General features: G+C 60.2%; 51 protein-coding genes (2 of these 51 only partly in view). 31 read left to right on the top strand and 20 right to left on the bottom strand.

Annotated elements, in window-relative coordinates:
• Positions 1 to 973, bottom strand: partial view of a heme/hemin ABC transporter substrate-binding protein gene (locus ATK06_RS03845; RefSeq protein WP_098389386.1) — the 5' portion only. The gene continues 98 nt to the left of window position 1, outside the view; only the first 973 of its 1,071 coding nucleotides appear in the window; its start codon is at positions 971 to 973; its stop codon lies off the left edge, out of view.
• A 17-nt stretch (positions 974 to 990) separates the two neighbouring features.
• Positions 991 to 2,847 (bottom strand): HtaA domain-containing protein, encoded by a 1,857-nt coding sequence (locus ATK06_RS03840; RefSeq protein ID WP_098388871.1) that lies wholly within the window; start codon positions 2,845 to 2,847, stop codon positions 991 to 993.
• A 158-nt stretch (positions 2,848 to 3,005) separates the two neighbouring features.
• On the opposite strand from ATK06_RS03840, the gene ATK06_RS03835 reads away from it, so the two are divergent.
• Both ATK06_RS03835 and ATK06_RS03830 read left to right on the top strand, forming a co-directional pair.
• The gene (locus tag ATK06_RS03835; protein WP_053072918.1) at positions 3,006 to 3,518 is read left to right on the top strand and encodes a hypothetical protein; all 513 of its coding nucleotides are present in this window, start codon (positions 3,006 to 3,008) and stop codon (positions 3,516 to 3,518) included.
• Positions 3,519 to 3,524: 6 nt separating this feature from the next.
• The gene (locus ATK06_RS03830; RefSeq protein WP_048381819.1) at positions 3,525 to 4,361 is read left to right on the top strand and encodes an Fpg/Nei family DNA glycosylase; all 837 of its coding nucleotides are present in this window, start codon (positions 3,525 to 3,527) and stop codon (positions 4,359 to 4,361) included.
• Here ATK06_RS03830 and ATK06_RS03825 read toward each other — a convergent pair.
• The 4 genes from ATK06_RS03825 to ATK06_RS03810 all read right to left on the bottom strand — a co-directional run bounded on the left by ATK06_RS03825 (position 4,358) and on the right by ATK06_RS03810 (position 7,949).
• Complete coding sequence (locus ATK06_RS03825) at positions 4,358 to 4,891, bottom strand: VanZ family protein (RefSeq protein WP_048381820.1); 534 nt, start codon at positions 4,889 to 4,891, stop codon at positions 4,358 to 4,360. The two genes, ATK06_RS03830 and ATK06_RS03825, sit on opposite strands and share 4 nt — an antisense overlap.
• A gap of 8 nt (positions 4,892 to 4,899) precedes the next feature.
• The gene (locus ATK06_RS03820; RefSeq protein WP_098388870.1) at positions 4,900 to 6,111 is read right to left on the bottom strand and encodes a DUF4185 domain-containing protein; all 1,212 of its coding nucleotides are present in this window, start codon (positions 6,109 to 6,111) and stop codon (positions 4,900 to 4,902) included.
• 15 nt (positions 6,112 to 6,126) lie between these two features.
• Positions 6,127 to 6,432, bottom strand: a complete 306-nt coding sequence (locus ATK06_RS11530) for a PaaI family thioesterase (protein WP_083986216.1) — start codon at positions 6,430 to 6,432, stop codon at positions 6,127 to 6,129.
• A gap of 77 nt (positions 6,433 to 6,509) precedes the next feature.
• The gene (locus ATK06_RS03810) at positions 6,510 to 7,949 is read right to left on the bottom strand and encodes a gluconokinase (RefSeq protein ID WP_048381825.1); all 1,440 of its coding nucleotides are present in this window, start codon (positions 7,947 to 7,949) and stop codon (positions 6,510 to 6,512) included.
• Between the two features lie 179 nt (positions 7,950 to 8,128).
• Here ATK06_RS03810 and ATK06_RS03805 point away from each other — a divergent pair, with 179 nt between their 5' ends.
• The 3 genes from ATK06_RS03805 (at position 8,129) to ATK06_RS03795 (ending at position 12,693) form a co-directional block, all read left to right on the top strand.
• Entirely contained in the window at positions 8,129 to 9,484 is a 1,356-nt protein-coding gene (locus ATK06_RS03805) for a bifunctional ADP-dependent NAD(P)H-hydrate dehydratase/NAD(P)H-hydrate epimerase (protein WP_048381828.1), read from the top strand.
• Between the two features lie 13 nt (positions 9,485 to 9,497).
• A complete protein-coding gene (locus ATK06_RS03800; RefSeq protein ID WP_098388868.1) occupies positions 9,498 to 10,661 on the top strand; it encodes an MFS transporter in 1,164 nt (387 codons plus the stop codon).
• A 76-nt stretch (positions 10,662 to 10,737) separates the two neighbouring features.
• A complete protein-coding gene (locus ATK06_RS03795; protein ID WP_098388867.1) occupies positions 10,738 to 12,693 on the top strand; it encodes a hypothetical protein in 1,956 nt (651 codons plus the stop codon).
• 4 nt (positions 12,694 to 12,697) lie between these two features.
• Here the strand turns inward: ATK06_RS03795 and ATK06_RS03790 are convergent, their stop codons facing one another.
• Positions 12,698 to 13,738 (bottom strand): HNH endonuclease signature motif containing protein, encoded by a 1,041-nt coding sequence (locus ATK06_RS03790; RefSeq protein ID WP_053072920.1) that lies wholly within the window; start codon positions 13,736 to 13,738, stop codon positions 12,698 to 12,700.
• 139 nt (positions 13,739 to 13,877) lie between these two features.
• On the bottom strand, positions 13,878 to 14,906 hold the full coding sequence (locus tag ATK06_RS03785) for an LLM class flavin-dependent oxidoreductase (RefSeq protein ID WP_048381830.1): 1,029 nt from the start codon (positions 14,904 to 14,906) through the stop codon (positions 13,878 to 13,880).
• Between the two features lie 27 nt (positions 14,907 to 14,933).
• Here ATK06_RS03785 and ATK06_RS03780 point away from each other — a divergent pair, with 27 nt between their 5' ends.
• The 3 genes from ATK06_RS03780 to ATK06_RS03770 all read left to right on the top strand — a co-directional run bounded on the left by ATK06_RS03780 (position 14,934) and on the right by ATK06_RS03770 (position 16,276).
• Positions 14,934 to 15,527 (top strand): NADPH-dependent F420 reductase, encoded by a 594-nt coding sequence (locus ATK06_RS03780; protein WP_161796020.1) that lies wholly within the window; start codon positions 14,934 to 14,936, stop codon positions 15,525 to 15,527.
• Positions 15,528 to 15,531: 4 nt separating this feature from the next.
• Entirely contained in the window at positions 15,532 to 15,963 is a 432-nt protein-coding gene (locus ATK06_RS03775; protein ID WP_053072921.1) for a hypothetical protein, read from the top strand.
• A 100-nt stretch (positions 15,964 to 16,063) separates the two neighbouring features.
• The gene (locus ATK06_RS03770) at positions 16,064 to 16,276 is read left to right on the top strand and encodes a hypothetical protein (RefSeq protein ID WP_048381833.1); all 213 of its coding nucleotides are present in this window, start codon (positions 16,064 to 16,066) and stop codon (positions 16,274 to 16,276) included.
• On the opposite strand, the gene ATK06_RS03765 is transcribed toward ATK06_RS03770, so the two are convergent.
• Entirely contained in the window at positions 16,273 to 16,989 is a 717-nt protein-coding gene (locus ATK06_RS03765) for a DUF364 domain-containing protein (protein ID WP_048381835.1), read from the bottom strand. The two genes, ATK06_RS03770 and ATK06_RS03765, sit on opposite strands and share 4 nt — an antisense overlap.
• A 32-nt stretch (positions 16,990 to 17,021) precedes the next feature.
• Complete coding sequence (locus ATK06_RS03760) at positions 17,022 to 18,560, bottom strand: FMN-binding glutamate synthase family protein (RefSeq protein ID WP_197712613.1); 1,539 nt, start codon at positions 18,558 to 18,560, stop codon at positions 17,022 to 17,024.
• A gap of 439 nt (positions 18,561 to 18,999) precedes the next feature.
• On the opposite strand from ATK06_RS03760, the gene ATK06_RS03755 reads away from it, so the two are divergent.
• The gene (locus ATK06_RS03755) at positions 19,000 to 19,911 is read left to right on the top strand and encodes an Abi family protein (protein WP_098388865.1); all 912 of its coding nucleotides are present in this window, start codon (positions 19,000 to 19,002) and stop codon (positions 19,909 to 19,911) included.
• A 79-nt stretch (positions 19,912 to 19,990) separates the two neighbouring features.
• Here ATK06_RS03755 and leuS read toward each other — a convergent pair whose 3' ends face one another.
• Positions 19,991 to 22,810: a leucine--tRNA ligase gene (gene leuS / locus ATK06_RS03750; RefSeq protein ID WP_098388864.1), complete on the bottom strand. Its 2,820-nt coding sequence runs from the start codon at positions 22,808 to 22,810 to the stop codon at positions 19,991 to 19,993.
• A 408-nt stretch (positions 22,811 to 23,218) separates the two neighbouring features.
• On the opposite strand from leuS, the gene ATK06_RS03745 reads away from it, so the two are divergent.
• From ATK06_RS03745 to ATK06_RS03725, 5 genes are all read left to right on the top strand, one after another.
• Entirely contained in the window at positions 23,219 to 24,370 is a 1,152-nt protein-coding gene (locus ATK06_RS03745) for an ATP-binding protein (protein ID WP_048381842.1), read from the top strand.
• Positions 24,371 to 24,722: 352 nt separating this feature from the next.
• Positions 24,723 to 26,333: a thiamine pyrophosphate-binding protein gene (locus ATK06_RS03740; protein ID WP_098388863.1), complete on the top strand. Its 1,611-nt coding sequence runs from the start codon at positions 24,723 to 24,725 to the stop codon at positions 26,331 to 26,333.
• Between the two features lie 5 nt (positions 26,334 to 26,338).
• Positions 26,339 to 26,695: a YbaN family protein gene (locus ATK06_RS03735; RefSeq protein ID WP_053072925.1), complete on the top strand. Its 357-nt coding sequence runs from the start codon at positions 26,339 to 26,341 to the stop codon at positions 26,693 to 26,695.
• Between the two features lie 5 nt (positions 26,696 to 26,700).
• A complete protein-coding gene (locus tag ATK06_RS03730; RefSeq protein WP_048381844.1) occupies positions 26,701 to 28,002 on the top strand; it encodes a lactate racemase domain-containing protein in 1,302 nt (433 codons plus the stop codon).
• Positions 28,003 to 28,297: 295 nt separating this feature from the next.
• Positions 28,298 to 28,480, top strand: a complete 183-nt coding sequence (locus tag ATK06_RS03725; protein WP_048381845.1) for a hypothetical protein — start codon at positions 28,298 to 28,300, stop codon at positions 28,478 to 28,480.
• On the opposite strand, the gene ATK06_RS03720 is transcribed toward ATK06_RS03725, so the two are convergent.
• Positions 28,477 to 29,670 carry an ATP-binding protein gene (locus ATK06_RS03720; RefSeq protein ID WP_098389385.1) on the bottom strand — a complete coding sequence of 398 codons (1,194 nt, stop codon included), beginning with the start codon at positions 29,668 to 29,670 and terminating at the stop codon, positions 28,477 to 28,479. The genes ATK06_RS03725 and ATK06_RS03720 overlap by 4 nt on opposite strands.
• Positions 29,671 to 29,880: 210 nt before the next feature.
• Between ATK06_RS03720 and larE the strand changes: the two genes are divergently transcribed.
• The gene (gene larE, locus ATK06_RS03715) at positions 29,881 to 30,729 is read left to right on the top strand and encodes an ATP-dependent sacrificial sulfur transferase LarE (RefSeq protein WP_048381846.1); all 849 of its coding nucleotides are present in this window, start codon (positions 29,881 to 29,883) and stop codon (positions 30,727 to 30,729) included.
• A complete protein-coding gene (gene larB / locus ATK06_RS03710) occupies positions 30,722 to 31,372 on the top strand; it encodes a nickel pincer cofactor biosynthesis protein LarB (protein WP_098388862.1) in 651 nt (216 codons plus the stop codon). The genes larE and larB overlap by 8 nt, the downstream gene beginning before the upstream one ends.
• Here larB and larC read toward each other — a convergent pair.
• Genes larC through ATK06_RS03695 form a run of 3 tightly spaced genes read right to left on the bottom strand, consistent with a single transcriptional unit; the run spans position 31,359 to position 33,729 of the window.
• Positions 31,359 to 32,504 carry a nickel pincer cofactor biosynthesis protein LarC gene (gene larC, locus ATK06_RS03705; RefSeq protein WP_048381851.1) on the bottom strand — a complete coding sequence of 382 codons (1,146 nt, stop codon included), beginning with the start codon at positions 32,502 to 32,504 and terminating at the stop codon, positions 31,359 to 31,361. The genes larB and larC overlap by 14 nt on opposite strands.
• Positions 32,494 to 32,805 (bottom strand): monooxygenase, encoded by a 312-nt coding sequence (locus ATK06_RS03700; RefSeq protein WP_048381853.1) that lies wholly within the window; start codon positions 32,803 to 32,805, stop codon positions 32,494 to 32,496. The genes larC and ATK06_RS03700 overlap by 11 nt, the downstream gene beginning before the upstream one ends.
• Before the next feature lie 9 nt (positions 32,806 to 32,814).
• Positions 32,815 to 33,729: an endonuclease domain-containing protein gene (locus ATK06_RS03695; protein WP_098388861.1), complete on the bottom strand. Its 915-nt coding sequence runs from the start codon at positions 33,727 to 33,729 to the stop codon at positions 32,815 to 32,817.
• 529 nt (positions 33,730 to 34,258) lie between these two features.
• Between ATK06_RS03695 and ATK06_RS03690 the strand changes: the two genes are divergently transcribed.
• The 3 genes from ATK06_RS03690 to ATK06_RS03680 all read left to right on the top strand — a co-directional run bounded on the left by ATK06_RS03690 (position 34,259) and on the right by ATK06_RS03680 (position 38,158).
• Entirely contained in the window at positions 34,259 to 35,542 is a 1,284-nt protein-coding gene (locus ATK06_RS03690; RefSeq protein ID WP_048381857.1) for an alpha-hydroxy acid oxidase, read from the top strand.
• A gap of 109 nt (positions 35,543 to 35,651) precedes the next feature.
• On the top strand, positions 35,652 to 37,319 hold the full coding sequence (locus ATK06_RS03685) for a hypothetical protein (RefSeq protein WP_143341388.1): 1,668 nt from the start codon (positions 35,652 to 35,654) through the stop codon (positions 37,317 to 37,319).
• Positions 37,320 to 37,336: 17 nt separating this feature from the next.
• Positions 37,337 to 38,158, top strand: coding sequence for a hypothetical protein (locus ATK06_RS03680; RefSeq protein WP_143341387.1), 822 nt, complete (start codon positions 37,337 to 37,339; stop codon positions 38,156 to 38,158).
• Positions 38,159 to 38,194: 36 nt separating this feature from the next.
• Here the strand turns inward: ATK06_RS03680 and ATK06_RS03675 are convergent, their stop codons facing one another.
• The 3 genes from ATK06_RS03675 to ATK06_RS03670 form a co-directional block, all read right to left on the bottom strand.
• A complete protein-coding gene (locus tag ATK06_RS03675) occupies positions 38,195 to 39,631 on the bottom strand; it encodes a dicarboxylate/amino acid:cation symporter (protein ID WP_083986217.1) in 1,437 nt (478 codons plus the stop codon).
• A 392-nt stretch (positions 39,632 to 40,023) separates the two neighbouring features.
• Positions 40,024 to 40,170, bottom strand: a complete 147-nt coding sequence (locus ATK06_RS11190) for a hypothetical protein (RefSeq protein WP_161796021.1) — start codon at positions 40,168 to 40,170, stop codon at positions 40,024 to 40,026.
• A 100-nt stretch (positions 40,171 to 40,270) separates the two neighbouring features.
• Complete coding sequence (locus tag ATK06_RS03670) at positions 40,271 to 45,898, bottom strand: YPDG domain-containing protein (protein ID WP_098388859.1); 5,628 nt, start codon at positions 45,896 to 45,898, stop codon at positions 40,271 to 40,273.
• A 414-nt stretch (positions 45,899 to 46,312) separates the two neighbouring features.
• Here ATK06_RS03670 and ATK06_RS03665 point away from each other — a divergent pair, with 414 nt between their 5' ends.
• The 12 genes from ATK06_RS03665 to ATK06_RS03610 all read left to right on the top strand — a co-directional run bounded on the left by ATK06_RS03665 (position 46,313) and on the right by ATK06_RS03610 (position 56,749).
• Positions 46,313 to 46,729: an SdpI family protein gene (locus ATK06_RS03665; protein WP_098388858.1), complete on the top strand. Its 417-nt coding sequence runs from the start codon at positions 46,313 to 46,315 to the stop codon at positions 46,727 to 46,729.
• Between the two features lie 254 nt (positions 46,730 to 46,983).
• On the top strand, positions 46,984 to 48,567 hold the full coding sequence (locus tag ATK06_RS03660) for an anthranilate synthase component 1 (RefSeq protein ID WP_098388857.1): 1,584 nt from the start codon (positions 46,984 to 46,986) through the stop codon (positions 48,565 to 48,567).
• Between the two features lie 2 nt (positions 48,568 to 48,569).
• Complete coding sequence (locus ATK06_RS03655) at positions 48,570 to 49,205, top strand: glutamine amidotransferase-related protein (RefSeq protein ID WP_048381867.1); 636 nt, start codon at positions 48,570 to 48,572, stop codon at positions 49,203 to 49,205.
• 44 nt (positions 49,206 to 49,249) lie between these two features.
• Positions 49,250 to 50,278 carry an anthranilate phosphoribosyltransferase gene (gene trpD, locus ATK06_RS03650; RefSeq protein WP_048381869.1) on the top strand — a complete coding sequence of 343 codons (1,029 nt, stop codon included), beginning with the start codon at positions 49,250 to 49,252 and terminating at the stop codon, positions 50,276 to 50,278.
• Entirely contained in the window at positions 50,268 to 51,800 is a 1,533-nt protein-coding gene (gene trpCF / locus ATK06_RS03645) for a bifunctional indole-3-glycerol-phosphate synthase TrpC/phosphoribosylanthranilate isomerase TrpF (RefSeq protein WP_098388856.1), read from the top strand. The genes trpD and trpCF overlap by 11 nt, the downstream gene beginning before the upstream one ends.
• Before the next feature lie 12 nt (positions 51,801 to 51,812).
• A complete protein-coding gene (trpB, locus tag ATK06_RS03640) occupies positions 51,813 to 53,102 on the top strand; it encodes a tryptophan synthase subunit beta (RefSeq protein ID WP_098388855.1) in 1,290 nt (429 codons plus the stop codon).
• Positions 53,102 to 53,974 carry a tryptophan synthase subunit alpha gene (trpA, locus tag ATK06_RS03635; protein ID WP_098388854.1) on the top strand — a complete coding sequence of 291 codons (873 nt, stop codon included), beginning with the start codon at positions 53,102 to 53,104 and terminating at the stop codon, positions 53,972 to 53,974. The genes trpB and trpA overlap by 1 nt, the downstream gene beginning before the upstream one ends.
• Positions 53,975 to 54,097: 123 nt before the next feature.
• Positions 54,098 to 54,484 carry a Rieske (2Fe-2S) protein gene (locus ATK06_RS03630; RefSeq protein WP_048381874.1) on the top strand — a complete coding sequence of 129 codons (387 nt, stop codon included), beginning with the start codon at positions 54,098 to 54,100 and terminating at the stop codon, positions 54,482 to 54,484.
• A gap of 50 nt (positions 54,485 to 54,534) precedes the next feature.
• Positions 54,535 to 55,527: a bile acid:sodium symporter family protein gene (locus ATK06_RS03625; RefSeq protein WP_048381876.1), complete on the top strand. Its 993-nt coding sequence runs from the start codon at positions 54,535 to 54,537 to the stop codon at positions 55,525 to 55,527.
• Positions 55,528 to 55,537: 10 nt separating this feature from the next.
• Entirely contained in the window at positions 55,538 to 55,849 is a 312-nt protein-coding gene (locus ATK06_RS03620; RefSeq protein ID WP_048381878.1) for a hypothetical protein, read from the top strand.
• A 36-nt stretch (positions 55,850 to 55,885) separates the two neighbouring features.
• Positions 55,886 to 56,077, top strand: a complete 192-nt coding sequence (locus ATK06_RS03615; RefSeq protein WP_048381880.1) for a hypothetical protein — start codon at positions 55,886 to 55,888, stop codon at positions 56,075 to 56,077.
• 186 nt (positions 56,078 to 56,263) lie between these two features.
• Positions 56,264 to 56,749, top strand: a complete 486-nt coding sequence (locus ATK06_RS03610) for a Panacea domain-containing protein (RefSeq protein WP_048381882.1) — start codon at positions 56,264 to 56,266, stop codon at positions 56,747 to 56,749.
• Positions 56,750 to 56,891: 142 nt separating this feature from the next.
• On the opposite strand, the gene ATK06_RS03605 is transcribed toward ATK06_RS03610, so the two are convergent.
• Entirely contained in the window at positions 56,892 to 57,263 is a 372-nt protein-coding gene (locus ATK06_RS03605) for a branched-chain amino acid transporter permease (RefSeq protein ID WP_231913565.1), read from the bottom strand.
• A protein-coding gene (locus ATK06_RS03600) for an AzlC family ABC transporter permease (protein ID WP_048381884.1) crosses the window boundary here: on the bottom strand, positions 57,260 to 57,671 show its 3' portion. Its footprint extends 347 nt past the window's final position; 412 of the gene's 759 nt are visible here — the last part of the coding sequence; its start codon lies beyond the right edge, outside the window; the stop codon is at positions 57,260 to 57,262. The genes ATK06_RS03605 and ATK06_RS03600 overlap by 4 nt, the downstream gene beginning before the upstream one ends.

Genomic DNA, 57,671 nt, shown 5'->3' with positions numbered 1-57,671 from the left:
CGCGCCTGTTTTGGCCCGCCTTCGTCTGGGCGATACCGGGGCGTTGGAGCAGGCCCTCGATACCGCCGGTGGATTCTAGGCCGTCGGTCATCATGAAGAAGGCGTCCGGGTTGAGGCGGGCGAGCGCCTCCGCGTTCGCGGGTTCAGCCTGCGAGAGGTTGTTCTCCGCGGCGACGTCGATGCCACCGACGGCCTCAATGAGATCCTTGGCGCCCGAGCCTTCGCCCAGGATGAAGAAGACGCCACCATTACCGCGGGCGTACAAGAAGGCCACGCGCATCGGCTCGGCGGGCACGAGTTCCTTGACGGCCGCAATATCCTTGTCGAGTTCTTCGACGGATGCGTTGGCTAGGGTCTCGGCTTCGTCGTTAAGCCCCACAACGGAGCCCAACGTCTTGATGTCCTGCGCCACTGCGTCGATCGTGCGCTCTGGCTGGAGGACCACGGTGGTCACGCCGGCGGCGCGGATCTGGTCGATGGCGTCGCGCGGGCCGATCGAATGGTCCACGATTACCAGTGTCGGCTGCAGCGAGAGCACGGCCTCCACGTTGATGTTGTGCCCACCCTGGGTCACCACGGGGCGGTCCGCCAACACGTGTTCGGTGGAGGACACCGTGCGGCCCACGATATTATCCGCCAGACCCAGGCCGGTCAGCGTCTTGGTGTACGTGCCGTACAGGTCCAGCGCCAGGATGCGGTCCACGTTGTCGACGGTGACGTCGAAGCCGTCAGAATCCACGAGTTCAACGGGCAACTGGGGCTTGGGGTTGTCCGTCACCGGGGTGACGTCCGCGAAGTCCTGAACGTGCGAAACACCCGTGATCGTGCGCGGATCACGCAGCTCAGAGGCGCTGGGCAGCTCCTCGCGCAGGGAGGCGTCGACGGATTCGTACGCGCCCTGGACCCCGCAGCCGGTCAGTGTCAGGGCCGCGGCGGTGATAAGCGCGCAGGCAGCGCGTTTGGTTGTGGTCAAGAAAGTCACATGTCCTCCTACGCGGGGTTGTTCGTTGCCAGTCGGCCCATGGAACCGCCCGCGACTGCAATGGCGGCAAGGATGAGCAGCACGTACGTCAGTGCGTTCTCGTCACTGAACCCACTGGCCCCGGATTCGCCGGCGGACTTGATCTTGAACTTGTTGGTACCGTCATAGCCGGTGGTGTCGCTGGGGCTGGAGCCCGGCGCGCTCCCGTCGGCGTCGGTGCCCTGCGCCATAACATCCTTGGCTGCCTGCGCGTTCGAGCCAGACCCGCTGGCCGAATTACCGGACGCACCCGAAGCTCCGATAGCCCCGCAATCGCCGGCGCCACCGAGTTGGGCGCTAAAGGAAATCGGTGCGAGCGCGATGCCGGCCTCGTAGAAGTCGGCGAATGCCTTCGCGCCGTCGGCGGTCAGGACGGTAGAGGCCTCACCACTGACGGTGTCGCCTACATTCAGGTTAGAGAACTGCAGGTTGGCCAGCGCCACGCGCCCGAAGTCAGTCCTCTTGCCTTCCATGTTGGACGACTGCACCTGCGCGATGAGCTGCCCGGAATTGCCGTTGAAGTGGATCTCTGGGTTGGAAATCTTCAGGTCAAGGACGCCGTTGTGGCCAGTGAAGTGGACGGAGCCGTCATAAAGCACTGAACCCTGCTTGGTTTCGGTGTCCACATTGCCCTTAGAGCCGCTGAACTGGAACTTTCCGCCCGAGTGGCTGGCGCCGCTGAGCGTCCACCGGCCCTTCGCGATGGATCCCGTGATGTAGGACTGGAACGATTCTTTGATCGCCCACGCCGCGTTCGCGCTGGTCACAGACCTGACTGCCTCGCACTTGGCTGCTTGCCCGCTTTGCGACGGCCCTCCGGCCGCCGATCCGCTCGCCACCGGACCAGAGGCGCCCCCGCCGGTGGACGCAGAGTTGGAGCGTGCCGGCGTGGACGCTGCCCCGCCCCCGCTGGTCGCTGCCGTTGACGCGGTTGACGCGGTGGATGCGCTCTTTGTTCCGCTGCCCGAGTTCGTGGACTTACCGCGATTCTGGAAGGAGTCCAACTGATCCAAGAACGCCTCTGCGTTACCCATAAACGTGGTCATGGCGTTCATGGTGTCGTTGGTTTCCGAAAGAATCGCCATGGCCTCTTTGTTAAAGCCAGAGAAATTACCCTTGATTGTTCCCAGGGTGCGGTTCGCCTTGCCGCCACCGGTGCCGCCGCCCGTGCCGCCGCCTGGGGCGCAGGTGCCGTCGGTAGTCACAACACCACGCGCCGGATCTAAGGTTTCACCTACGCTGTACTGCAGGAACAGGTCATGCCCGCCCGAGGCCAGCGAGGTAGAACCGGTGAGATCCACGGTCTTCGCCTGCGCGTCAACCGGTCTTTCCAGGTTAATGGTGGCGATGACGATGTCATCCCCAGAGATGCGGTCGCCCTTCTTCGTCTTATCCACCATGTCAGAGGTGTAGGACACGTAGTCCACCATGATTTCCGCCTGCGAACCGGAGGCACGGACCTTCCAGTCCGACAGCGTCATATCCAACAGCGGGCCGCCACCGTAATCATGACCGGTGAACGCGATCGTGCCGGGGAACGGAATGGTCACGGTGTCGCCGGAGACCTCGGCCTTGCCGGGGGTGAAGACGAAGGCGCCGTCGGCACCCGTTTCACTTCCGGTAAAGCCAATACCATTGCCCTTCCAGCCGCCCTTCGCGATGGGCCCCCGGATGTAGGAACGATAGCTTTGCTTGATGCCCCACTCGAAAGAGCACTGTCCGCTGGCCGCGGTGGCGTGAGGCGCCGCGAAACTCACTGGTAGCAGCGCGATACTTGCGGCCGCGAGCGTTGCAGCGACGGCGCGCGGGATGCGAAGTACGGTCATGTATAGAAACTCCACAGGATAAAGGTTCGGTAAGCCAACGGTTACTAAGCCTAGGCATACCTTGCAGTTTTACCGTGGAGACTATCACAGGCGCACCCCGTTAGGGTAGGCTACCTTTCATATCCTTCCCTGAAACCGCATACCCCGAGGTCACCGGCATGCCACACCCCCACTCCCGGTCGTTTAACTTCCTCTACCCCGACGTGGACCCCCGCACAGGCCTGGCCACCACCGCCCCCGAACGCACGGCCCTGGCACTGGCGTTCGCGGTGCTCGCATTCGGTGCCGTCACCGGGGACCTCATCGTCGGCGGAGTCGGCGTCGTCTTAGCCACCGGGGCCAGCATCGCTCAATCGCGCAAAACGCCACGCCGCATCCGCTCCGAAGCCCGCGCCCGCTTCCCCGAACAAGACTGGGCAGAAAACGAATCCCCCGCCTTCATCCCCATCGCAGTCGGCGTCTTCGTCGCCGCCATCGCCACGCTCTGCGTCGCCGGTTTCTGGTGGGTCCCCGACCGCTTCACGACGGCAGGCGGCGCCATCATCGCCGCACTCGTCGCAGTCCTCGTCTGGTTCATGCCCGGCCTCAACCCCGTCTGGACGCGCACGCGCACACGCCACGACGCCCCCACCATCGACACCGCCGAACTGCACCTTTCCGGGCTAAACTAGGCGGTTATGCCTGAAGGTCACGTCATCCATGCCCTCGCCCGCGATCTAAGCGCCGCCTTCGCCGGACGCACCGTAGCGGTCAGCAGCCCGCAAGGCCGCTTCGCCACCGAAGCAGCGCTTCTCGACGGCACCACCCTCACCCACGCCTCCGCCTGGGGAAAACACCTCTTCATCGAGTTCGACGCCCCCACCGACGACAACATCGTCCACATCCACCTCGGCCTCATCGGCATCATGCGCTTAAGCGAACACGCCGACCCGGTCGGGCAAGTGCGCCTACGCATCAGCGACGGGCACACCGACGCAGACCTGCACGGGCCCCAGTGGTGCCGTCTGATTAGCCCGGAAGCGATGGGGGCGGTCGTCGGCAAGCAGGGTGCCGACCCGCTGCGCCCAGACTCCGACCCCAGCGGCGTGTTCAAGAAAGTGGCCCGGTCGCGCAAAACGATCGGCGCGCTACTCATGGACCAGAAACTGTTCGCCGGCGTGGGCAACATCTACCGCGCCGAAACGCTTTTCCGGCTCGGCATCTCCCCCTTCCAGCTCGGCCACGAAATCAAAGACTCCGAACTGCGCGACATCTGGGACGACCTCGTCCACCTCATGGCCATCGGCGTGGAACGCGGGCGCATCGACACCGTCCGCGACGAACACCTCCCCGAAGCCATGGGCCGCGAACCCCGCAAAGACGACCACGGCGGCGAAGTCTACGTCTACCGCCGCGAAGGTCAGCCCTGCTACCAATGCGGCACCCCCATCCGCCACCAAGTCATGGAAGGCCGCAACCTATTCTGGTGCCCCACCTGCCAGCCGAAACGCCGCCGGAAAGGGCGGCTGGGCTAAGCACCGACCGGCACAACCTTCGCCGGATCCCCCAACGCCGGGCCCAGAATCACCAAGACGATAAAGACGGCGACGGCGGCCGTCGTTAAGCCCACAATGAACGCGTGCCACCGCATACGCCACGACGGGGTGCGCACGACGCTGGCCACCCACGCGCCGAGGAACGCACCCAAGGTGTTGAAAATGAGGTCGCTGATGTCCGTGCGCCCAACAGCGAATACGAACTGGATGACCTCCACTGACAAGCTGAGCGCGAAACCAGCCCACACTGCGCGGCCCACCCGGACGCCCACCACTACGAGCAGCGCACCCAGTGGGGCGAAGAGCATGATGTTGCCGACCATGTCGAAAAGTGGGGCGAACCAGCCGCGCCCGTTAAAGAAACGCACGAACGGGATGAGCCGCAGCTCGCGGACGCGCTGATTTTCCGGCAGCCACAGGTAGCCGATTTGGTAGAACGTCTTCAAACACGTCAGCGCAATAATCACGCCCACGTAGCCGAGGAGGGAAAAGCGTGCCCACGTTTTCATACTTCCTCCTAACGGGTAGGCGTATGCGCCGTGACGTCGAGGGTGTTGGCGTCGCGGGTGGCGGGCCGCGCCCCGATGCCGAAGAAGGTTTCCAGGCCGCGGACGTTGAATTGGGTGGAGTTGTAGCGGGCGTTGGTGCCGGTGTTCCATTGGGAGACCACGAGGTCCAGGTTGTCCAGGGTGGAGCCGGGGACGATGTATCCGCCGTAGAGTTGGGTGAAGTTTGACGGGGTTTGGGCGGCGCCCCAGCCGCCGTGCCCAGCGATGACGACGTTCGCCGGGGTGATGGTATCCCAGTCGCGGGCGATGGTATCGCTGATGCGTACTTCGATGGCCATGGTCGCCTGGTTGAACATGGCGAGTACCCAGTGGCCTTGGATGTAGCGCAGGCTCATTTCGCCGGCTTTCATCCGGTCGTCCAGGATGGGTCGGCCGGTGGTGCCCCATTGGCCGGTGGTGGGGTCGTAGAGGTCCCATTTGCTGCGGTCGGCGATGTCGGCTTCGCGGAAGCGGGACAGGTAGACGGGGTCGTTGCGCTGGAATTGGGAACTCATCACGTAGATGTAGCCGTCAGGCCCGTGCTCCCAGGTGATGAGGTTGCCCATGCCACCCATGTAGCTTGTCGACGTCTTCGCCACCGACTGCCACGTCTGGCCGTTGTCGGTTGACCGCCAAATTTCGGTGCCCAACACGTTGCCGACGCCCCGGTTCCACATTCCTTGCATATATAAGGTGCCGCGGATGTTGATGACGTCGCTAGGCAAGAGAGTGAGCATGTCCGTGTGCTCATACTCGAGCAGCTGCTCTACCTGGGCCCCATCGTTGAGGGGGGCGAGTAATTCAATTTCGCCCGCCGCATTCATCCGGGCGCGGGCCCCGATGGGGCTTAACCACTCGCCCTGGCCGACCGTGTGCCCGCGGAACGAGTCGCCGAAGATAATGGCGAACTCCTCCCCCGAACCCAGCGGGGCCATCATGCCCAGGTCACCGGACAGGATGTTCAGGAAGTCCGACAGGCCGCGCCCGAATAGGTCCGTGACGCGGGTGACCTTGAGTCCCTCCGAAATTTTCGACGCCCACTGCGTCGCAGACACTGACGCATCCGGGGATGTCGGCGATGACGAACCGAAAGAACTCTGCGCCGACGCCGGCGACACAACAGCCGCGGCACACACGGCCACAGCAACCACAGCGGTGAATAGTTTTCTCACCCGCCACATGCTAGCGCATACGCCCTAACGGGGGGCGGTTACAAGCAGGTTCGTCACCGTGCCCGACGCCACCAGGTGGCCCTCCTCATCCGTAACGTCCACCCGGTACGAGGCCACGCGGCCCCCCTCATGCAACGGGGTGGCGCATGCGGTGACCCGTCCGGTGGTGACGGCGCGGTGGTGCGTGGCGTGCACGTCCACGCCGACGGGCACGCACCCGCGCTGCCGGGCGTGCGCAAGCGCCGCGACGCTTCCGACGGTTTCGATGAGCGCGAGCGTGGCCCCGCCGTGGAGGGCGCCGAAGGGTTGTTCGTTGCCGGCCACGGGCATGGACGCGGTGGCGTATTCGGTGCCCCGTTCGAGGGTGATGCCCAGGCGCTGCGCCAGGGGGCCGAGGTTATCCATGGTTATCCGTAGTGGTGGATGAATTTGTCGTAGACTGCGCGGGCGGCGGTGGTGTTGCCCGGCGCGTAGGGTTTTCCGAAGGGCAGGTCGGGCACCGGAGGGGCGTCGATAAGCTGCTCCATGGCGATGACTGCGGTGCCGCGGAGGGTGGCGCGCTTCATGTTGAGCGGGATGACGGGGGTGTCGAGCTGGTCGGCGAGCAGCTGCAACCACCCGGGGACTGTCGCGGTGACGCTTCCCGACGCCACCACCGCTTTGGGGCGCGCCCCGGTGGACAGCATGTGTTCCCAGACGCGCGCGTACGATACGGCAACGCCTTCGAGGGTGCCGCGCCACAGGTCGGCGGGGGTGGTCGACGCGCTGACGCCGTGGAATTCGGCGCGTGTGCCGCCGCGCCACCCGGTGGAGCGTTCGCCGGTGAAGAATGGCAGGACGGTGGGGATTGTGTCTTCGTAGTCGGCGGCAAGCAGGGCGGTGCGTTGTTTCTCGCTGACGGGTGCGAGGTTGGTTTCGAGCCAGGAGATGGCGCGGCCAACGTCGTTGAGTGCCCCGCCGAGGAGCGCTTCGTGGCGTCCGACGCGGTAGCACCACAGGCCGGTCGGAATTTTCTCCGGGACGTGGTCAAGCAGGAGGCGGGCCGCGCCCGAGGTGGCGGCGGACAGGCCGACGATGCCGTCGACTGCGCCGGAGCCCACGTTGGAGGACCAGCCGTCGGGGATGGCGTGGAACCACCGGAGGCCGTCGTGAAGCGCGGGCTCATCCGGGAACTTCAGTGGGGCGAACCAGTCCATGTTCGCGCCGACCGCTTCCAGAATGGGGGTGTCATATTCGGCGGTGTGCGCGTTGAGGATGCCCGCCCACGCGGCCGTCGCGACGGCTTGACCTTCGATGCCAGCGAGCTTGAAGTACACGTACTCGCCCAGGCTCATCATCTTTTCGGTGCGCGCCAGCACGTCCGGGTGCTCAGCCGCCAGCCACAGAATCCGCGCCGGCAGGTACGACGTGTGGAAACGCACACCCGTGCGCGCGTGGTACTCGGCCTCGTCGCCGGCAAGTTCCGCCAGCTTATCGACGTAAGCCGCACACCGGGCATCCGCATACGTCACACACGGCGTGATAGCTTCCCCACCCGCCACGCACACCAGCGACGACGCAAACGTATCGAACGCCACCGCACTGAGCTCAATACCAGCCTCCGCAGCGAAAGACTTAATGTCTTCGATGATGCTGCGAATCTCCTCGACCACCTGGTCAGCGTCAATGGTCGACGTGCCATCCGTGGCGGTGGTAAATGCGTGCGCCCGACGCTGCTTCGACCCCGACAACGGCCGCCCCGACGCATCGTAAATACCCCCACGTGAGGCAGTCGACCCCACATCCAGAGCAATAAGGTACGGTCCTACAGCCTCTTTGGCGCTAATGTGCAATGAATGACGGCGCATACCTATTAATAGTAAAAGAACACCCCAGCGGTATAAACCACTGGGGTGTCCTCGCACTCACTTTATCCCGTTGTGACCACCCCGAAAGGCGATCGTAGGTAAGCCTAACCTAGTTGCACAGAAGCGTCAAGGGTCTAACCAAAAAAACTTTTACACCCCACCGAACTACCATAAAAAACATGCACAACCTGGTCACACACAAAGCCGTCCGCACAGCCGAACACCACGCACTGGCCAACCAAACCGAACCAGACCAACTCATGCGCCGCGCCGCACACCACATCGCCGAAACCGCCCGCACCCTCACCACGGGTAGGCGTATACACATATACGTAGGCCCCGGCGGCAACGGCGGCGACGGACTCTACGCCGGGGCGGAACTCGCCGCCGACTACGACGTCACCGCCGAACTCACCGCCGGAAAAGCGCACGAACGCGCCCTGGCGGCGTTCCGCCACGCCGGCGGCCGGGTAAGCGAATACGCCGCCATGCCCGACCTGGTGATCGACGCAATCGCCGGCCTTGGCTCCGACCCGACGCGCCCCCACCCGGCGATGCCCGCGGACGTGCCGGTACTGGCCGTCGATATCCCGACCGGCACCGGCGGCCCGAATGCGGTACACGCCGAGTGCACCGTCACGTTCGCCGGCGTCATGGAAGCACACGCGTACAACCACAACTGTGGCACCCTCGTCGTGGCGGATGTGGGCCTACGCCCAGAGACCACGGGTGCCCTGTACACGCGCGTACTCAACCCGGGCCCCAACGTGCACCTCGACGACAACTTCGAACCCGGTGCCGCCGACAACAAGTACACCGGCGGAGTTGTTGGCATCATCGCCGGCTCCGAGACGTACCCCGGCGCGAGCCTGCTTTCCCAGCTCGGTGCCCTGCACACCACACCGGCGATGGTGCGGGCCGTCGGCGCCCCGGCCGCCCCGGAAGTCGTCGCCGCGCCTACGCTTGACCGCTTGGGCCAGTGCCAGGCATACGTGTACGGGCCCGGCCGCGGTCAACGCCCAGGCGAACTCGCTGACCTGCTCGACACGGACCTGCCCTTGCTTCTCGACGCCGACGCCATCACCACCCTCGCCCACAACCCGGACCTCCGCGCCCGCCTTTCTAGCCGGGACGCTGCAACTGTCCTTACACCCCACGGCGGTGAATTCGCCCGCCTCTCCCCGCTCGACGACGACCGACGCGCCTGCACCGAAGCCTTAGCCACCGAACTCGGCGCCACGGTCGTGCTCAAAGGGCGCACGACGACCGTCGCCAGCCCAGGCCAGCCAACCACCCTGATTGACGCCGGCCATTCCTGGTCAGCCACCCCCGGCTCCGGCGACGTACTCTCCGGGTGCATCGGCGCTCTCCTGGCCCGCTACGGCGACCCCCACCAAGCCGCAACCGCTGGTGTACAGTTACACGCTCTAGCGTCGTGGCTCTCCGCGGCAACCGCGTACGGACCTGGCCCAACCACCGCCAGCAACATCGCCGCCCACCTGCCAGACGCCATCGCCCTGGCCACCCACCACTAGCGAAAGTCCCCTTTTGAGCACCACCACCCGCACGAACACCTTCCCCTGGATTCCGCTGACCGCGATGAGCTTCGCGGCCTTCGTCTACGTCACCTTCGAGATGTTCACCGTCGGCCTCATCACCCCCATGTCTACCGACCTGGGTGTCAGCGAATCCCAAATCGGCTTGCTGATGTCCGTGTACGCCGGCGTAGTCGCCGTGGTTACCATTCCCGCCATGTGGTTCCTGGGGCGCTTCGACAAACGTCCCGTATTCCTCGCTACCATCGGGTTCCTCGCCGCCGGAACGCTCGTCCAGGCAGTCGCATTCAACTACGGCGTACTCGTGGTCGCGCGCATCATCGCGGCACTCACGCACGGCATCTTCTGGGCGCTCGTCGCACCCATCGCAGCGCGCATCACCCCGCCCGGCCACACGGGGAAAGCGATTGGCATCGTATCCACTGGTTCCACGCTGGCACTCGTGCTCGGCTCGCCGCTAACCACGGCCGCTGGTGGGCTCATCGGGTGGCGGTGGACGTCCGGGGCACTGACCATCATGGCGGTGGGCGGGCTCATCCTACTGCTGGCGACGTTGCCGCATATCAGGCCGGCGGAAGCCCACACCAACGTCGATGCGAATACGCCTTCACGGTGGGGGGTACCTTCGCTCGTCCTGTTTCTCACGCTCGTGGTCACGGGCGTTTTCACCGCGTACACGTACTTGGGTTTGATCGTCGAGAAGCTTATGGGCGCCGGCTGGGTGGCGGTTGGCCTGTTCGCGTTTGGCGCGTGCGGTTTGGTGGGCGTGACGGCGGCGACGCGCCATGTGGATCGGCGCATGATTCGGGGCACGCTTGTCGTCGCGGCTGCGCTAGTACTCGCGGCCATCGCAGGGGAGGCCGCATTCGCCTGGGCGGGATGGCTGATTTTGCCGGCAATTGCCCTGTGGGGTGCGGCGTATGGCGCGCTTCCGACGGTTGCGACCACGTATTTCATGTACGCGGGGCGTGATAATCCGGATCGGGCGTCGTCCGTATATGTGGTGACGTATCAGGTGGGGATTGCGTCGGGTTCGGCGATTGGCGCTGTCCTGGTGGGCGCGGGCGCGGTGTCGGCGACCCTGTGGGTGATGGCGCTGCTGTCCGTGTTGGGCCTGTCGACCGTTTTGCTGTGGACGCGACCGTTGACGCGGTAGTTGCGTTAGAAGTTTCGTCTAGACGGCCTTGGTGCTTTGCTTTACGCTAAAGGCAAATAAGACGGGAGTACTGCCAATGAAGAAGCCTGCAGAGCCAAACAAAAAGAACTTCGACGAAGATTTCTACGTAGATGTTTTCTGTAAATCTGAATACAAGTTATGGTTGGATTCTATTCAAGACAATGACGCAACAGAACGTCAAAAACAAATACATCGCCGCAGCTATGCCGAGATAGGTATCCAAACAAAGCACACATGGAGCTCTGAAGAGGATGAGCGCCCTGATTGGCTGCTCGCTACATTCAGTCTAATTTTCCCGATTCACCCTGCACTACTGGCAGATGCTCCCCACAAGGGAGAATTCATTGACCTTGAAGGCTGGGAACGCGGTCGATACCACGGAATCAAGGGCTTCACCCTCAAATCAACTGACTCCCCAGAAATGAAACGCACCTCATACTATCAGGAGTCAGGTCGACGATTCCCGGCAAGCTTTGCGCAAAGTGTCGGAGCAGATGAGAGTAAACCCTCTGACACCAGAGCAGAGAAGCGGACAAGCTCAAAAGATCACGGACCGAGGTTCCGTTTTTATCACCGTCGTATAGCTGAGCAGCCTGGGAAAACAAGCTTCGACTTAACCCAGCAATGGTCAAATAATTACCGAGAATTATTTGAACCATTAGCCGCATACCCTTTGGAAGGGCGCTTGACTCTTACTGGTCTTGAGTTCTTGCAGTATCTTGACACAAAGTCTGATGCTGACCCTAATGAAGAACCTCGTAAAAGTTACTACCTGGTTTTACATTTCGTAGCCCAAGATTGCTCAAATGATGTTTTAACTCAAATATCGGAAGCACTTAATAGGCCCCGCAATGGGCTTCGACTTCTCAATGAAACATCAATACATGAGTGCGTAAAAAATTATCGTCACAAACCTTGGAGAAATAACGATAGCAAGAAGGACTCACACTACAAGCTCCTTCGCTATTTTGTAGATTTTGCAATAAAGACAGTCAATAATTCGATTGCTATATCCCCCAAATCAGACTTCCCTTTTTCTGCCCACTTAACAGACGGCGGATATATTTCTGGCAAAGTAAGCCAAAAGTGGCATAAGGTAGAAGAGAAATTAGCTTCGCCATCACGAATAGTCTGCGCGATTCCAGGAAAGGAGTCTATAACACAGTTTCCTCGCCTGTTCCGAAACGCCAATATCCAATGTTTGGCTGATGACAGCTGGGCAAAACAGACTGCATGGGCTTGGCAACTCGCTACTGGTTCGGATATCTACGCCGAAGCAGTCCCGAATATTAGCCCTGAAGCCTTGAAGAAAAATCAGGTTGGGGACTTCCTGATGTGGCAAGTACTCGCAGATGACTCAAATCTGGCCTTCGTGCGACGACCCGAGCCCTCGCAGTTAACCGGTACAGATTTCAAGTTTTTGATGCTCGCTTCTACCACGGTTGCTGATATTGTAATTCTCAACATGCGTTGTGAATATGCATTAAATGGAATGCAAGTAGCTCTGCGGAATGATGATAATGAGCAATCTGATATATCACTAAGTGCACGCCTTAACCATATAGAGCATGTACAGCGATTAGCGTTGGCTTTCCGCCGCCACTTGTGGTTTAACGCTATTGGAAATCGAGTCGAAGACTCACAGATATTGAACGCAATCCAAAATACGAGTGGAAACCGACAACGTTTCGAAGACTTCAGTAGTGAGCTAGAAAGTCGAAAAGATATCTATGACACGATATATCGGCGAGCTCTCGAAGCAGAAAAAGACGAAAAAGCTGAAGCTGAGAAAAAACTCCAAGAGCAGCGTGACTTTGAGCAAGCACAAGCTGAAAAACAGGATCAGAAGCGAAATTTGCTTATTGCCATCGCCGGTGTCGCATTCGCCACGCCAGCGTGGGCCGAAGCGTTCGGGCTTGAGTTCAACTGGATAGTTGGTTTCTGTACCCTTGCGTTCGCAATCTTACTGTCGGTCGTAGTGTGGCAGTTTCTTAATAAACACCCGAAGTAACCCGTTACGTCGCGGCTACCTCCGTCAGCCGGTCTTGCGCTAGCTGTGCCTCCGCATTCGCGTCGACGTGGCCGGTGGTTGGTGGGACCCATTGGAGTTTGCCGTCGATGCGGGTCATGTAGCCGAATTTGCCGTGGAGGCGTTCGTCGTCGTTGACGGCGTTGTGGAAGGCGCAGAGGCAGCAGAGGTTTTCTTGGTTGGTGTTGCCGCCGTTTTTCCAGGCTTTGAGGTGGTGGATTTGGGTTTCGTCGGCGGGTCGTCGGCAGTCGGGCCAGACGCATGTGTTGGTTTCGGCGCGTGCCATGAGTGCTTGTTTGTAGTTGGCGGTGCGGGCGGTGCGGAAGGCGTCGATGGGGCCGATGAGTGGGTGGAAGAGGACGGCGTACCCGTAGTCGGCGACCATGCGGTTGACGAATTCTTCACCGGTGTAGCGTGCGCCGTTGGTGGCGATGATTTCTACCGAGTCGTCGCCACGAATGACGTCGGTGAGTTCGTCGAGCGTGATGGTCACGGTTGTGGCTATGGGTTGTTTGGCGAGGGTGCCGTCGAAAAGCGCGGTGAGGTCGTTGAGGTCTTTGAGGTTGGCTTTTAGGTCGGCGATGGTGGCGGAGTCGGTGGTGATTTTGACGCTCGCGGCGTCCCCGCGGTGACGCGTATACGTGATGCCGGGTTCCGGCGGGGCGGGCGGCTGTAAATCTTTGATGCGCTTGTTGGCGTATTTGCGCAGCGGCTCGGCGGCAAGTGTGCTGGCCAGGAGCTCTTCGCGGAGCCGCCACCGGGTAGTTTCGTGCTTCACCCGGGCCGTCGTTTGGGCAATGATGAGCAGCACATCTAATTGCTTATCGACGGCCACCTTCCGCACCCTCTTCTGGTACCTCGAATGGGTCGTGGCCCCAAAAAGCATGCGCCGAGCCGCAACGAGCTGGTTCGCCAAATGCGGCGGGATGTGGGCGTTCTTCAACTCCTCGCACGTGGCATCACCGACCGCCTCGATGATGGCAAAACCGCTCGCGAACAGGGACGTTAACTTATCAATAAGACTCATGGCTGCGAGCCTAAAAGCACGCAACCCGCCCCGGGGAAACTAATTTTTCCGCCTGTTAACAACGCCTATGCGCGCCACGTTATCCACAGCCCGGCGCGCCCACGGGAAATCGCGGGAACCGACAGCGCGCACGACTCGTCTAAGCGAGCATGTCCTTAACCAACGGCACCACTTTCGTGCCGAACAGTTCGATGGAGCGATTAATCTTCTCGTGCGACAGCGGGCCGTTGGAAATCTTCATGTCGTAACGCGTCGCGCCGAGCGCCTTCATCCCATCCGCAATCCGACGTGCAACCGTATGCGGTGACCCGACCGCCAGGGACCCGCGCACGAGTTCGTTGTTGTACACGGCGCGGTTCGCCGCCGACCACCCGCGGTCCTTCGCCAGGCGGCGCTGCACCGCCAGGTACGGTTCGGCGAATTCCTCGCGCGCCTCCTCGTCCGTCTCGGCGACGTAACCCCACGTGTGGTAGCCCACCGGCTGGGGTGCGTGGCCGAATTCTTCCTGGGCGCGCCGGTACAGGTCGGCGAATGGGGCGAAGCGGGACGGGTCGCCGCCGATGATTGCGAGCATGAGCGGGAGGTCGTAATGGGCAGTACGTACGACCGATTGCGGTGACCCGCCTACGGCGATCCACGTTTTGAGGCGTCCGTGTTCATACGGCGGGTAGACGGTGACGTTGTCCAGGTCTTGCGCGTGCGTGCCTTTCCAGGACACGGGTTGTGCGCCCCGCAGCCGCATGTAGAGCTCGAGTTTTTCGTTGAAGAGTTCTTCGTAGTTGGCCAGGTCGTAGCCGAAGAGCGGGAAGGATTCGGTGAAGGAGCCGCGGCCGAGGATGATTTCTGCGCGTCCGTTGGATAGGGCGTCGAGGGTGGCAAAGCGTTCGTGGATGCGCACTGGGTCGTCGGAGGAGAGGACGGTGACGGCGGTTCCTAGCCGAATCTTTTCCGTCACAGTGGCGATTCCGGCGAGCACCGTATCCGGTGCAGAGATGGCGTAGTCGTCGCGGTGGTGCTCGCCGATGCCAAAGACGTCGAGGCCCACCCGTTCAGCCGTACGCGCCTCCTCGACGACGTTGCGGATCACCTGCGCCGGGTGAATGAACGTGCCGGTGGCATCTTTGGTGACGTCGCCGAATGTTTCGACGCCAAACTCGAGGTGTGTCATGGTGTCTCCTTTGCTATGGTTGTTGATATGTCACACACTAGCGGAGTTGAGCACACCCACGCAATCACCACCGTCGGGGTCGTCGGTACCGGCCGCCTGGGCACCGCGGTCGCGCGCCTGGCCCTCGAGGCTGGCTACCCCACCTATGTCACCGGCCGGGACACGCCGATTAACGCGATGATCGTCGAAACTACCTTGCCCGGCGCCCACTGGGTTACCCCCGCTGAGCTGTGGAAACACGCCGACGCCGTCATCCTCGCCATCCCGCAGGAGGCGCTACACACGCTCGACCCCACGCCCGGCACCCTGCTTATCGACGCCACCAACGCCTGGGACGACGCCCCCGAAGTCAACGTGCCCGAGCTTTTCCCCAACAACCCGGTGGTCAAGACGCTAAACCACACGACTTACAGCGAGTTACACACGGAAGCCCACCTAGGGCGCGCGATGGGTGTTGCGGGTGCCGAGGAGTATGCGGTGGCCGTCGACAAGCTGATCAGCGACATGGGCTTCGACCCGGTACGTGCACCCGCACGCGCCTTGACGCCTGGGCAGCCGTTCTTCGGGCGACGCTTCACGGCGGAGGAATTCGCCCTGGCCTTGGAGTCGTACGTACACTGAGCGCATGTCCGACCCGCTCCTGCCCTACCTCGCCGAGACCGATGCCGGCGCGCGGCTGCAAAAGTACCGGCCCACCCGCGCCAAGCGCATCGCCGCGGGTGGGACGATTGTACTGGGCGCGCTCATGCTCTTACCGCTTATCGACGCCCCCACCCCCACAAACACGGCCACCGCACTGGCGTACTTCGTGACCTTCGCCCTGCCCGGCACGTATTGGCACCTGCGCAACCGCGCCGATACCCGGACCGTGCGGGCGTGGGCGCAGGCACGTGAGGAATACAGCACCAATTGGGAACTGCTGGCCATCTCCGAGCGTCGTGCTTTCGCGCGCCCGGACGATGAGCTTCCGCTTCTGCCGAAACGCCACTGGTGGGCGGTCGCGGCAGTCTGCTTCCTGGCGCTCGTCGTGGGTGGTGTAACTGCGACGACGCTGTAGCCCAGGAAATATTCTCACTGCAGAAATTTTCAAACAAACTATTGTGTTAGGCGCTGCGCTGGGATAGTGTTCCGATAACACCGCATCGAAAGGAACCACTATGCACAAACGTAACTTCGTGCTCGTCGCCGCAGCCATCATCGTCGCGGGCGGAGCTATCTACTTGAACCCCGGTCAAGCAACTACCCATGAGGCCGAAACGATCGAACCGATCCAACCCCCAATCCCAACGGAAGTGCACCCGTCGTTCTCCCCCGAGGCGATTCCGGAATCCTGGTACGGTCCGGCGCCACTCTCGATGCCGGATTACTAACCCTCCACGTTCACCCGGACGCCGTGGTCCCACTTCCGGCCGCCACCAATACCCCGTAGGCTCGCATGCAAGCCCATGGGATTCGTGGGTATGAAGCCGGAAAGGCAGTTCACGCCGGCGTCGAAAAGCGCAGAGGCCAGCGGCGTGGAGGGGCCCACGAGCGCGACCCACGCATGCGGGCACAGCTCAAGCAGGCGCGGCAACGTTTTGTTCACCAGGGCTGACGCGGTGATGAAGACCGCGTCCATGGTCGGCAGGAGGAATTCGGCAGCCGAGTCGGGGTAATCGCCGGGGCGGGGCACACGCTCGAAGACGTGGACGTCCGCCACCGGGTGCAGGGTTTTCTCCAGACCCGGGAAATGACCGACCACGCCCACGCGCTTACCCGCGCAGCGGCGCGCGAAAGCAGAGAACGCGTCGGCGTCCGTGCCGGCGGGTACGGGTGGACGGTTGTACCAGGCGTTCATCGTGGCCAATCCGACGCCGGCTTCCGCGAAGTTCCAGGAGGTGATGAGTGCGGAGGCGTCGTGAAGCGACATACCGACCGGGGAGTCGGATGCGACGGGACGTCCGTCGCCGGGGTACACCGCGCCCATGCCGATATGCCCGTCGGAGGTGCGCACCCACGCCCAGTGCGGGGCGATGCCGAAGTCGGTCACCGTGATGTCGCGGGGCAGGGGTGCGCGCAGGGTGTCGTAAATGTGCCAGCTCATGGCACCAGTCTAAGACGGGTAGGCGTATACGCCTAGACGCGAGCGAACGTGTCGGCCGACGCGGCGGCCCAGTCGGCGGCCCAGTTGTCGGGGATGTCGCCGGCGGTGAGTTGGCCGTCGTCAAGCCACTGGTAACGCTCGGCGTAGGTTTGTGGTTTGCCGTAGTCGTCGTTGCAGCGGATCATGTCGGGGCGCAGCTCGCTGGGGTTGGTGGCGCCCATGGTGGCCATGAGTTTCATCGCCGAGGCGACGGTCGCCGCCTGGTAGCGCTTGACGCGCATCGCCTTGTCCGGCACGTCGAGTGCGCGTTCACGCCACTTATCCTGCGTAGCTACACCCGCCGGGCACGTACCCAGGTGGCACTCCATCGCCTGGACGCAGCCGATGGCCATCATCATGGCGCGCGCCGACAGGAGGAAATCCGCGCCCTGGACCAGGCGGCGCACGATGTCGTTGCCCGCAGCAATCTTGCCAGCCGCCCCAATCTTGATGTGTTCGCGCAGGCCACAGCCCACAAGCGCGTTGTGCACGAAGGTCAGGCCCTCGGTCAGGGGCATGCCGACGTGGTCCTCAAACTCCTTCGGCGCCGAACCCGTACCGCCCTCGGCCCCGTCGACCACGATGTAATCCGGCAGAATGTTCGTCTCCAACATGGCCTTGCACACGGCCAAAAACTCCTGGCGCGAACCCACGCACAGCTTGAAACCCACCGGCTTCCCGCCAGAGAGGCGACGCATCTTGTCCAGGAACTCGAGCATCCCCTTCGGCGTATCGAACTCCGAATGCGCGCCGGGCGACGTAAACGCCTTGCCCACCGGGATGCCACGAATCTCCGCGACCTCCTCCGTCACCTTCGACGCCGGCAGCTCCCCACCGAGGCCAGGCTTGGCACCCTGCGAAATCTTCAGCAGCGTCATCTTCACCTGGTCGGACTGCGCTTTGCGGGCGAACGTCTCGTCGTCGAAGCCACCGTCGGGAGTACGTGCTCCGAAGTAGCCGGTGCCCAACTCCCACACCAGGTCACCATTGTGCTTCGTGTGGTGCGGCGACAGACCGCCCTCGCCGGTGTCATGGTAGAAGCCGCCCATCTCCGCGCCCTTATTCAGCGCCTCGACAGCACGACCCGACAGGGAACCGAAACTCATCGCCGACACGTTGAGCAACGAGCAGCTATACGGCTTATCGCACTGCGGGCCACCAATCATCACGCGCGCTGGCTCCTCCGGCACAGCTAGCGGACGCATCGAATGAATAAGACTGCGATGCCCCTGCGCGTACACGTCCTCCTGGGTACCGAACGCCGTCGTCGACGTCTGCCCCTTCGCACGCGAATAAATCAGGCTACGAGTATTACGGTCGAACGGCCGGCCATCCCAGTTACGTTCAATGAAATACTGCTGCAGCTCCGGGCGAATCGCCTCCAACGCGTAACGCGCATGCCCCAATACGGGGTAAATCCGCAAAATCGAATGCTTCTTCTGAGTCAGGTCACGGGCAGCGAGCGCCCCCACACTGAGAGCACCTGCGAGCGCCGCTAGCTTGCCTTTACCCATGCGGTTTTTACCGGCCATCATTCTCCTTGGATACGGGATAGGAAAAGTGCAATAAACAGCCCCCACCGTACGCTGTCCTGGAAAAATAGACATTTTTCGCCGAAAAAACGCCGCTATTCAAACCTTCGAACCACCCCGCGGGTGCGGGTAGACGGGGTGCGGCTGAGGCCCGCGCGCCCGAGCCCGCATTAAGGCAAAAGAATGAGCGCAGCACTGACAAAAAATTTGCCTGGTCCCGTTTGCGCTGCGCTCACGCATCTTTAAACTATCAGAGAAAACTCCAGTGTACAACCGTACATGTGGGCGCATGAGGTAGCCTTCCGATTACCCTCCATCCCACTGGAGTTTGTGACTCTCAAGTGCTAGGATTGCAGTTAACAAGACCCGCCAAGGTTAGTTTCACGTCGCTGAAGCCCTCAAATAGGCGGGTTCCTTAATTTTCTTCTACGATTACACCATGCGCGGAAGAGCAAAGGTCCACTTTTCTAAACCTGCAATCTCGCTCGATCAACAGGTCCAAAAAATACGGGGTCGAGGCCTGCGAGCCCAAAAGGACGAGCTGACAGCAGCTATCAAACGCATCGGGTACTACCGACTTTCCGGATACATGTGGTGGTTTTATGAAGACTCCGATAGCCACCTTATTCTCCCAGGAACAACGTTAGACCAGGTAATTAGCCTTTACGAATTCGATTCAACCCTACGCACCTTAATCATGCGCCTCTCCGAACCCATCGAAGTATGGCTACGATCGGCATTAGCCAACGCCCTTGCCCACCACTACGGCCCGATGGGCTACCAAGATAAGACTAAATTTCATAACCAAGAGGCACACCTACGAGATCTGGGTGAACTTGATAAGCGACTTCGAGACCGGCATCAAGAATTTTTCATTAAAGCCTTCTACAAGAAATACGCTGACACACGGCCTCCCATATGGATGGTCACGGAGCTCATGTCAATCGGGCTCCTCTCAAAGTTCTACAACAACATTAAACAGGAGAAGATTAGGAAAGACATCGCCAAACGGCTAGACATTCACCAGTCTGTTTTAGCAAGCTTCCTGCAGGTATTTACCGTCTTTCGAAATGCGGCGGCACATCATTCGCGTGTTTGGAATCGTCAGACGTCATTGACGATGTCAGCTATCAGAAATCCCCCGCACCTACTGAGCGAAGCAATTGAAGATGCCGATCGCTCTTCACTCTATTACTTGCTTGCCGTAGCAGCATTCATCGTGCATCATATCGATCCACACAATAATGTCGTATCAGATTTACGCGATCACTTTCTCAGCGCCGAAGATGATTGGCTCGATGACATGGACGTTCCTATCGATTTCCAATCATCTAAGCTGTGGAACCCTTAATGCACCACACAGCACAACGCCCGCGCCCCTGCACACAGCAGGAAACGCGGGCGCCAGCGAAACCCAACGCGCTCGCGCGCTACTTCACCACCAGGTTCACCATGCGACCGGGGACGACGATCTCCTTGACCACGTTCTTGCCCTCGAGGTGGGAGGCGACGGCGTCGCGGGCAGCAGCAACCACGGTGTCCTTGTCGGCGTCGGTGGCAACCATGACGCGGCCGCGGACCTTGCCGTTGACCTGGACGGGCAGCTCGATTTCGTCGTCGACGAGCCACTTTTCGTCGTAGTCTGGGTAATCCACGTAAGTGACACCGCCCTCGTGGCCCAGGCGCGCCCACAATTCTTCCGCGATGTGCGGCGCGACGGGGGAGAGCATGACAACCAGCGGCTCGACGGCGGCACGCGGCACGGATCCGGTGTGCGCCTTAGTCAGGTAGTTGACGTACTCGATGAGCTTCGCGACCACCGTGTTGATGTGCAGGTTGACATAGTCTTCGCGCACACCTGCGATGGTGCGGTGAAGGGCTTTCAGGTCGTCGTCGTTAAGCGCAGAATCGGAGACGGTGACCTCGCCGCTTTCCTCATCCACCACCAGGCGCCACGTGCGCTGCAGGAAGCGGTAGGCGCCGACGACGTCCTTCGTCGCCCACGGGCGGGACGTATCCAGCGGGCCCATCGACATTTCGTAGACGCGCAGCGTATCCGCACCATACTCGGCGACGATCGCATCCGGGGTAACGGAATTTTTCAGGGACTTGCCCATCTTCCCGTACTCCTGATTTACGGCTTCGCCGTTGTAGTAGAACTTGCCGTCCTTCTCCTCAACCTCGGCGGCCGGGACGTACACGCCGCGGGAATCCGTGTACGCGTACGCCTGGATGTAACCCTGGTTGAACAGTCGACGGTACGGCTCACGCGACGTCACGTGGCCCAAGTCGAAGAGCACCTTGTGCCAGAAGCGCGAGTACAGCAGGTGCAGCACCGCGTGCTCCACGCCGCCGACGTACAGGTCCACGCCGCCCGGGTCGTTCTCGCCGTGCTTATCGGGCTGCGGGCCGGTCCAGTAGCGCTCGTTCTCCAGGTCTACGAACGCGTCCGAGTTCGTCGGATCAATGTAACGCAGCTGGTACCAGGAGGAACCCGCCCACTGTGGCATGACGTTCGTGTCGCGGTAGTAGGTCTTTGTGCCGTCACCGAGGTCCAGTTCTACCTCGACCCAGCCGCGTTCCTTCGCCAGCGGGGGCTGCGGCTCGGAGTCAGCGTCCTCGGGGTCGAAGCTCGGCGGGGTGTAGTCCTCCACGTCGGGCAGTTCGACCGGCAGCATCGACTCCGGCAGGGCGTGGGCTTCGCCGTCTGCATCGTAGACGATGGGGAAGGGCTCGCCCCAGTAGCGCTGGCGGGCAAAGAGCCAGTCGCGCAGCTTGTACTGCACCTTCTCGTGGCCCACGCCCTCGTTAGCCAGCCAGGAGATGGCAGCGTCGATGGCCGCGTCCTTGCCCAGGCCGTTGAGGTCCAGGCCGCGATCATTCGCGGAGTTCGCTAGGACGCCGTCGCCGGTGTAGGCCTCCTCGGAGATGTCGCCACCCGTGACGACCTCCACGATCGGCAGGTCAAACTTCTGGGCGAACTCGTAGTCGCGAGTATCGTGCGCCGGCACCGCCATGATCGCACCCGTGCCGTAGCCGGTCAGCACGTAGTCGGCGATGTAAATCGGCAGCTGCGCGCCGTTGACGGGGTTCGTGGCGTACGCGCCAATGAACACACCCGTCTTTTCCTTATTCTCTTGGCGCTCCAGGTCAGACTTGGACGCAATCTCAGCACGGTACTTATCGACGGCCCCACGCTGCTCATCGGAGACGAGGACGTCGACAAGCTCATGCTCAGGCGCCAGAACCATGTAGGTCGCGCCGAAGAGAGTATCCGGGCGGGTAGTGAAGACGGTGATGGTGTGGCCGGAGGCGTCGAAATTAACCTCCGCACCACGGGAGCGGCCGATCCAGTTACGCTGCATCGACTTGACCTTCTCCGGCCAATCCAGCAGGTCAAGATCATCGAGCAGGCGATCCGAATACGCCGTAATACGCATCATCCACTGCGACAAACGCTTCCGGAACACCGGGAAATTGCCGCGCTCGGAACGGCCGTCGGCGGTGACTTCCTCGTTCGCCAAAACCGTGCCCAAGCCCGGGCACCAGTTCACCATCGAATTCGCGCGGTACACCAGACGGAACTCGTCCAAGACCTGCTGCTTTTCTAGGGAAGTGAGCGAATCCCAGGAGCGGCCGTCGTCAAGCTGCTTTTTACCAGTGGCGAAGAGCTCCTCCAACTCGGCGATCGGGCGGGCCTTCTGCTGATCCTTATCGAACCACGCATTATAAATCTGCAGGAAAATCCACTGCGTCCACTTATAAAACTCAGGATCCGTGGTAGCCACCGCGCGACGCTCATCGTGACCCAAACCCAACGCACCCAGCTGACGCTTCATATTCTCAATGTTCGCCATCGTCGTGGTCCGCGGATGCGTACCCGTCTGAATCGCATACTGCTCAGCGGGCAGACCGAAGGCGTCATAACCCAGCGTATGCAGGACATTCTTACCCAAAGTCCGATTAAAACGCGCATACACATCCGTAGCGATATACCCCAACGGATGCCCCACATGCAGACCCGCCCCCGACGGATACGGGAACATATCCTGCACAAAAAGCTTCTCGCCATCGAGGCGCTCCTTATTATCCGCGGCGAGATCACCCACCGGGTTCGGAGCATGGAAAGTACCATTATCCAGCCAATACTGCTGCCACTTCCCCTCGATCTCGTTCGCTAGCGCCGCCGAATAACGCTGCGATGGGGTAGCGGGCGTTCCTGCCTGGGATTTGTCCTGCGCATCAGTCATACCTGCACAGTGTAGTAGGTGCTCAGGCGTGGGGACCTGTGGGTAGGCGCTTAACTTTTGCTTATCGACGGGGCGCGCTCCGTCGGTGGCGGCGCTGGGCGCGGGCCAGTGATACGAAATCTACAATCTGCATGACCGCGCGCCGGAAACCCGCAGGTCAGATTTTTGCACCCCGTGCACAATGTCTTTTTCATATCACGGGCGGTGCCTGGCGGGAGGTCGCATGTCGCAAAGCCTCCATTCTGAGGGTTAGGGCAAGTTAAACCCGCAGGTCAAATTTTTGCACCACGTGCAGATTGGAGGGTTTGCGACAAACGGCAGAAAAACCGCGCGCACGGCCCGCCAACCCAGATTTTTATACTTCTTTATATTTCGAACAAAGTATAAAGAAGTATAAAATCAGGGAGTATGCAACGTAGCCCGTTTACACCAGGAGATGTCGCCCGTCGCGTTTTTGGTCGCACACGCTTGCTCCGCGAGGTACGTGTTGACCTCATGACCGCTGCTATGGATGAGCAGCTGATAGGTCGTCTTTCTGTATTCGTTGGCCCGCGGGGCGTCGGTAAGACCAGCTTGTTACGCACAATCCAGACGGAAGCTACGGAGAAATATGGGTTCGCCACCGCGTGGGTGACTTCCGGAGACGCACCGCTCAGTGACAGCATTGCCGAAGCATTGCACGCTACTTCCGCTTCTTGGGCGTCGGACGTGGTGGGGCGCGTGCGTTCGTCGTTGGAGCGCATCACCATCCAAGCGCCGGGCGTGTCTGCGGAGTTCAATACCCGGTCGGAGCCTATTCAATCGCCTGGTCGCCTCGTTCAAAATGCACTGACTACGGCTTGCACAGGCGCTTTAGAGTCGGGGCATGCAGGTCTAGTTCTGCTTATCGACGAAATCCAGGAGGCCGATTCCGACGGTCTACGCGCACTCGCTTATGCCTGGCAACATATGCAAAACGAGAACGCTGATCTACCGTTAGTGTGTCTGACCGCGGGTTTGAGCAATTCGCAGGACGTCATAACTGAAGCGGTTAGCTTTGCGGAACGTTTTAAATACACATACCTGGGGAACCTGGACCAGAACGCTAGTCAAGAGGTGTTGGCCAAAAGCACTAAGTCGCGTGAAGTCGGCTGGTACGCGGATGCGCTTGACGCTGCGCTAGAGGAAAGCAAGGGGTATCCGTACTTTCTGCAGTTGGTGGGGGATTGCATTTGGAAAGCAGCTGGTTACCCAGATCCGGAGCACTTCATTACGCTGCGGGAAGCTTCGGAAGGCTTGGCCGATTTTCAAGAGGAAAGCCGAAACTTTCACCGTGCCCGTTGGATGAAGGCAACGCCAGCCGAAGAAGAGTTCCTCATCGCTATGGCGAAACTAGGCGGCGACATGGTCCCACGAGCGGAGATTGCTCGCGCTATGGGTAAGGAATCATCAGCGATCAGCATGCCACGTCAGTCGTTGATAGATAAAGGAATCATAGACAGCCCTTCGCACGGATACTTGAGCTTCTCCGCACCAAGCTTCGCCGAATATATCGTCCGAGACGTGCTGGGAGAAGCGTAGAACCGGCGCTGAGCCGGCGCAGTGATACGAAATCTACAATCTGCAGGACTGCGCGCCGGAAACCCGCAGGTCAAATTTTTGCACCCCGTGCACAATGTCTTTTTCGTATCACGGGCGGTGCTTGGCGGGAGGCCGCATGTCGCAAAGCCTCCATTCTGACGGTTAGGCCAAGTTAAACCCGCATGTCAGATTTTTGCACCGTGTACAGATTGGAGGGTTTGCGACAAACGGCAGAAAAACCGCGCGCACGGCCAAGCCAACCCACCCAATCCACACCCGAACTGCACGTCAAATAGCCTTTCCACACGTCGCTATCTAAGATTGGGTTAAAAATATTTAGGAAGGGGTTCTGATGGCTGAGTTTCTCACTGTGCCGCAGGCTGTGGCCCGCGCGTTGGCTAAACATGTGCACCATACGTTTGGTGTGATGGGTAATGGTAATGCGCGTTTTATTGAGGAGCTCGGCGCGCAGAATGTGCCGTATACAGCGGTGCGGCATGAGATGGCTGCGGCTGCGGCGGCGGATTCGTATTTTCGGGGGACTCGTAAGTTGGCGCTGGCCACGACGTCGTACGGCCCGGCGTTTACCAATCTTCTGACTGGCCTTGCGGAGGCTACGTTGGCGCATACGCCGCTGGTGTGCGTGGTGGGGGATGCGCCGGTGTGGGGGCAGCGGCCGCATGATGTGGATCAGGTGGCTTTGGCGCAGGCGTTGAATATTCCGTATTACACGGTGTCGGCGAATTCGGCGGTTGAGGAGACCGTGCAGGCGGTGGAGACGGCGTTTAATAAGAACACGCCGGTGATTATTGCAATTCCTTATAATTTGACGGATCAGATGGCGGTGTTGCGGTCGCAGACTCCGGAGCCGAATATTTGGCCGCAGCCGGCGCTGGCTCGTGATGAGATGTTGGCGCAGACGCTCAATGATGCGCGCCATCCACTTATCGTCGCAGGTCGCGGGGCGTTAAGTGCCCGCAAGGAGGTCTTGGAGCTCGCTAGTCTGTTGCGTTGCGACGTCGCTACGACCGCCCCGGCGCAGGGTTTCTTCCCGTACGAGGGGCCGTGGCGGCATGTGGGTATCGTGGGCGGTTTCGCTCCGGCGGATGGGGCGATTAATGCTGCGATGGCGGACGTCGTCCTGGTGTTGGGCGCGGGGTTGAACAAGTACACGACGGCTTTCGGTGACGCGTTCCACCCGGAGGCCGTGGTGATTCAGATTGATCTGGTCCCCGATAAGACGCATGAGCGTGTGGACATGTTTTACCAGGCTGACGTGCGGGAGGCTGTGCGTCAGATTTTGCCGGATGTGGAGCAGAGGGATCGGGAGATTCCGCCGCCGTTGGGTTATCCGGATCCGCCGCGGATGTGTATGGATGCGCGGTGGGATCCGCGTGGGCTGATTGCGGAGTTGGACACGATTCTTCCGGCGGAGAAGATGATGGTCACTGATGGTGGCAACTTCATTGGGTGGCCGAACATGTACTTCAGTTTCCATGAGCCGGATTCGGTGATCCTGACGGGTACGTCGAGTGAGGCGATCGGTATGGGGTGGGCGTCTGCGATTGGGGTGTCTCTCGCAGCGCAGGAGAAGGATCGTTTCATGGTGGCTGTGCTTGGCGACGGCGGCGCCCTCATGGGTCTCGCGGATGCGGAAAGTTTCCTCCGTGTGACCAAGCGTGGCGTCGTGATCATTATGAATGATGAGGCCTACGGTTCGGAATACCAGCAGTATAAGGGGCCGAATTACCCGGAGGAATCGATCTTTATTGCGGGCGTCGATTTCGCAGCTATCTTCCGCGCTTTCGGAGGAAACGCTATCACTGTGCGCAACGAGTCCGACCTTGACGAGTTCAAGAAGTGGGTCGATTCGGGCAAGGATGGCGTCTACCTGCTGGATTGCCATATTTCGCGCTCGATCGCGGGTCCGTTTATCGGGAAGGCGTTCTCCACCAAAGAGTAGTTATTGTGAAACCTGTTTTTGCTGGCTTGGGTTGCGTCGCGTTGGCGCTGGGCGTAATCGGAATTTTTCTTCCACTTCTGCCGACCACGCCCTTCCTTCTGCTCGCGGCGTTTTTGTTCGCCCGCAGTTCGGAACGGTTGCACACGTACCTGATCACGCACCCGTACTTGGGCGCGTACATCCGCAACTATCACGAACATACGATGACGCGCGCCCACAAGGTGCGCACACTCGCTCTGATGTGGGCTGGCATCCTCATCTCTGCGGCGCTGATCAATAAGACGGTTACGTGGATTATCCTGCCGCTCATCGCATGCGGCGTCACGGTTCACATTTGGCGCTTGCGCGGCACCGTAGACTAGAAAGCATGAGTGCAAAAAACCTGACTGAACCAGTGCCCGAGGGTCTTGCTACGCAGGCGGCGTTGATTGGGGGGCCGGAGGCGTCGATAAGCGATGAGCAAGCACGCGAGTTTGTGGGGGAGCAGCTTGCGGGCGCGGACATCGACGGCAAGAAAGTGGTAGTAGTTATTCCGGATGGGACGCGGTCGGGCCCGCATGCGCTGATGATTCAGGCGGCGTACGACGCCATCGCGGACCGCGCGGAGTCCATCACGATCCTGATTGCGCTGGGTACGCACGCGGCGATGAGTGTGCCGGCGATCGAGAAGCTGCTGGGTGCGCCGCTGTCGCGGTTCCCGAAGGCGGAGGTCGTGAACCATGATTGGCAGAACCCGGACGCGATCGCCACGCTCGGCACCGTGCCCGCCGAGGAAATTGCCCGCCTGACCCACGGGCTCCTCGAAGACCGGCCCATGGACGTGCAGATCAACAAGCTGGTCGCAGAAGCCGACGTCAACCTGGTGATCGGGCCAGTGTTCCCGCACGAAGTCGTCGGCATGTCCGGCGGCAACAAGTACTTCTTCCCGGGCTGCTCCGTCCACGACGTCATCGACGTCTCCCACTGGGTAGGCGCGCTGATCACGGCATCCGACATCATCGGCACGCTCGGCATCACCCCAGTCCGCCAACTCATCAACACCGCCTCCGACATGATCCCCGGCGAAAAACTGGCGCTCAAATACGTGGCCACAACTGGCGACGACGAAACGTCCCACCTCCACGCCGTCTCCTACGGAACCACCGAATCCGCCTGGGCGGCGTGCGCCGAAATCGCCCACGAAACGCACATCAAATGGCTCGACGCCCCGTACAAGCGCATCGTTTCCAAGGTCCCAGAAATGTACGAAGACCTCTGGACCGGCGCAAAAGGCGTCTACAAAATGGAACCCGTCTGCGCCGACGGCGGCGAAATCATCGTCTACGCCCCGCACATCACCGAAATCTCCGAAATGCACCCCGGCATCGGCGACATCGGCTACCACTGCATCGACTACTTCATCAAACAGTGGGACAAGTTCAAAGACCACCCCTGGGGCGAGATCGCACACTCCACCCACGTCCGTGGCCTCGGCACCTACGACCCCGAAACCGGCGAAGAACACCTACGCTGCCGCATCACCCTGGCATCACAGGTGCCGCCAGAGGTGTGCGAGGCCTACAACCTGGGCTACGCCGACCCGAACACGCTGGACTGGGAGGCCTTCGAAGCCGATCCGGACACGCTCATCGTGGAACACGCCGGCGAAATCCTGCACCGGTTGCGGTAGTGGTGCGCTGGGGTGGGGCGCTGCGTTTGGGTGAATAATTACGAGCCAGCCTTAACTTCCCAGGTCACCGGCTCTTCGGCGCGTACCCGCGACCTGGCATATTAAGCCCAGCCGATAATTATTCACCCAGGCGGCGCGCCAGCGGCTGGGATGCTATCCATCGAATAAATACCTCAATTTTACTAGACGAAATAACATGGCCGCGCTACACTCGCACCACTCTTACTTTTCCTCCCGAATCCATTACTTGGAACAAGGGCCACTCTGACACGGCCGAAGAAAGCTTGGTGTAATTATGCGCACATGGTTAAAGAGTATCTGGGGCTTCCTAGTGGTCTGGATTGTAACAACGTATATCCCCATCAAAGCCACCGGCGAACTCGGTTTGTGGTGGGTCGGCTCGGTCATCACTGCAGTTCTGTATTTCCCTACCTGGGCCGAGTTCATCGCGGCGAAGCTGAAGGCGCGGAAAAGCTAAGGCCGCAGCGCGGTAAGTGGGGCCACGTGGACTCCGTCGGGGCGTCGGTAGGCCATGCCGCCACCTGTGATGACTAGGCATTGCGCGTCGGGGAAGAATTCTGCGAAGCGTAGCAGCGATTTCGCGGCTTCCTCGACCACCGACGCACTATGTCCAAGTTTAATTTCGACGAGCATCATGGTGCCGTTCACTTCTGCAATGGCGTCGACTTCGGAGCCATCGGCTAACCGGGCGTGGCTAACTTCTCCATCGGCATATACGCGTAGGTCGTGGACTACTTGCGATTCGAAAAGTTGCCCCATGTAGGGCAGGTCGCCCAGCAGGTCTGCAGATTTTTTGCCCAACGCTGCTAACGCTAATGCGGGGTCTGCAAGGTGGCGCTTTGGAGCTTTACGTAGTGGGCTGCGCGAACGCAGTGACGCGGCCCAAGCGGGCTGATCATGCGAAATGAAGATGCGGCCGAGGGAATCAAGATAGTCGGTGATAGTCTCTCGCCCGATTCCGGTATCCGTTGCCATCGCCACGGTAGTCATTTCAGTTCCAATGCCTCGCGCAAGTGAACGTAGCAACGCATGCACGCGCATGGGGTCGCGTGCTACACCGTCGGGGGTTGAAATATCTACTTCAGCGATTGTGCGTATGTAGTCGCGGTTGTTGCGTGCCGCAGCTTCTAGCGGAAGGTTGCGCCCCGCCGGCCAGCCGCCTCGAGTCATGCGCTCGGCAATGTCTTGGATGCTTTTCGACGCCCCTCCGGCCAGCTGCGTGTTACCTTTGGAGATTTCCGTCAATGACACTTCGCCGGTTGAGTCTCCGGATTCCCAAAACGTCATCGTGGACATCCGGAGGCGTGCAAACCGCCCCGCGCCGGAGTGTGAGGCCACGAGTTCTGACGGCGCTGTAGACCCGGTGAATATGAATTGTCCGACATCCTGGCGATCATCGATGAGATGTCGTGCCGCGTTCCATAGCAGCGGTTGCACCTGCCATTCATCGACAAGCCGAGGTGTTGCACCCATGAGCAATAGGTTTGGGTCGGTCCCCATCGCGATGTCCACGTTGGGGTCGGTATCCACGCGTAGTTCGCTGGCGGCTTGCTGACGCGCTGTCTCGGTTTTGCCGCACGCCTTTGGCCCTTCAATCAGAACGGCACCTGCGCGCTGTAGCCCTTCAGAGAGCAATTTATCGGCCACCCTGGGCACGTATTTGACCACTGCGTTTCCCCTAGTAAAAGCACCTATCCGATATTTTGACACGATTCTATCCGACACTTTGAGACTGCTTCAACCGACATTTTGTAGGCGTTTCACCCGACACTTTGTAGAACTGGGGCCCGCCAGCGCGTGGCGTGGCCGTCGAGAAGCCTCTTCCGGCCCGCGAAACAACGGGTTAGGGTAGTAGCCATGCCTGAAAAGCCCGAAACACCTGAGTCTCTGATTGGCCGCGTCGCTGAACACCTCCCGCGTGGGCGCCTGGGCGTGGCGTTTTCTGGGGGCGTGGATTCGGCGACGCTCACGGCGATTGCGGTGCACGTTCTTGGGGCGGGGAATGTGGTGGCGATTATGGCGGTGTCGCCGTCGTTGGCGCGGCGGGAGCGCAGGCGCGCACATGCGACGGCCCGGCAGATTGGGGTGGAGCTCGTGGAGGTCGAAACGCGGGAGGGACAGAACGAGGATTATCAGGCAAACGGGACGGATCGGTGTTATTTCTGCAAGTCGGAGATGTTCGACGTGATCGATGCGACGGTCATCCAGGAGCACAATCTCGACGCCGTCGCGTACGGGGAGAATGCCGACGACGCCGCTCGCCCGGACCGTCCCGGCGCGCGTGCCGCCACGGAGCATCAGGTGCTGCGCCCGCTCGCGGAGGCGGGCCTGACGAAGCAGGATGTGCGCGCGGTGGCGGCGTACTTCGGGTTGGATGTGGCGGACAAGCCGGCGGCGCCGTGTTTGGCGTCGCGGGTTCCGCATGGCCTGCCGGTCAACCCGGAGAAGTTGCGCCAGATCGAGCAGCTCGAGGACACCCTGTTTGACCTGGGGTTTTCGGATTGTCGCGTGCGTCACCACGAGGCGATCGCCCGGATTGAGGTGCCGCCCGCGGAGCTGCAGATGGCGCTGGAGCACCGGGGCGCCATCGTCGCGGCTGCGAAGAAGGTGGGTTTCCAGTTCGCCACGCTAGATTTGGGCGGGTTACAGTCGGGCGCGATGACGTTGAAGGCGCTCGCGGAGGAAGGGAAGTTGCGTTATGTCTGAGCCGGTTGGTGATTTTGCGCGCCTGGACACGGATCGCACACGTCGACGCGGATACGCTGAGGCGGTGTTCTGCGAGTCGAAGACGCCCGATCAGGTTTGCGCGATCGCGCAGGTCGCCCCGCCCGGCACCCTGTTCACGCGCGCGAATCCGGAGCATGCGGCCGCGGTCCAGGAGGTGCTGCCCGGCGCGTTCTACGATCCGCTCGCGCGCCTGCTGGCGCACCCGGGGACGCCACCGGAGCCGTCGGGCGAGTCGGTGTTGGTGGTGTGCGCGGGCACGTCGGATCTTCCCGTCGCGCGGGAGGCGCTGCATACGGCACGTTTTTTGGGTCGCTCCACGGATTTGCTTGTCGACGTCGGCGTGGCCGGCATTCACCGCCTCCTCGAACATGAGTCACGGCTGCGTGCTGCCGGTTGCCTTATTGTGGTGGCGGGTATGGATGGGGCGTTGCCGTCGGTAGTCGGTGGTTTGGTGAGCGCCCCGGTGGTGGCGGTGCCCACTTCCGTCGGGTATGGCGCGGGTGCGGGCGGTATTGCGCCGCTGCTCACGATGCTGAATTCGTGTGCGCCGGGGGTGGGGGTCGTGAATATTGATAACGGTTATGGGGCGGGGCACCTGGCGGCGCAGATTACCGCCCGATAGCGTCTACGACCTCCCGTTCCGGCACGCCGAGGGCATTGGCGGCGGCGCGGATGTCCTCGTACTCCGGTTGCCGGGTCACCTCCCGGCCATTCCAGGTGGCTATTTTGATGCGCACGGTCTGCCCGCGGACCTGCACTTCTTCCCAGTGGCGTTCCGCCACGGAGCGGGTGACCGCATGCGCACGCACGCCGAAGGTGGTGGTGTGGGTGAAGAAGACGTCGCGCACCGCGTCCGCGTGCCCGGCCTCGACGAGTGCGTGAACCGTGTGGGCGGGGCGTCCCTTCTTCATCTGGATGGGTGTGAGCCAGGCGTCGCGCGCGCCGGCGCCTAAGAGTGCGCCCAGGACGCCGGGCCACAGGCGCGGGTCCATGTCGTCGACGTTGGCTTCGAGCTGCACTAACGCGTCTTCGCCGGCGTCCGTGAGCTGTACGGCGCGCACCACGTTGGGCCAGCCGTGCGGGTCGCGTGTGCCCGCGCCCACGCCCACTGCACCGATGACGCCCACCGGCGATTCGCACGGTGCACCTACCGCGAAGTGGCGCAGCAGCGCGACGCCCGTCGGCGTGGCCAGCTCACCAGGCGAGGGCCCGGGGTTGGAGGCGGCCGCCCAGCCGTCCATGAGGCGCATGACCGCGGGAACGGGAACCGGAATGGAACCGTGGGCGGCCTGCACGCGCCCGGCACCCAACGCGATCGGGCTGACGTGCACGTCCGGGGCGCCGAGGAGGCGCAGCGCTTCGCATACGCCCACGACGTCGGCGATCGAGTCAAGTGCGCCGACCTCGTGGAAGTGCACTGTATCGCGCCCGGTTCCGTGGACGTGCGCTTCGGCGTCGGCAAGCAACTCGAAGACCGCGCGGGCTTGGGTGCGGGTCCACGGGTCGAGGTCGGCGGCGTCGAGCAGCGCGCAGATGTCAGAGAGATGCCGGTGCGGCGAATCCTCTTCTTGCAGGACGGGCTCGGCGTGTGTGCTGGCCTGCCCGGCGCGCTGCACGCGTGTGACCTGCAGTTTCAGCGCCCCGGGGAGGACGGCGTCCCAGGCTTTCTGCACGGCGCTGGCGCCCGCGCCGAGGTCCAGCAGCGCGCCGAGGAGCATGTCGCCGGCGACCCCGGCGGTGGCATCAATCCACATGGAGGACTGCGCGATCAATCTTCGAAAGCTCCTCGTTGACCTGGTATTTCACGGCTTGGATGCCACTAATCCCGAAGCCCTCGAGCCGCTTCGTATGCTTCTCGACGTAACCAACCGCCGCCCCCTCGCTCGCAAACAAGTAGACGCCCCCGGCCACCTCGCGTGCCGGGTCTTCAGTCCAGACTTTCCAGACCAGGTCCGGTTCACCGGCGATGTCTTCTGCAAGTTCCCGGTACGCGTCCACGGCTTCGGCGCCGAACGGTCCGGTGGAAGGGAATTCAAATACAAGTAGTGTTGCCATGCGCCCACCCTAGCGTTTTACCTCGAGGAGCACCCGTTTGACGGCTGCGCTCACGCCGTTGGCCTCGTCGAGGAGCTCGTCCCAGGTAACGCGCACCACCCGGTATCCTCGCCGTTCGAGATCATTGTGCCGTTGCTTTTCCGCGATGATCTGCTGTCCCGCGTCCTGCCCGTCCACGCCGTATTTGTGCTTGCCGTCGAATTCCACCACCACGTGCCCATTGACCAGCAGGTCCACCCGATACGTACCGATGCGCGCCTGGGGCTCAACGGTCTTGATGGCCGGGTCCTTCGACTGGCGCAATTGGACACGCAGCACGCTCTCGCCAGGGCTTTCGGAACTCCCGTCAGCGAGCGCGATGGTTTCGCGGAAGGCGACGCTACCTTTGCGTCCCTTCTTCGTTTCGGTATATAGCAGCAGGGTTCGCCTATTAACCCAACGGTTGCGGTAAGCGTGATCAAGTGTCACGACCGCCGCCATCATCCCCTGGTAACGCGCTATATCGAAGATGGTTCTGGGCATCGTCGTCGTACGAATTCCCCGGGAAACCTGCATCTCACCCGCCGGTAGATAGCCCGCCCGGTACGTCACCTCCGGTGGCCACGAAGTTCGGGGTGGGAATCCCGAATCGCCCGGAAGCGTAAGCTCGACCTTCTTCGGAGTTTCTAAAACGTGCAGGTCAAGCCATAACGCTGCACTAATACCACTAACGACGGCACGCGGGGTCGCCTTTCCAATCGCATGAACTTGCTCCTTCGCGACAACCCACGGTGGCCGATTTTGCATCCACGTCCGTGGCACGATAACGCCAGAAATAAGCCTGTGGTACCCGCGCATATCAATTTTTTCCAGGTACTTAGCGGTGGCGGTGTGCGTGTTTATGAGATCCGCTGTGCCGTCAAGAGTCTTAAATACTGTGCTCATACCTTCAGTTTGAGCAGAAATCGGCCTGCTGTCACCTGCCACTTTAAAAACCTGTGGATAGTGGTACGCACTGCGTACCTATCCACAGCTATGCGACTGTTGGGCAACTTCCTGGAACCAGCGGCCGACTTTGATCGTCTAGCGCTAGGGCAGCGTCGGGCGCTTGCCAGGTGCTGTGTGCCGGGCGCCAAGCGCCGCTGTACCCGGCCGCGAAGCTGTCCTTACCAGCCAGACTTAATATCCCAGGTCACGCAATCTCCGCCACACACCACCGACCAGGCAAGTTAACCCCAGCCGATAATTATTCACCCCCTGCCCTCCGCCAGAAGCCCCCAAGCCGGGCGCCAAGCGCCGCTGTACCCGCCCGCGACGCTGTCCTTACCAGCCAGACTTAATATCCCAGGTCGCATCCCTTCCCCAGAGCACCCGCCACCAGGCAAGTTAATCCCAGCCGATAATTATTCACACCTTCCCCGCGCAAACGCGCACCCCCAACCCCACGCAACGCCCCCGGAGTACCGTAAACCCCATGAAAACGCCAAAGCTGAATCGCCTTGCCCCTGTGAAACGCCAGTTCCCTAACCCGAAGGTCTTGAAGGATTACCTGAAGCTTGATTTGCCAACCACGGATCGCCGCGCGAACCGCCTGAAGAAGGCCGCGGACGTGTGGGACGTCCGCGCAATCGCCAGAAAGCGTACGCCGAAGGGCCCGTTTGAGTACGTGGATGGCGCGGCGGAGCGTGAGCTATCGCTTGCGCGTTCTCGTGAAGCGTTCGATCAGCTGGCGTTCCGCCCGGGCGTCTTACGCAACGTGGCGGATATTAGCCTGGAGACTCGCGTCGGCAATACGGACATGAGTATGCCTCTGGCTATCGCACCCACGGGTTTTACCCGGATGATGCATGCGGAAGGGGAGATCGGTGGCGCCCGCGCAGCCGCGAAAGCGGGCATCCCGTTTACGCTGTCGACGATGGGCACCACCACGATCGAAGACCTCGCCGCAGCCACCAACGCCGCAGCCACCAACAACGCCAACAACAACGCCGCCAACTGGTTCCAGCTGTACCTGACGCAGGATGAGGGCCACGGCATGAGCGAAAACCTGATGCGTCGCGCCCACGAGGCCGGTATGGATACGCTGATGGTCACGGTCGACTGCCCGATTACGGGCGCCCGCCACCGCGATACGCGCAATGGCCTGACGTTCCCGCCGCAACTTACGTGGAAGACGTTCGCCGACGCCGCGATTCGCCCGGAGTGGTGGGTTAATTTCCTCACCACTGAGCCGTTGGGCTTCGCGAATCTGGGCCACGGGCTTTCCACATTTGACCAGATTGGAAAGCTTTTCGACGCCACCTTGAACTTCGATGACCTGAAGTGGCTGCGCCGCAATTGGCCGGGAACTTTGCTGGTGAAGGGTATTCAGACCGCCGATGATGCGGTGCGCTGCATGGAGCAGGGCGTGGATGGCGTGGTGCTCTCGAACCATGGTGGCCGCCAGTTGGACCGCGCGCCGGTCCCGTTGTACACGCTGCCGGAGACTCGTGAGCGTCTGGGGGAGGATGCGATCATCCTGCTGGATACGGGCATCATGAGTGGCGCGGACGTTCTCGCGGCGGTTGCTTTGGGTGCCGACGCCGTCCTCATCGGCCGCGCATACCTGTACGGCCTGATGGCTGCCGGCGCGGAGGGCGTGGAGCACGTGTTGGAGATTTTCCGCAATGAGATGCACCGGGCGCTCATGTTGATGGGGGTGTCGTCGATAAGCGATCTGACCCCGGAGCATGTTGATTTGGACTGGCACACTGTCTAGGCGCGTCTGTTAACAAAGTAAGGGCTCTTTACGATATTTTGAATTGTGTCCGATGGTTTTCACAGCAAACGCGTGTGAGCCCTCTCCCCGCTATCAGAAAGCGTTTTTCATGAAAGCTTCTCGCTTCCGTATTGCCCTGACGTCTTCTTTCGTGGCCGCGGCCGTCGCTGCGACCACCGTCTCTGTTCCGCAGGCGTCTGCTGAACCCCAGTTGGCTACGCAGGGTGCTGAAAATGTTAATCGTTGCACCTTCGAGTTCGCGCCTGAGGATAAGGCGGCGTTCCAGGAGATCGATAAGGCAATCGTGCAGGCGTACCTTGACGCCGTGAAGGAGATCCGCGCGAAGCACCCCGAGCTCGCCGACGCGTTTGCCAAGGCTGACGCTGATGTCCGCGCAAACAAGGCCAGCATCCGTGACCTCGATGGGATGAAGCGCAAGATCTCCAACTACAAGGATCTGGAGAATAAGCTCTGGAACAGCCCGCAGAAGTACCGTTACGGTTCCATCGAATTGATCGTCATGCTCCCTGAGCTTGCCGACGACCTGTCGGCCCTCAAGAGCGTCCTCTGGTTCCAGCCGACGAACATCACCTTCCCGACGAACAACATTAAGCCTGCAGATCTGGTTCCAGCGGCTAATCTTCGTAAGGCTGACGAAGGCCAGACCTACGATGTGGAGAAGCAGTACCGCCCAATCGAGCAGGCGAACAAGACGTTCTTCAACATTCGCGAAATCGCAATCTACAACGATTCCGCACGCATGCGCGGCTGGGCCCAGGACCATTGGGGTCCTGTCGTTACCGCTGTGGCGAACGCCCGCACCCACTACAACAACGAGGACCTGCGCCGCCTGGGCCAGGCGTGCGAGGCTCACCTGCAGAACGTCAAGGATGAGAACACGCCGCTGAAGCGTCTGGGCCTGGATAAGATCATCAGCGACGCGGTGGATAAGTTCATCGCGGGTGCGATCGGTGAGAATGACTTGAACGCGATCATCATGAATGCGTTGAAGGAGGCTCTGGGCGGCAAGACTGCTGATCAGGCGATTGCGGATACCGTCATCAAGTCGATGGGCGGCAAGACCCTGGACCAGGTGCTCAATGAGACCGTGGATCAGTTCCTGAAGGGCACGATGGGCGAGGATAAGCTCAAGGATGTTCTCGTGGGTGTCACGAAGGAGGCCCTGGGCAACCGGCCTCTCGACGAAGTCTTGGCGAACACGGTCGTGAAGTCCATGGGCGGCAAGACCCTGGACGTGGTTATCAACGAAACGATCGACCAGTTCATGAAGGGCCTGATCGGGGAGCAGAAGCTCAACGACATCATCCAGGGCGCCATCCGCGAGGCTCTGGGCGAGCAGGGTATCGACGACGCCATTTCCAACACCATCATCAAGTCCATGGGCGGCAAGACCCTGGATAAGGTGTTGGCGGAGACCGTCGACCAGTTCTTGGGCGACGACAAGCTCAACGACATCATTTTGAACATCATGCGCGAAGCCTTGGGCAACCGCCCGGTCGATGACGTGGTGGCCGGCATGATTTTGAAGTCCATGGGTGGCAACACGTTGGATAAGGTCGCGCAGGACATCATTGATAAGTCGCTGGACAAGCTGACCGGTGGCAAGACGTTGGGCAAGATTGGTGAGGACCTCATCGATTACACCTCCAGCAAGCCTTCTGTGCAGATGCTGAGTGTGTTCGCCGGCCTCTTCGGTGCCTTGGGCCTGATTGCCGCGATTTTGCACATGATTCCGCTGGCTAAGAATGCGATGTAAGTATGAATCGTGTTGCAGTGAGCCTCGTTACCGTAGCCGCGGTGACGTGTACGGTTGCCCAGCCCGCGCAGGCGCGCCCCTTGTCGAGTTTTGAGATTTGGCTGATCTCCACGCTGACGGGCCTGCCGGAGTTGAAGGAGATTCTGGAGCTTCAGAACGACCCCGACGTCCAGGCCCTTGGTGGCCTGCACCCGGAGTTGCAGGCGGCGTTGGACAAGCTTGGCGATAAGGTTGTGCAGAAGGTCAAGGATCGTCTGCGCACCGACAAGCTCCCCGAGCTGACCATCGATTCCGAGGCTGTGGCCAAGGAGATTGGTCTGAACAAGGTTTCCGGCGATGCTTTCTCGAAGCAGTTGCAGGACAAGCTGGGCACGGAAGGCCTGGGCCAGGCCTTGGGCAAGGAGTTCCAGATTGACCCGGACAAGATCTTGAAAGGTATTGGCGGGGAGAACTTGGGCGATAAGGCCAAGGACCGCATCAAGGACCATCTGCAGATCGGCCCCCTGGACGGCGTGAAGCCGGATGGGGACAAGATCAAGGAAAAGATTGGCGCCGATAAGGTCTCGGACACGCTCAAGGACAAGCTTGGCACGGACACACTTGGCGACGACATCAAGCGCGAATTCCCCTTCAATGAGGAGGAGTTCAAGAAGCGCACGGGCCTGGCCGCGTTGGAGAAGATGAGTTCGGATAAGAAGAACCAGGACGACGCCGACGCCGCCCGGCAAGAATTAACCACCCAGATCATTATCGGGGTGGTGGGTTCGATTGGTGTGCTGGCCATGTTGGCGCACATCATCACGATTACGCCGGAGATGATCCGGATAGCCCGGAGTTAAAAAAATTGTGCCACCCGCGCGGGTGGCACAATTTTTTTATCGTTCGCCTGCTTGGTCGCCGGCTTCTTCGATTAGCCGGCCGTTGGTCAACCGGTCGGGGGAGACGTCTTCGCCTACCCGGGTGGAGTCGGGGCCGCTTTCCGACTCGGCGAGCAAGAACCTATCGTCCGCTGCGGAACCCGCGGTGCGGCCGTATCCTACGGCTTCGGCGGCTGCGGAGTGCAGGGCACCCTTGGAGTGCTGGGAGGAGAACCCTGCAGAGGCCAGGGAGGCGTCATCCAAGTCCATTTCTTCGACTGGCTTGATCTTGCCACGAGCGAACTTGTCGATGATCAGTGCCAGCGCACCGTCACCGGTGACGTTCGCTGCGGTGCCGAAGGAGTCAACAGCAATGTACGCGGCGATCATGAGGGCGACCTGGTTTTCGTCGAAGCCCAGCATGGAGCCAAGCAGACCCACGGCCGCCATGATTGCGCCACCCGGTACGCCTGGTGCGGCGATCATGGTGATACCGAGCATGAGCAGGAAGCCGATGGCCAGACCCGGGGAGACGTCCATGCCTGCCATGTACACGATGGCGAATGCGTACAGCATGATCTTCATCATGGAGCCGGCGAGGTGGATCGTTGCGCACAGCGGCACAACGAAGCCGGCGACGTTGCGGTCCACGCCGTTCTTCAGTACGCCCGCGTAGGTGACAGGGATGGTTGCCGCGCTTGACGACGTTCCCAGTGCCGTCGCATACGCCGGCATCATGTTCCCCAGGGACTTGAATGGGTTCTTGCCGGCGATGGCTCCTGCGATGAGGTACTGGATGAGGAGGTACACCAGCGTGCCTGCGATCGAGAGCACGAGGACTTTACCGAAGACTACGAAGGTTTCGCGCAGGTTTCCGTTCATGCCCAGGGAGAGGAACATGCCGTAGATGAATACCGGCAGCAGTGGGATGACGAAGGCTGAGATGACCTTCATGACGACCTGCTCGAGTTCGCGGGACACCTTGTACATGGTTTCCGACTTCACCGTAGTCATCGCGATGCCAAGGCAGAAGGCCAGGAGGAGGGCCGTCATGACCTCAAATGGTGGGGTCATTTCGATGGAGAAGTATGGCTCGAGTTCGCCCTCTGAGATGTCTGCGACGGCGTTGACGTTGGTGTCGCCGAGGAGGGTGGGGTAGAGGCCTCGTGCGGTGACGTAGGCCAACAGGCCGGAGACGATGGTGAAGAGGTACGCAACACCTGCGGTCAGTCCGAGCCACTTACCTGCGCCGCGACCGAGGCCTGCAATGGCTGGCGTGATGAGCGCGAAGATGAGGATGGGGACGAAGAATCCGAGGAAGTTGGAGAAGAGGCTGTTGAAGGTGATGAAGATGCGTGCCAGCCATTCTGGGAAGAAGAAGCTGGATACGACGCCAAGTATGATGGCGACGATGATGCGGACGAGGAGGTTTCCGCTTAGTTTTTTGAGGTTCATCCGGCGTGTCTTTCTAGCAAATTTATAGCCGTTGGGCATTGATTTGTTTGCTAAAACAGTACACTACCGGCGTGTTTGCGCCTAACTTTTGGCTAAGAATTTATGGCCGTTATCCACATTTGGGGGTAGGGGGCTGCCGCCTAGCGGTAGTGGGGGTTGGTGGCTTGGTCAGCGAGGCGTTGTTGGAGTCCTGGGTTGGTTAGGAGGCATACTGCCGCGCCGATGTATCTAGCGGCTCCGGTGGGGTTTGAGGATGTGGCCGTGTTGGCACAGTGGGTGAGTTCGGCGATGGCACCCGTTTGTGGACCGATGGGTCCCATTGCGTACATGGATGCGACGCTTGCGACGAACGCGTTTGATTGGAGGATGTTTGCACCGGTTTTTATGATCCCCTAGACGAGTGCACCGAGCGGGTCGTGTTGCCATTGGTTGAGTTCGGTTTGTGAGGATCCGGGGTTGGGCGCTTCGTGTGCTGTGGCGGGGGTGAGTAGGTTTGCGGTGAGGAGGATGGTTGCTGCTGCGGTGGTGAGTTTCTTCATATGTTGACCGTAGCAGTTGGGGTTGCTTTTTAAATGGGGAGAACCCCAACTCCCGAGGGGAGTTGGGGTTCTGGGGGAGGTTTTGTTAGTGGTGTTCTAACTATGCCTCTTCGCCGGTTGCGTCTGCAGTGGTGTCAGTTGCGGATGCTTCTGGCTGTACTGCTTCGTCAGTTGGCTGCTCAGCGTTAGGGGTGTTCTCTTCGGCTGTTGGAGCGTCCGTTGCTGGTGCTTCGGTTGCTGGTGCTTCCTTGGAGGAACCGTTAGCGTTTGGCTGATCCTTCTTGGAAGACGCGTTGTCCTTTGGCTGATCCTTCTTGGAGGAGAGGGAGCCGAAGAGGTCGGTCTTCTGGGAGGACTGCTTTTCTGCTGGCATGCACTGGTCAGCGATGGTCAGACCAGCGACTAGGCCGTAGGCGAGCAGACCTGCGAGGCGCAGACCGCGCTGTACCTGTGGCGACTTCAGGGTGTTGTTCAGGTTATCGACCCACTGTGCCAGCTGTGGGTTGAAGATACCTGCACGCTGCTGGAGCGCGGTGTTTGCATCCTGAATCTGCTGGCTGATACGAGCGTTCATTTCCTTGGCGCCTGGGATGTTCAGCTCTTGGCCGAGGGCCAGAGGAACCAGTGCCAGGAATGGGATGCCCAGACCGAGGCCGGTAGCAACACACTTCTGAACGTCGATGCCTTCGGAGGAACCGGCAGGCTTCTTGTTGTCGTCGCGACCCTTTTCGTGGCCGTTGACAGGAACCTCGATCTCAACCTTGCCACCAGGCAGCTCAGGATCCTCAACGATGACGGTGATAGGACCATCAACGTCAGCACCTGGGGTTACCTCGATTTCACCGGTCTCAGGGTTGATGACTGCAGGAACAGTCTTGCCGTCTTCATCCTTAGCGGTGACCTTGGTGTCCTTGTCAGGGTTGTTGACGATAACGCCAGTGCCCTGCTTGTCGTCGGTTGGGTTAACCGGCTTGACGTTGCCCTGGTCGACAGAGGTCTTCCCCTTGTCGGAACCGTTGTCATCGCGGCCCTTTTCGTGGCCGTTGACAGGAACCTCGATCTCAACCTTGCCACCAGGCAGCTCAGGATCCTCAACGATGACGGTGATAGGACCATCGACGTCCTTACCTGGGGTTACTTCGATTTCACCGGTCTCAGGGTTGATGACTGCAGGAACAGTCTTGCCGTCTTCATCCTTAGCAGTGACCTTGGTGTCCTTGTCAGGGTTGTTGACGATAACGCCAGTGCCCTGCTTGTCGTCGGTTGGGTTAACCGGCTTGACATTGCCCTGGTCGACGGTGGTCGGAGCGCTAGGCTTGTCACCCTTGTCGAACGGATTGTTGCCGTTGTCGATTTCATCCTTGTTGGAGGTGCCATCGCCATCAGCGTCGCCGTTCGGGTCGAGGATGGACTTGCCATCCTTGCCCAGCAGATCCCACTTTGCGTTTGCAGAGTTAGTGGAGTCGTCTTCGAAGGTGAAGTCAACCTTGGTCTCTGGCTTAGCGATCGGGGTGAAGATCTCTACGAACTTGTCCCAAGACTTGCCAATCTTGTCAGCTTCGGTTGTGTACTCAGCCTTCAGGTTCTCAGCCGTTGGAGCCTGGCCGTTGATGATGCCGGACAGGTCAGCCTTCGGAGTGAAGGTCCAGTACTTAGCACCTGCTGGGGTGTCAACCTTTACGTCCTTGACCGGTGCTGGGGTAGCAAACGGGTTAGGAGTATCGGCGTTCTCGCCAACCTTGACGCCGGTACGGGTGTTTTCAGCGCCGTAGCTTGGCTTGTGAGTATCCGCGTCGGTTGCACCAACGATGCGCTCGGACTCGTTGCTGTTGCCATCCTTAGCCTTGACGGTGTCGCCATTGTTCAGCGGCTTGTCAGCTGGGACTGGGACCTCGAACTTGTTGTTGTCGTCGGTCTTGGTCTTTGCTTCGGTGCCATCTGGGAAGGTGACAGTGATGTCCTCGTTTGGACGATCGCCGGTGCCGGTGATCTTCTTGTCATCGGACTTCACGTTGTCGATGGAAGGAGCGGTGTTATCGGTGATCTTGATTTCAATATCACCGAGGTCCTTACCGTCCTTGTCCTTGATGGTGACCTTGCCGTCCTGAGGGTTGGTGCCCTTTGGAACGGTTACCTTGATCTCACCGTCAGGGGTGATCTCAACCTTGGCATCAGGGATAACCTTGCCGTCCTTGTCCTTGACCTCACCGGTCAGGCCGTCGGTTGGGCCGGAAATCTTGTCATCCAGGGTTTTCGGGTTACCGTCAGCTGGAACCTCATCAGTCTGGGTACCAGGGACGATCTTGGTTTCCGGAGCCTTATCGGTGATCTTGATGTCAATATCACCGAGGTCCTTACCATCCTTGTCCTTGATGGTGACCTTGCCATCCTGCGGGTCGGTGCCCTCAGGAACGGTTACCTTGATCTCACCGTCAGGGGTGATCTCAACCTTGGAACCAGGAATCGGGTTGCCGTCCTTGTCCTTGACCTCACCGGTCAGGCCGTCGGTCGGGCCGGAGATCTTGTCATCCAACTTCTTCGGGTTACCGTCAGCAGGAACCTCATCAGTCTGCTTGCCACCGACGATCTTCGGACCATCGACTGGCTTGTCAGCAACGGTGAAGGTGAAGGTCTTTTCGACAGGCTTGCCATCAGCACCGATAACAGGCTTGCCATCCTTGTCCTTGACAACAACCTTGACCTCAGAGGTACCAGGCTTGGTTGGAGTACCAGTGATTTCACCAGTCTCAGGATTGTACGTCACACCCTCTGGAAGACCAGTGACCTCAACGGTGCTGCCGGTCGGAGCATCAGTGACTACAACCTTGACAGGGTCAATTGCCTTATCAACGGTGACATTCTGGTTAGGAATGTCACCAATGGTGGTCGGAGCGGAGTTACCGTCCTTCGGGTTGGAACCCTTCTCCTTTTCATCCTTGTCCTCGATGCCATCACCATCGTCATCCTTATCGGTGACGTCAGGGGTTCCATCACCATCAGTATCCAACTGGAATGGTGCGGTCACATCATCGGTGGAGCCATCGGTGTAGGTGACCTTGACAGGAACCTTCAGCTCCTCAGCGGTCTCACCATTTGGCTTTGCAGGAGCTTCAACGGTGACAACGCCGGTCTCAGGATCAACGGTTACCTTGTAGCCCTCAGGTGCGACGTAGTCGGAGCCATCTGGGTTCTTCAGTTCGAACTTAGCGCCCTCAGGCTTAGCAACGTCCTTGCCATCCTTGTCTTTGAACGTAGGAGTTGCGGTTGCTGGGGTACCAGGAACGACTAGCGTGTTGCCGTACTCAGGCTGGACAGTGTCTGCAGTAGGAACTGCATCAACGACCTTGAGAGGTACTTCGTCAGTTACCTGGGTTTCGTTGCCCTTCTTGTCAACGAGCGTGTAAGTAACCTTGACGTTCGGATTCTTCTCAGAAGGAGCGTTCTCGCCCTCTGGAGTCTTAGCAGTTGGGGTACCGGTGATCTTGCCGGTAGCAGGATCGAAAGTCAGTCCCTCGGGTAGCCCCTCAACGTTGAGAGAGCCGTCCTTGATGGTGTAGCCGTTCGGGTTCTCCTCAGACTTCACAGGGAAGCCTTCAGGCTTCACTTCCTGCTCGTAAGGCTGTCCAACAGTACCGTCCGCCAAAGGAGTGTCGGTAACTACGAGCTGCGTTACGACCTGCTCCTTTTGCGTTACCGTTGTCTCTTCTTTTTGACCCTGATCATTAGTCTTGGAAACCTTTACCTCGACTTCACGGGTAACAATAACTTCGGAAGTACCTGGCTTCGTTGGGGTTCCAGAAATCTTGCCAGTAGCAGGATCAATCGACAGACCTTCAGGAAGACCCTCTGCGCGGTAGACAGGCTCAGTGCCTTCAACCTTGTTGTCTGGGAGTTTCTCAAAGTGCTGTGCTGGGTTGTTCTCGCCGTAAGCTGTTCCGACCGAGCCAAGAGGCAGCTTCTCAGGAACAACAGCAGTAAACGAGTCTGCCATCATCCAGGTGTTATCAACCTCACCGGAAACTGGATCAACGGCAACAAATGCAGCGGTGTACACCGTGGTCTCGTCGAGGTCCTTAGGTGCCTCGAAGTCACAGGAAGGCAGAGCGCCAGTGTTGTCGGACTTGACCTTGCAGATCTTATCCTCAAGTTCAACTTGCTTGCCCGAAGGATCAGTTGCATACCAGCGGATTGCGTAGTCAGCATTCGGAATCAGACCAGCAGTCTTCGTGGTGACCTTCGAACCAGCGCGACCCTTGTTGTCGTACGAGTTGTACTCAGGGATGTCAAAAATCGGCTCCGCGGTAATGATTGGGAAATCAACACCGTTAATGGTGACGCCAGGATCAACCTTAGGGCCACCGGTGGAACGAACATCCTGGAACATGTTTACCGGGAACGACGACATACGTACGCCGTAGCCCTCAACCAACGGGTAGACATACATGTAGTCCGTGTTGACGTGGCGTTTCTTCGACTGGTTAATCGCCAAGCTACTAAATGCCGCGTAGCGCGATCCGCCTTCTTCAGGCACGTAAGTCGGCGCGAGAGTACCAAATTCACCCGGCGCTAGCTTGTTAGACACCTGCGCCGTCTGGTTTTCCTTATACCGTGTATCGCCATAGAGACCCTTAAACGGAATGTAGAACTGGCCGTCTGCCTTCGCAGGTGCGACAACCGTCTCAGCGATGTGTGAGCCCTCGCCGTGTTCGGCGACGTATTCCTTGATGATTCGTTCCTGAGCAGCACGCTCCTGCTCAACGGTGAACCCTTTATTAGCGTCCTTCCAAGCGTCAATCTGGCGTGCAACCTCATCATTGAGGTAGGAAGCGACAACCTTCATGCCATTGGCGCCACGGTCACCCTTGTTGGTGTTATAGCCATAGTAGTCAGGCAGTCCACCGGCATTCTCATTGTTTTCCCACCACACGCGCGAAGCGCTTACAACGCTGCCGATAGCACCGTACTGGCCGTAATCATTGAATAATCCGTCAACTGTTGGCTCACCAGTCTGGCCGTCAGTGGCAACCGTCCACTGATCCTGCGGTTTTGCCAGCCAACCCACCAAGTTTGGTTTTTCTTCCAGCACGAACCTTCCGTTGCTGACACGGGAGCCCGCAGGACCGGCAGTGAAGTTCCAGGATTCTTGAACACGATCCAAGCGGGTTGAGTATTTACCCGACCTCATGTCACCAGACATGACTACGGAGTACTTCGACTCATCTGGGTTTTCACCCCATACGCGAACGCGGACGTTACTATCTGTCAAGTCAAATTCAGGTGCACCCGCCGGCCCCGTTATCGACTGAGACAGATCGAATGAGAAACGTCCTTCAGAGTCGGTCAAGGTGTAGAAGGTCGGGGACACGACGCCTTTACCCGTGACGTACTGCAGATAAATGACGTTACCCACGAGAGGCTCATTGGAGTCCTCAATATCATTCGGGTTGTCATTCTTGTTGATGTAGGCGTATCCATGGTAGCCGTAGAAATCGCGCCAGCCCGCCTTAGTGTAGATGGCATCAGGAACCATCTTATTCTTCCCCGGCTGGTTTGCCGCAGCCTCCTGCGCGTACGCGACTGCGCCGTTACCGGAAACTGCCGGAACAACGACGGTACCCGTTGCGGTGATTGCAACTGCAGCACCCGCAGCAATCAGGGTGCGCATACGATCCTTAAGGACCAAGCCACTCAGGGCGAGACCTGAGGCGCTCTTAGTATTTTTAGTCATGTGAGTCCTTCACTCCTCAAACGCACCACCCGTGAGCAGTGCATTGACGAAAATAGTTTCCCGGTTGGCCTCCAGATGTGCATGACTCAACACCTGAAGACACCTAACCTGTGAAGTATCTTATCATCTCTTGGAATTCAATGAGAATTGTCTACACGCTTCGCTAGGATTTTGAATTTATTTAACGGATTAGATTCAGTCGCGGCATCCATCTTGTAAATAGAACGTTGTTTTTGCTTGTCTTTTACGCTCAATCGGCACACGTAAATAAGTGTTTACCTATCTTTAATTAATCGCAGGTCACATATTCTTTAAGTATGCAATTAATTACATCAGCGTGTCATCATATGTCAGATCGGGAGTCTCGCAAGGCTTTGTGGGCTGCATGCACATGCCGGCAGTACACTCTCCCATGTGATCCTTGGAATAATTCTGCTCGTCATCGCCGTACTGCTCGCCATCGTTGGCGCACTGGGGTGGACCGGAAAACTCCCCGGCAACTCCTTTATCGGCCTGAAAGTCCCGGAAGTGCGCAAGTCGGAAGACTTGTGGGAATTGGCCCACAAAATTGCCGGCCCTTTCTGGGTGCTCGGTGCGGTCGCCCTCGCGTTTGGTGGCGCCTTTAGCTTTGTGGCTACCGGATGGTGGTGGACCCTCCCGGCACTCACCATCGTGATTGCTTTAGGTTCCGTGGGCACCGGGGCTGCAAAGGCTGCACACACTGTTGCCGCAGTGGATGCACGTGCCATCGCAGAGGAACAGCGGGGCGGCGCGAAGCCCGCCGTAAACCTCGAAGCCTTACGGAATACTGCCAAAAACCTGGATATGTAGCGGTTGAATATTAATATTGCACGGCCACCAGAACAGGGCTATAGTTTTCCCCATGCATACAACTACCGCTCAGGCATCACTGAACAGTCAGTGGTGGTGGCGCGCCAGCTGGCGGGCCACTCGTTAAAGTGCACCCCTAAAACTTAGAAACACTAAGGCTCGCCAACTTCACGTGAAGCGGCGGGCCTTTCCCATACCCGCACCGGTTCACAAGAATAAACGACACAGTGACGAAATGAATCGAAGGGTAATGAATGGTCGACAGACTTAAAGGGATCCGAATCCTCCGGGAAAACATCCCCTACACGGAGGATGCGTCCGCACTATTCGCCGAACTCGGCGGAACCGCGCACGATCACACTGCGCTCCTCGAGAGTGCGGATGTTTCCACGAAATCAGGGTTGCACTCCATCGCGATCCTTGGCGCGGCTCTCCGAATCCAGTGCGATGGCACCAAAGTAACCGCGGAAGCGTACACCCCCTACGGCGAAGCGCTGGTGGGGCATCTGGCGAATGAGACACAGGCGAAGATTGTTTCACGTGAAACATCGCGCCTCGTGCTGGATTACCCCCAAGGATTTGCTACCACTGAGGCGGAACGGCTGACGGCACTCTCCTCGATGGAGGCGCTGCGCATCCTCAGCAGCCCCGCAACCGTGCCGGGGGAGGAGAACCTGCCGCTCCTACTCGGCGGATGGGCATTCGACTATCTGGCCTCCTTCGAAACGCTCCCCGAGGTACCCGAGGGGCCGAACACGTTCCCGGACTATCACTTCGTTGTCGGACAGATTATCCTCACCATCGACCACCAGGAACGCACGGCCGAACTCATCGGGATTGCAACCGAGGAAGAGGCCGAAAGCCTAGCCGGAGAACTGCGGCAGATTGCGGGCCGGATTGGGGGACAGGTGGGCGTCGATAAGCAAGAAGGGCACGGGCCGTTTACTGTCACCGCGTCGGTGAGCGACGCGGACTTCCGTGCCGACGTCCAGGCGCTACAAAACAATATCTACCAGGGGGACATCTACCAGGTCGTGCCAGCGCGCTCCTTTACCGCCGAATGCAAGGACGCGTTTGCCGCATACCAACAACTACGCGCCACGAACCCCAGCCCATACATGTTCTACGTGCGCGACACCGTCGGCGATAACCCAGAAGTATTTGAACTGTTCGGGGCATCGCCGGAATCGAACCTAAAATTCACGCCGGGGGACAGGAAAGTGGAACTGTACCCAATTGCCGGTACGCGGCCGCGGGGATTGAACGCGGATGGTTCGATTAATGCAGAACTGGACATCCGCAATGAGCTGGACATGCGGACTGACCCGAAGGAGCTCGCGGAGCACACCATGCTCGTGGACTTGGCGCGCAACGATTTGGCTCGCGTAGGTGTACCCGGAACGCGGCGCGTGGCAGACCTGCTACAGGTAGATAGGTACTCGCGAGTCATGCACCTAGTATCGCGGGTTACTGCTGAGTTGAAGCCCGAATTGGATGCCCTGGACGCATACCGGGCATGCATGAACATGGGCACGCTCACCGGCGCGCCCAAGATCCGCGCCACCGAACTGCTGCGCGGCGTCGAAGGACAGCGGCGCGGATCCTACGGCGGGGCAGTCGGATACATCCGCGGCGACGGGTCGATGGATACGTGCATCGTTATCCGGTCCGCCTACGTACAGGGCGGGGTAGCGGTCGTACAAGCAGGCGCGGGCGTGGTACGCGACTCCAACCCGCAATCCGAAGCAGACGAAACCGTCCACAAAGCATTCGCCGTACTGAAAGCCCTGGCGCTGGCCGCCGGACACAACGGCAACGACGTAGAAGTGGAGCGCTAACAGTGAAGATCACGCTGATCGATAACCAAGACTCGTTCGTGTACAACCTCGTCGACGCGCTCGCACAGACCGGACACGACTGCACCGTCTACCGCAACACGGTTGATGTATCCGTGGCTTTGGGCGGTTCTCCGGACGTAGTGGTGCTTTCACCGGGGCCTGGGCACCCGACTGAGGCCGGCAACCTCATGGACGTTGTGCGGGAGAGTTTGGAGCGGGGGATTCCCGTGCTGGGAATCTGCCTGGGATTCCAGGCGCTGCTCGACCACTTCGGCGGGACCGTCGAACCATGCGGACCTGTGCACGGGACTAAAGGGGAGATGTCGCTGACTGTGGCAGGGCAATCGTGCGGGATCTTCGAGGGGTTGACCGTGGACCGCGACCCAGCACACCCAGGCGTACCGGGGACGCGGGTTCCGATCGCCCGATACCACTCGTTGGGATGCACAGAGCCACCCACGGAATTTGAGGTGCTCGCGTGGTCAAACTCGAAGATCGGGGACGTGGTACAAGCAGCTGCGATTCCCGGTTCGGGCGGGTATGCGGCGCTGGGGCTGCAGTTCCACCCGGAGTCGGTACTCAGCCCGACCGGCCCCATTATTTTGGAGCGGTGCCTTGAGGCGCTGAATCGTCGATAAGCAAACTAAAGATGTTTCACGTGAAACATGAAAGGATAGGAATTATGACTTCACAGAACACACTGGACAACCTGATTAAGTTCCTGGATAACCCGAACCCGACCGTCGAGGAGGCCAAGGAGGTCTTCACGCCACTGACCGTCGGCGACTACGACGACATCCACATCGCGGCGCTGCTCGCGACCATTAGGACCCGCGGCGAAACCTACGCCGACCTCCTAGGCGCTGCGCAAGCATTCATCGCAGCCGGCCGACCCTTCGCCATCACCGGCGAAGGAATCCTAGACACCGCAGGCACCGGCGGCGACGGCAAAAACACCATCAACATCACCACCGGCGCATCCCTCGTCGCCGCAGCCGGGGGAGTCAAGATGGTGAAATCCGGCAACCGCTCCGTCTCCTCCAAATCCGGCTCCGCGGACGTCCTCGAAGCCATGAACATCCCACTCGACCTCGACCCAGAACGCGCCGTACGCCAATTCGAAGCCTCCAACTTCACCTTCCTCTTCGCACCCGCATACAACCCAGCCGTCTCCCACGTACAACCCGTACGCCGCGCGCTCAAGGTCCCCACACTGTTCAACACGTTAGGCCCAGTCCTCTCACCAGGACGCCCCGAATACCAAATCATGGGCGTAGCCAACCCCGAAGTCGGCCACATGATCGCCGAAGTATTCCGCGACCTCGGACGCGGCCGCGCCATGGTCGTCCACGGCGCAGGAACCGACGAAATCGCCGTCTGGGGGCCAACCCAGGTCTGGGAACTCGGCCGCGATGGCGAGATTAACGAATACACCATCACGCCCTCCGATCTCGGCCTGGAGACGTACTCGCTGGACGAGCTCGTCGGCGGAGACGGCGAAGAAAACGCGCAGCACCTGTACAACGTGTTCGCCGGCAAGGGCAAGCCAGCACACCGCGCAGCCATCGCCGCCTCCGCCGGCGCAATGTTCTACATCACCGGCGCCGCCGATTCCTTGCGTGCCGGCGTAGACCGCGCACTCGAACTCATCGACAACGGCACAGTCAACGACTGGTTGCGCAAGCACGAGGAGGCCAACTATGCCGGATAAACTCCCCACAGTCCTCGAAAACATCACCGCGGGACGCAGAGCACACCTCCCTGAGATTCAAGCGCAGGTGGCTGATGTGGACGTTGACGCGCTGCCGCGGTCTACGCGGTCGTTGTACGACGTGCTCCGGGGTACGGAAGAGTTCCGCACCGTGTCGGGGAACGCGGGCCGCGGGCGCGCAGGTAGGGAAGGGCGCCACTTTATCATGGAATGCAAGTCCGCCTCACCCTCCTTGGGCATGATCCGCCCCTCCTACGACCCGTCCGCCATTGCGCGCATCTACTCGCGCTACGCGGTAGGCATCTCCGTGCTCTGCGAACCCGATTACTTCGGCGGCTCCTACGCACACCTCGCAGCCGTACGCGCAAACACGCACCTGCCAGTCCTGTGCAAAGACTTCATCGTCGACCGCGCACAAGTCATCGCCGCGCGATACTACGGGGCCGACGCCATCTTGCTCATGCTCTCCATCGTCACCGACGAGGAATACACTGAGCTCTCCGAACTGGCATCATCGCTGGGGCTGGACGTGATTACGGAAGTCATTACCGAAGAAGAGGTCGCCCGGGCCACACGCCTCGGTGCCAAAATATTCGGCATCAACCACCGCAACCTCCACGACCTCTCCATCGACCTGAGCCGCTCCGCGCGCTTAGAAGCACTGATCCCTTCCGATGCAGTGGTCATCTCCGAATCCGGCGTACGCAACCACGCCACCGTGCGTGAACTCTCTGGCCACTCCGACGGATTCCTCGTGGGCTCCCAACTGACCAGCCAACCGGACGTCGATGTTGCAGCGCGCGAACTCGTGTACGGACCCAACAAGGTGTGCGGATTGCGCACCATCACCGAGGCGCAGCTCGCTCGAGCAGCCGGTGCGGTCTACGGCGGGCTGATCTTCGAAGAGGCCTCGCCACGCAATGTTTCACGTGAAACGGCCACCGAGATTATTCAGGAAACGCCGCACCTCCGGTTCGTCGCGGTCTCACGCCGCACGAGCGGGTGGGAAGAACTCGCCGCATTGGGCGTCCATGCGGTGCAGATCCACGCTCCCTATCAAGGCTCCGTGGACGCAGAACTGGCGCTCGTAGAGAGCGTACGGGCATCCGTTCCCGAGGGCACGGAAGTATGGCGCGCAGTCTCGATGACCAACGTGGACGGCCCAGCTGTCGCGGAAGCGCTGGCGGGGCAGGGGATCGTCGATAAGCTCATCCTCGACTCCGGCGACGGCGGAACCGGCCAGACCTTCGACTGGGACGCCATCCCCGACAGCGTCAAGCAGATCTCACTGCTCGCCGGAGGAATCAACGCTGCCACCGTCCGCGCAGCCAAAGACACCGGAGTCCTCGGCGTCGACCTCAACTCCGGACTCGAATACGGCGCCTGGGACATCGACGCCCCACAACCAGGCCCAGGCGGGCAGCGCACCTCCACCAAAGAACACCCCGGCGCCACCAACTGGTCCGGCTACAAAGACCCCGGCCAAGTAGTACGCGCACTCGAAGAAGCACGCCTCGCATAAAGAAAGACCACCATGACCAACCCATTCAACGGCGACACCGACGCCGCAGCCGGCGGAAAAACCATACTCCCCGCATACTACGGTGACTTCGGCGGACAATACGTCGCAGAATCACTCATCCCCGCACTCGACCAACTCGAAGCAGCCTTCGTCGAAGCGTGGAACGACCCCGAATTCATGGCCGAATACCGACGCCTCCTCCGCGACTACCTCGGCCGGCCAACACCCATCACGGAATGTTCGAATCTGCCGTTGCCGGCAGATTCGAGTGGGGCTAAGTCGAATAAGGCCGGGAACGTGCGGATCTTCCTCAAACGCGAAGACCTCGTCCACGGCGGCGCCCACAAAACCAACCAGGTAATCGGCCAAATCCTCCTGGCCAAAAAGATGGGCAAAAAACGCATCATCGCCGAAACCGGCGCCGGACAACACGGCACCGCCACCGCACTCGCATGCGCCCTCCTCGACATGGAATGCGTCATCTACATGGGCGCAAAAGACGTCGAAAGGCAACAACCCAACGTCTACCGCATGCGCCTCCACGGAGCCACCGTAGTCCCCGTCGACTCCGGCTCCGGCACCCTCAAAGACGCCGTCAACGAAGCACTACGCGACTGGACCGCAACCTTCCACACCTCCCACTACCTCCTGGGAACCGCGGCAGGACCACACCCATTCCCGCGCATCGTCAAAGACTTCCACCGCGTCATCTCCGAAGAAGCAAAAGCCCAGATGCTCGAACGCACCGGACGCCTTCCCGACGTTGTGACCGCATGCGTGGGCGGCGGCTCCAACGCCATCGGTATGTTCGCCGACTTCATCGACGAAGACGGCGTAGAACTTGTCGGCGCAGAACCCGGCGGCCTCGGCCTCGACTCCGGCAAGCACGGCGCAACCATCAACAACGGACAAATCGGCATCCTCCACGGCGCCAAGTCCTACCTCATGCGCAACTCCGACGGCCAAATCACCGAGTCCTACTCCATCTCCGCAGGCCTCGACTACCCAGGCGTCGGCCCAGAACACGCATACCTGCACGACTCCGGCCGCGCCACCTACGTGGGGATCACCGACGCCGAAGCACTGCAAGCATTCCAGATGCTCGCCCGCTACGAAGGCATCATCCCAGCGCTGGAATCCTCACACGCCTTCGCCTACGCCCTCAAACGCGCCAAAACCGCGCAAGAAGAAGGCAAAGACCTCAACATCCTGGTCTGCCTCTCCGGGCGCGGCGACAAAGACGTCGACCACGTCCGCCGCACCCTCGACCAGAACCCCGAGCTCAAGTTGGAGAAGAACTAATGTCGCGCTACGAAAACATGTTCCGCGCACTGAGCGCGGCCGAAAAACCATCCGGAGCATTCGTCCCCTTCCTCATGCTCAATGACCCATCGCCGGAAGAATCGATGGAGATCATCCGCACCGTCATCGCCGCCGGAGCAGACGCCCTCGAACTAGGCGTCCCGTTCTCCGACCCAGTCGCTGACGGCCCAACCATCCAAAAAGCTCACATCCGAGCACTGGCCGGCGGGGCGACCGTCGATAAGTGTCTTGCCCAAATCCGCCAAATCCGTTCAGAGTTCCCCGACATCCCGATTGGCATGCTCATCTACGGCAACGTGCCATTCACCAGGGGAGTGGACAAGTTCTACACCGAATTCCACGAAGCCGGCGCCGATTCCGTCCTCCTGCCAGACATCCCCGTGCGCGAAGGCGTCCCCTTCGCCTCAGCCGCGGTAGAGGCCGGGGTCGACCCCATCTTCATCGCCCCAGCGCAAGCATCCGAAGAAGTCCTACGCGGCGTGGCCGCACACTCGAAGGGCTACATCTACGCCATCTCCCGCGACGGCGTCACCGGCGCCGAAAAGGAATCCTCGACCACCGGGTTGGCGGACGTAGTCACGAACGCCTCCAAGTTCGGCGGCGCGCCAGTGCTGCTAGGCTTCGGCATCTCCACGCCCCAACACGTAGCCGACGCAATCGCCGCCGGGGCAGCGGGAGCGATCACCGGATCGGCAATCTCCAAGATCATCGAACGCTACCTTGTCGACGCGCCGGAACGGGAATCGTTCTCCGAACACGACCTGCCCGCGCAAAAGGTTTCGGACATGGAAGGGCTGAAAAAGGAACTTTCAGAGTATGTTTCAGCCATGAAGGCGGCAACCTCTAAGTAGTCCCCGTTTAGTCACGGTGACCAAACTATCTGATAGCCACGGCTCCGAATAAGGGCTGTGGCTATCACTTATATCAGCCCATTGGCCGACGCTACGGGCGGACCCGTGGGCTACCCTAGAAGCATGTCTGACACTCACACCGCCCCCGCCTGCTCCCGCCGCCTCTTCCTCGTCGGCAGCGCAACCACCTTCGCCGGAATCCTCGCCGCCGCATGCGGCAGCACCTCCACCGAAGAAGTCGCCGCCACCGACGTACCCGTCGGCTCCGCCATCATCGTCGGCGACTTCATCATCGCCCAACCCACCGCAGGGGAGTACCGCGCCTACTCCGTCATCTGCCCGCACCAAAACTCACGCATCACCGAAGTCGAAGGCTCCACCGTCCGGTGCACCAACCACAACTCCATCTTCGACATCGCCACCGGCAAAGTCCTCGAAGGCCCCGCCCGCGACGGCCTCACCCCCGCACAGACCGACGCATCCGGCGGCACGGTCACCGTCACCGGATAAGTTTCCGCAAACCGGCGGGGAAGTGACGCGCCCCCGCTAGGATAAACACCATGCGTTTTCGACGACCAAAGATCGACCCACTCATCGTCCTCATCATCCTGGCGGTGATCCTGGCCATCTTCCTGCCCGCCCGCGGAACATTCGCGGCGGGCTTCGACATTGCCGTCAAAATCGCCATCGCGCTCCTCTTCTTCCTCTACGGCGCCCGCCTCTCCACGCGGGAAGCACTCAGCGGCCTGAAAAACTGGAAGCTGCATAGCTTGATCCTCGCGTTCACGTTCGTGCTCTTCCCACTCATCGGCCTGGCTTTGAGCCCGCTGCAGCACTGGCTGGGCGCCGACATGTACGCGGGCATCCTCTTCCTCACCCTCGTGCCCTCGACGGTGCAATCGTCAGTCGCATTCACGTCCATTGCGAAAGGCAACGTTGCGGGGGCGATCGTGGCGGCATCGTTAAGCAATGTGGTGGGCGTCGTGGCAACCCCTCTGCTCGTGCTGCTGCTCATGACTACCGACGGCAGCCTGCACATCGATACCTCAGTCTTCATAGACATTTCGCTGCAACTGCTCGCGCCGTTCATAGTGGGGCAGCTGACCCAAAAATGGACGCGGAAACTTGCGGCCAGCCCGGCGACGAAGATCGTGGACCGCGGGTCGATCGCGATGGTCGTGTACTCGGCGTTCTCCGCGGGCATGGTGGCGGGCGTATGGTCCTCGACCGGCGTGTGGGAGATCGTGTTCCTGTGCGTCCTGTCCGTGGTGCTTGTCGGATTCATGCTGTGGTTCACCCGCTTCGTCGCGGAGAAACTCGGCATGAACCGCTGGGACGTCATCGCCGCCGAATTCTGCGGCACCAAAAAATCCCTCGCCTCTGGACTACCGATGGCATCCGTCATGTTCAGCGGCGGCGCCCTGGGCCTGATGATCCTGCCACTCATGCTCTTCCACCAAATCCAGCTCATGATGTGCTCCTGGCTGGCCAGCAGGTACGCGGGCGAGGTAGCGGGCGCGGGCGGTCGGGGAGCGGCTGGCGAGGGCGCCTAGACTAGTGCCCATGACTGATATGTACGTGCGCATGTCCATGACCGTCCCCGAAGCAGGCACCGTCACCCACGTCGCCGAAATCCGCGAAATCGACCACACGAAAGCAGAAATGCTCCGGATCGTCGAGCTTGACGACGCCGACGTGGTCCGCGGAGCCGGCACCCCCGACGGAATGCACGGCACCCCAAACGTGCCCCAACGGTACGTCCCACACCCAGACTCCTACGACACCTTCCCCGATATCATGGCCCGCCGCATCGACGCCTCCGAATTCGAAGCGTTGTGGGCGGAGGCCGTGGCCAAGTTCCCGGAACTGGGGTAGTGTTACAGACCATTAGTTAAAGAGAGGGGTGCGTTGATGAACGCAGAAGAGTATGAATACCGCACGGAATGGTCCGAAGAAGACCAAGAATATGTAGCCACCGTGCCGGAGTTTCCTTCACTATCCTGGCTTGCGCCGACAGAGCAGGCGGCCCGCGCTGGAGCGGTTGCTCTCGTTGCGGAGGTAATCGCAGATATGGACAAGGCTGGAGAACTAATCCCTCGGTAGTTAAGACATGCAGAGGCCCGGGCGTAAGCTCGGGCTTTTTCTTTATTTGCTTCAGCTGAGCGATCCGACGTTACGCAGCTAGCATCGCGCAACAATCACTTGTATTCCAAGCTTCCGATGCATATTGCAAGCAATTCGACCATACCCGCTGGATTGCTATAGTCCTAGTCAAAGGAGGTGAACACCATGACGTATAGCCCCATCATGATTGCCAACAACATCCTCAGCCGCGCATTCGCTGAAAAGGCCTACATGAGCCCAATGAAACTGCAGAAAATACTCTATTTCGTCGCAGCCGAATACCAGAAAGAAACCCAGCGCCCGCTCCTCGCAGAACCATTTTCCACGTGGGCGTACGGGCCCGTCGTCCGCTCCGTCTACGATGAATTCCGCACGTTCAGCAAAAACGATATTGACTGTTACGGCCGGGACGCCCGCGGCAACGTATTCATTATCAACGAAGCCGAGGATCCCCACCTCAAACGAGCGCTCGATCGAGTATGGGACAAAGCCAAGCGCTATGGAGCGGTAACTCTATCGGAAATCACACATCTTCAAGATTCAGCATGGTACAAGGCGTACCAAAATAACCAAGCTTTCCTCGATCCTGACGACATTACCGCCGACACTACCTACTACGAATCACTTGACCTCGAGGGAGTGCGCGCATGAACAAGCCAACTCCACGCAAACCACTCCCAGAAGTAGGGGAGGAAGTCGACCGCACCCTCCACAGTTTTAATGAAGGTAGCAAGCCGGCAGCGGACGAGCCACGGGAAGCGGGCGCACATCCCTTAGCGCGCAGATGACGCCACTACCCGGCAAACACCACATTCACGAAAACCATGTACGTGGCCGTACCGCCCGCAATAGACAGGCCCAAGCTTCCGCGCCACCAATGCAAACCCAGCGTCACGGCCGTCGCAATCAAGCCTGCCGCAATGCCCCCAGGGTTTCCCCGCAAGCCGAAAAGCGTATAAATCACCAGCGCCACCATCACGCCAATCGGCATCGTCGCGCCCAGGCTGGCAACAAACGTAGAACGCCCCAGGACCCGCTGAAACAGGAACGGCGCCCACCGCAACAACACGGTCACAATACCGATCGGGATCAGAACCGCAGCCACATGCGCGAGCGTGGTCCCCTCCGGCAAACCGAAAGCCCCAGGAGTGTGCAACCAACTCACTTCTCGTCCACCACCTTCGGTGCACGCTCACCACGCGGGGCGAGCCGCAGCGCGCGATCCACGCCCGGCAACGCGAAGCGCAGACCCAACACACCCACGTACGCGGCCAACGCAATCACCAACATCTGCGCCGGAGCCACCAAGCCGGCGACTATCGCAAACACGCCAGCAATCAACACCAGCGACCAATCCCGGGCAGCCTTAAACGCGTCCCACGCCAACACTACAAACAACGCCGTCAACGCGAAGTCCAGGCCCTCCAGCCCGGGCGGAATCAACTGCCCGGCCAACGCGCCGACAATGCCCGGGATGACCCAAAATAGTTGGCACACCCACTGCACGGTAGCCACACGCACACCGGTGAGCTCCTGCTGTGGTTTGGTGGAGACGATGGCGTAGGACTCGTCG

The organism is Corynebacterium renale, from assembly GCF_002563965.1.
In the GTDB taxonomy this organism is placed as follows: domain Bacteria; phylum Actinomycetota; class Actinomycetes; order Mycobacteriales; family Mycobacteriaceae; genus Corynebacterium; species Corynebacterium renale.
Note: the sequence above shows the minus strand (reverse complement) of the source record. Positions and strands in the feature narration are given on the sequence as shown.

Coding starts and splice junctions, on each gene's coding strand:
- ATK06_RS03840 (WP_098388871.1), bottom strand. CDS start 2,847: ATGACCGTACTTCGCATCCCGCGCGCCGTCGCTGCAACGCTCGCGGCC.
- ATK06_RS03835 (WP_053072918.1), top strand. CDS start 3,006: ATGCCACACCCCCACTCCCGGTCGTTTAACTTCCTCTACCCCGACGTG.
- ATK06_RS03830 (WP_048381819.1), top strand. CDS start 3,525: ATGCCTGAAGGTCACGTCATCCATGCCCTCGCCCGCGATCTAAGCGCC.
- ATK06_RS03825 (WP_048381820.1), bottom strand. CDS start 4,891: ATGAAAACGTGGGCACGCTTTTCCCTCCTCGGCTACGTGGGCGTGATT.
- ATK06_RS03820 (WP_098388870.1), bottom strand. CDS start 6,111: ATGTGGCGGGTGAGAAAACTATTCACCGCTGTGGTTGCTGTGGCCGTG.
- ATK06_RS11530 (WP_083986216.1), bottom strand. CDS start 6,432: ATGCCCGTGGCCGGCAACGAACAACCCTTCGGCGCCCTCCACGGCGGG.
- ATK06_RS03810 (WP_048381825.1), bottom strand. CDS start 7,949: ATGCGCCGTCATTCATTGCACATTAGCGCCAAAGAGGCTGTAGGACCG.
- ATK06_RS03805 (WP_048381828.1), top strand. CDS start 8,129: ATGCACAACCTGGTCACACACAAAGCCGTCCGCACAGCCGAACACCAC.
- ATK06_RS03795 (WP_098388867.1), top strand. CDS start 10,738: ATGAAGAAGCCTGCAGAGCCAAACAAAAAGAACTTCGACGAAGATTTC.
- ATK06_RS03790 (WP_053072920.1), bottom strand. CDS start 13,738: ATGAGTCTTATTGATAAGTTAACGTCCCTGTTCGCGAGCGGTTTTGCC.
- ATK06_RS03785 (WP_048381830.1), bottom strand. CDS start 14,906: ATGACACACCTCGAGTTTGGCGTCGAAACATTCGGCGACGTCACCAAA.
- ATK06_RS03780 (WP_161796020.1), top strand. CDS start 14,934: ATGTCACACACTAGCGGAGTTGAGCACACCCACGCAATCACCACCGTC.
- ATK06_RS03775 (WP_053072921.1), top strand. CDS start 15,532: ATGTCCGACCCGCTCCTGCCCTACCTCGCCGAGACCGATGCCGGCGCG.
- ATK06_RS03770 (WP_048381833.1), top strand. CDS start 16,064: ATGCACAAACGTAACTTCGTGCTCGTCGCCGCAGCCATCATCGTCGCG.
- ATK06_RS03765 (WP_048381835.1), bottom strand. CDS start 16,989: ATGAGCTGGCACATTTACGACACCCTGCGCGCACCCCTGCCCCGCGAC.
- ATK06_RS03760 (WP_197712613.1), bottom strand. CDS start 18,560: ATGGCCGGTAAAAACCGCATGGGTAAAGGCAAGCTAGCGGCGCTCGCA.
- ATK06_RS03755 (WP_098388865.1), top strand. CDS start 19,000: ATGCGCGGAAGAGCAAAGGTCCACTTTTCTAAACCTGCAATCTCGCTC.
- leuS (WP_098388864.1), bottom strand. CDS start 22,810: ATGACTGATGCGCAGGACAAATCCCAGGCAGGAACGCCCGCTACCCCA.
- ATK06_RS03745 (WP_048381842.1), top strand. CDS start 23,219: ATGCAACGTAGCCCGTTTACACCAGGAGATGTCGCCCGTCGCGTTTTT.
- ATK06_RS03740 (WP_098388863.1), top strand. CDS start 24,723: ATGGCTGAGTTTCTCACTGTGCCGCAGGCTGTGGCCCGCGCGTTGGCT.
- ATK06_RS03730 (WP_048381844.1), top strand. CDS start 26,701: ATGAGTGCAAAAAACCTGACTGAACCAGTGCCCGAGGGTCTTGCTACG.
- ATK06_RS03725 (WP_048381845.1), top strand. CDS start 28,298: ATGCGCACATGGTTAAAGAGTATCTGGGGCTTCCTAGTGGTCTGGATT.
- larE (WP_048381846.1), top strand. CDS start 29,881: ATGCCTGAAAAGCCCGAAACACCTGAGTCTCTGATTGGCCGCGTCGCT.
- larB (WP_098388862.1), top strand. CDS start 30,722: ATGTCTGAGCCGGTTGGTGATTTTGCGCGCCTGGACACGGATCGCACA.
- larC (WP_048381851.1), bottom strand. CDS start 32,504: ATGTGGATTGATGCCACCGCCGGGGTCGCCGGCGACATGCTCCTCGGC.
- ATK06_RS03700 (WP_048381853.1), bottom strand. CDS start 32,805: ATGGCAACACTACTTGTATTTGAATTCCCTTCCACCGGACCGTTCGGC.
- ATK06_RS03695 (WP_098388861.1), bottom strand. CDS start 33,729: ATGAGCACAGTATTTAAGACTCTTGACGGCACAGCGGATCTCATAAAC.
- ATK06_RS03690 (WP_048381857.1), top strand. CDS start 34,259: ATGAAAACGCCAAAGCTGAATCGCCTTGCCCCTGTGAAACGCCAGTTC.
- ATK06_RS03685 (WP_143341388.1), top strand. CDS start 35,652: ATGAAAGCTTCTCGCTTCCGTATTGCCCTGACGTCTTCTTTCGTGGCC.
- ATK06_RS03675 (WP_083986217.1), bottom strand. CDS start 39,631: ATGAACCTCAAAAAACTAAGCGGAAACCTCCTCGTCCGCATCATCGTC.
- ATK06_RS11190 (WP_161796021.1), bottom strand. CDS start 40,170: ATGAAGAAACTCACCACCGCAGCAGCAACCATCCTCCTCACCGCAAAC.
- ATK06_RS03670 (WP_098388859.1), bottom strand. CDS start 45,898: ATGACTAAAAATACTAAGAGCGCCTCAGGTCTCGCCCTGAGTGGCTTG.
- ATK06_RS03660 (WP_098388857.1), top strand. CDS start 46,984: ATGGTCGACAGACTTAAAGGGATCCGAATCCTCCGGGAAAACATCCCC.
- trpD (WP_048381869.1), top strand. CDS start 49,250: ATGACTTCACAGAACACACTGGACAACCTGATTAAGTTCCTGGATAAC.
- trpCF (WP_098388856.1), top strand. CDS start 50,268: ATGCCGGATAAACTCCCCACAGTCCTCGAAAACATCACCGCGGGACGC.
- trpB (WP_098388855.1), top strand. CDS start 51,813: ATGACCAACCCATTCAACGGCGACACCGACGCCGCAGCCGGCGGAAAA.
- trpA (WP_098388854.1), top strand. CDS start 53,102: ATGTCGCGCTACGAAAACATGTTCCGCGCACTGAGCGCGGCCGAAAAA.
- ATK06_RS03630 (WP_048381874.1), top strand. CDS start 54,098: ATGTCTGACACTCACACCGCCCCCGCCTGCTCCCGCCGCCTCTTCCTC.
- ATK06_RS03625 (WP_048381876.1), top strand. CDS start 54,535: ATGCGTTTTCGACGACCAAAGATCGACCCACTCATCGTCCTCATCATC.
- ATK06_RS03620 (WP_048381878.1), top strand. CDS start 55,538: ATGACTGATATGTACGTGCGCATGTCCATGACCGTCCCCGAAGCAGGC.
- ATK06_RS03615 (WP_048381880.1), top strand. CDS start 55,886: ATGAACGCAGAAGAGTATGAATACCGCACGGAATGGTCCGAAGAAGAC.
- ATK06_RS03610 (WP_048381882.1), top strand. CDS start 56,264: ATGACGTATAGCCCCATCATGATTGCCAACAACATCCTCAGCCGCGCA.